Source organism: Pseudovibrio ascidiaceicola (assembly GCF_900114245.1).
GTDB classification, from domain to species: Bacteria; Pseudomonadota; Alphaproteobacteria; order Rhizobiales; family Stappiaceae; genus Pseudovibrio; species Pseudovibrio ascidiaceicola.
In genome coordinates this window covers 344,889-396,992 of record NZ_FOSK01000005.1, presented here as the reverse complement: position 1 = coordinate 396,992, position 52,104 = coordinate 344,889, and the positions used below count along the sequence as shown (strand labels likewise).

The following is a 52,104-nucleotide window of genomic DNA, read 5'->3' as shown; positions in this document are numbered from 1 at the left end:
CGTTTTATTTTCGCTGGCTGGAAGGGCTTTGCCTTTGCGGCAACCCAGTCTTTTTCTCGCTTCTCCCGTATCCTCAAAATGCTAGAAAAAAGACAGAATGCGTAAATTCTCCTCTAACGCTTCATAATTGTAGCAAACTGGATAAATTACTTGCTTAAGCCTCAAAAATTAGCCATCGCAGTTTGCACTAGATCCCGAGAAAATATGCTTCTACGATGTGTGGAGTCGCTCGGCCAGCTGATACCACACCAGTATTTCGAAATAACAATCGTTGTATGTGACAATAACAATCAACCGATGGCTGCGGAGTTGCTTACGAGCATCCAAGCTGCGGCCCAGCATCCAGTTGAATACGTACACGAAGCAAAAGCTGGGATACCTTTTGCTCGCAACGCAGCATTGCAGACAGCACGTTCACTTACGCCCAATTGGATTGCGTTCGTCGATGATGATGAAGTTCTAGACCCAAACTGGCTTGTTGAGATGGCAGAGGCAATACAAAATTGGCCTGCTGAGATCTATCACGGTTGGACACAATCAACTCCAGAAGACCTTGACGCACCTTGGGCATTTCATCGCCCTAAAAATAAGCGAGCATCTGGTGCTGTCATGGCAACAGCAGGTACCGATAACGTTCTTTTTTCAACTAAAGCAGTTGATGGCTTAATGTTTGACGAAGCCTTACGCTTTAGCGGCGGAGAGGACCTAGATTTCTTCTATCGTGCCACTGACCGTGGTGCAAAGATCATTTGGGTGCCGACTGCAATCGCTCGTGAAAGCACGCCTCTTTCTCGACTCTCTTTCCAATACCAGGTGCGTAGAGCATATTCTGTTGCTAATGTGCAGGCCTACATATCTCGCAAACGGTTGGGCGCACGTAGAGCAATTACCAAAACTACACCAAAAGCATTCGGGCGACTTTTGGGTGGCATTGCAGGCACACTTGGATCTAGTTTCATGTTGCTAGTCAACCAGCATCGAGGTCGCCAGATGCTACTTTCATCAGCAAAGAAAGTGGCATCTTCTATCGGGCTTTTACGGGGTGTAAACATGAAATTAGGCAACATTTACCAAAAAATCGACGGTTCTTAATCTCGATAGAGCTACAGACTTGAAACAGCTCTACCTACACAGCTTCACCATACTCATCACGCAGGATGTTTTTTTGGACTTTGCCCATGGTGTTGCGGGGGAGTTCGTTGATGATTAGGAGTTTTTGGGGGTGTTTGAAGCGGGCGAGGTGTTTTTTGACGATGGTCATGATCTGCTCGAGGTCAGGGTTCTTACCCTTTTCGGCAACAATTAATCCAAGCGGGGCTTCACCGAAGTCAGCATGGGGTATGCCGATCACAGCACTTTCATGAACACCTGGTTGCTCATCCAACAAGAGTTCAATCTCTTTTGGGTAGATATTGAAGCCGCCTGAAATGATGAGGTCTTTGTTGCGTCCAACAATGTGGACGTAGCCATCCGCATCCACCTTACCCATATCACCAGTGATAAAGAAGCCGTCTTCTCTCAGTTCTGCAGCTGTCTTCTCCGGCATCTGCCAATAGCCCTTGAATACGTTTCGACCACGAACTTCAATAACGCCGATACTGTCTTGAGGCAGTTCCACGCCCGTCTCAGGATTGGTGATCTTGAGCTCGACACCTGGAAGAGGAAAGCCAACTGTGCCTGCACGCCGCTCCCCATCGTAAGGGTTCGACGTACTCATGTTGGTTTCTGTCATGCCATAGCGTTCCAAAATGCGATGTCCTGTACGCTCTTCAAACTGGTGATGTGTTTCTGCCAGTAACGGCGCACTACCAGAGGTGAACAGACGCATATGAGCTGTCAACTCATTCGTGAAACGCTCATCCGCTAACAGCCGGGTATAGAATGTCGGCACACCCATCATGGAAGTGGCCTTAGGCAGAAACTGCAGGATGGCATCTTGATTGAACTTCGGCAGGAAGATCATCGCCCCGCCAACTGCAAGGATCACATTGGTCGCCACAAACAGGCCATGCGTATGGAAGATCGGCAAAGCATGCAGCAGTACGTCATCTTTTGAGAACCGCCAGTAGTCAACCAGAACATCCGCATTGGACAGCAAGTTGTCTTGCGTCAACATCGCCCCTTTGGAGCGGCCCGTTGTGCCTGACGTGTAAAGGAACGCTGCGAGATCCTGCAGATCTCGCTCTACAGTCTCAAATGTAGTTGGGTGGCCTTTGGCTTCTTGCATGAACGATCCAGAGCCATCTCCATTCAAGGTTTTAAGGAGAACACCTAGCTGGTCAGCCAATGGCTGCAAAGTCTCTGCATTCGCTCCATCGCAGACGAGAAGAGATGCTCCGCTGTTGTCGAGAAAGTAAGAGAGTTCATCACTGGTGTAGGCCGTATTCAAAGGCAGGAAGATGAAGCCTGCCTGCACACAAGCGGCATAAAGCGCCAAAGTCTCCGGTGATTTTTCAACTTGTGCAGCAACACGATCGCCCGGGTTCAGGCCATTTGCGACCAGTGTGTGCGCCAACTGTGCGGTTGTTGCCAAGAACTGGGCATAAGTAAGAGTAGTGCCATCTTGAAGCAACAGGAACGGCTCCGTTTTGGACGCGTGGATCCCAAACAAACGATCATAAAGCGGGTTTGCCATGCGACTGCCTTTCACTATTACAACAGACCTTCACCAACCTCTTCATATGAGACACTGGTATTGATTCATTGAGATAAGACTAGTGCGAACCTATGGCCCTGAACAGGGATACTTCTCCCCGAACTCTCGTAGTAACGGCAACGAATTGTCCAACAGGCATTCTCGCTCTATGCTGTCTGAATTGACTTAGGAAGCAATTTTCAAAATGACCCATCGCACGATTTTTACTGATCCGGATCTGGCACAATTTTATGAACTGACACCGCGTGATCGTGCTGATCACACCTTTTGCAAGGAGCTTGCCAACGGGGCACGCTCTGTTCTCGACTTAGGGTGCGGCACTGGAGAACTCACCGTTCAGCTCGCTGAAGGTCGCCATGTCGTTGGTCTGGACCCGGCTGCAGCAATGCTGGAACTTGCAGGCAAGCGCCAAAATGGGGAGCGAGTTCAATGGATACAGGCGGACGCCCGCTCATTTGAACTGGGAGAAACGTTTGACCTGATCTGCCTGACAGGACATTCCTTTCAATTTTTCCTGACTGAAGAGGACCAGCTTGCGGCGCTTAAGATGATTGCAAAGCAACTGAGCCCCGAAGGCCAGTTTGTCTTTGATACACGCAACCCAAACTTTCCGGATAGGAAGACGCGTTGTAAGGAAGAAACTCTGAGCCAGACGCAACACCCGGACCTCGGTGCGATTGAGAGCTGGAACATCTCAGAATATGACGAGGTTACTCAGACGCTAAGTTTCACTAATGCTTACAAGCAGCTTGAGACTGGCGAGATTTTCAGCGCGCCCTCCCAAATCAAGTACACGACACAAGACAAGGTAGACCAGCTCCTTGAAGAAGCCGGCTTATATGTTGAAACGTGGCTGGGCGAATGGACAGGCGAACCTTACCACGCAACCTCGCGCGAGATCATTCCCATAGGCAGAAAAGCCTGAAACTATCGTTCAATCCGCGCCAGAGCGAGACCAATGCCAGACCCGATAAAGAGTGTGCCAGTGAGTTTGTTTCGCAAATGACCGATGCTCTTAAAGAACGGTGTTGCAGACCGAGCCAGAGCCGCCCAACACAGATCTCCACCTAGAATAAGAAGAAGGTAGATCAGCGCTGGCTGTGCTAGTGCGTAGCTCGTGCTTTGATCTCCAACGAACTGAGGGAGGAAAGCTGCGCTGAACACGAGCGTTTTTGGGTTGATCATGGCGAGCAGCATGCCCTGCCAGAATAACCTGCGCAAAGGAGTGGTGCTGGCCTCTGCATTCGCCAGCATATCCGCTCGCTCACGCCAGGACTTGATACCCAGATAGATCAGATAGGCTGCACCAGCCCATTTTACCCACAAAAAGGCATCAGCAATAAGTGTCAGGAGAGCTGTGAAACCCAGCACCACAATGCTCAACTGAACCGCAACACCAAGTGTGGTGCCCAGCACCGTAACAGCCCCGAAGCGGAAGCCATGGCTGATGGTATTGGCGGCGATGAGCGCCACGTTGGGGCCTGGAATCGCCACCAGAGCCGCAGTTGCAATCACAAGCGCAAATATCATCTCAACAGACATTTGTTCCCCTCCCAAACATCACGCCAGTTTGGGAGGTTCTTTTTGCAAATGCAAGCTATGCCTTTGGTTGGCTGAACGGACTGCTAATGAACAGCCGCAAGCTTATCTGGATTGCGCTGCGCGTAGATTGCATTGACCTGCATGTTATCATCATAGCCAAACGTGAAGGTCGTGATGATGCCTGTGCCGTCAACGGTGATCAAAGACAGACAGGCATTGAGTTCTTCTACCCAGGCTCTGCCACTGTTTGCAGCAGGTGAAATTGCCTTTTCGATAAAGCCAAGCACCTGCTCCAGCCCAACAAGTGGTTTTGGAACAGCGTTGACCTTGCCGCCGCCATCGGAAATAAGAGCAACATCAGCTGCCAAAAGTTTGGAGAGTTCTGCTGTTTCGCCGGTTTCCAGCGCGCTTTGGAACACACTCACCATGGCACGCTGTTTTTCTGGCGGTGCCACAAAGCGCTGAGATTTCTGCTGAACGTTGGCCTTTGCCCTTGAGACCAGCTTGCGGCAACTGGCGGGTGTAACTTCCAGAATGTCCGCAACTTCCTCATAGCTGGAGGCAAACACCTCGCGCAGCAGGAAGGCAGCCCGCTCTTTTGGCGCAAGACGTTCCATCACCAGAAGGAACGCCATGGTGAGGCTTTCGGAAAGCTCTATTCTGTCTTCCGGCGTGTCCTGCGTTGTGGTGTGCAGAGGCTCGGGCAGCCACATACCAACGTAATTTTCGCGTTTTTTACGGGCAGATTTGAGTTGATCGAGTGCTTTACGGGTGCAAACCGTTGTTAGCCATGCATCCGGGTTGGCGATGTCGTCTTGCACCGCAGCCGACCAGCTGAGATAAGTTTCCTGCACCACGTCCTCGGCTTCTGCCGTGGAGCCCAACAGGCGATAAGCCAGCCCCATCAACATGGGTCTGGCCTGTTCAAATACACAAAGTGATTTGTCTGATTTCATGATCAATGGTTCGATATCGCAATCCGGTTCCAAAGGTTGATCATACCAACCATTGCCGTCAGGGTGGAAATTTCCTGATCGCTGTAATGCTTTTTCAACTCCTGACGCAAACGAGACAACTGATCTTCCTTATTGAGTTCGGTCAGTGCCTCGGTCCATTCAAAGGCCAGTTTTTCTTTTTCCGAGAAGTCATCGCAATGACGCCAGATGATCAAGTGATCCAGACGTTCGCTGGTTTCACCAGCTTTGCGGGCATCGCGGGTGTGCATCTTTACACAAAACCCGCAACCGTTGATCTGGGAAGCCCGCAGCAGAATGAGGTGATGCAGTTTTTCGTCAAACCCAGTCGCAGCAATGGTTGCTTCCACGCCCTGCAGGGCTGTCATGATCTGCGCACCGCTCTCATAGTGATTGATGGTGGTGTGAACGTTCATCGTCATCTCCAGTGATTGTTTTGTTGCGTTCACTGGGTCGACGATACGGCTCCTTCAGATGTGACGTGGTGATGAGAAAAAACCAAACTCTACACCTCAAAAAGTTCAGGAGAGCGGATGACGGTAGACAAGATCGACCGGATCGTGACGTTGTGCATCAGGATCGATCACAGCTCCCATCCGTTCAGCCAGCTTCCGGGAGCGATCATTTTTAGGGTCGATGTAGCTGACGAGCGTTTTTAAACTCAACCTATCAAAGGCCCATTTACGCATGGTTTGAGCCGCTTCCAATGCATATCCGTGTCCTTCAAAGCCCTCATAGAGGAACCAGCCTAACTCGTGCTCTGGAAAAAGCGGCCCGTGATTAAGCCCCACCTGACCAACGGTTTTGCCCGTGGTCTTATCGTCAATCATCAAAGCACCGTGACCAAACAAGACCCAATGCGCGATATCATGACTAAAGATGCCCCAGGTCACATGCTTGGGTGTTGGGCCGCCCATAAACTGCGAACGCTCGGATTGCATCAACTGCTCATAGGCAGGCCAGTCTTCAATTGTCATCGGCCTTAAGCGCAATCTTTCTGTTTCGAGTGTTGGTATCACAGTCATTTGATCAGTCCAGCAATGAAAAAAGGAATCTCTGAGCGTAGTGTCATTGACGAACAATATTCCGGGAGCTGCTTTGTAAAAAGCAAATTTTAATCTGGCACACAGGGAACTTTCGAGGTGGACTAAGCGTTCAGGAGTGATGTCCAAGATCTTGTTTTTGATTGCACACTTGATTTCACTAAGGATTCACCCATCTGTTGAGATGAAAAAGGCAGCCCGAAAAACTGCTCGTTCCCATTTGCACATATTCAATACGGAGCCACAATTTCATGAGTGATAATAAAGAATATACCCCACCAAAAGTTTGGGTGTGGGAACAGAAAAACGGCGGCCAGTTCGCAAACATCAACCGCCCTATCGCTGGTCCAACCCATGACAAAGACCTGCAGGTTGGCAAACACCCGCTGCAGCTTTACTCGCTGGCCACGCCAAATGGCGTGAAAGTCACCATCATGCTGGAAGAGCTTCTGGCCGCAGGTTTCAGCGAAGCAGACTATGACGCATGGCTGATTAACATTGGCGAAGGTGATCAGTTCTCCAGCGGTTTTGTTGACGCAAACCCGAACTCCAAGATTCCGGCACTGGTTGATCACAGCACCGAAACACCAATCCGTGTGTTTGAATCTGGCTCCATCCTGCTGTATCTGGCAGAAAAATTCGGCGCTTTCCTGCCGAAAGATCCGGCAGCCCACGCAGAAGCTATGAACTGGCTGTTCTGGCAGATGGGTTCTGCCCCATATCTGGGCGGTGGTTTTGGCCACTTCTACGCTTATGCGCCAGAGAAGTTTGAATACCCGATCAACCGTTTTGCTATGGAAGCAAAACGCCAGCTGGACGTTCTTGACCGCAACTTGGCCGAGCGCCGCTTTATGGCTGGCGACGAGTACTCCATCGCAGATATCGCGATCTTCCCATGGTACGGCGCACTGGTGCTCGGCTCCCTCTACAGCGCTGCTGAGTTCCTCTCCGTTGACGAGTACAAGAACGTGAAACGTTGGGCAGAAGAAATCGCTGAGCGCCCTGCCGTTAAACGCGGCAAACGCGTCAACCGTACCTGGGGTGATGAGGACCAACAAGTCCCAGAACGCCACGACGCAAGCGACCTGGACCCAAAACCAGCCTCTGAAAAAGCGTAAATCGCTTAGTCAGAAATGAAAAACGCAAAACCCGGCTTCGATGAGGCCGGGTTTTATTTTTGCATGCTTTAACCGAAGAACCATTGCACCGTTCCAATCAGAAATGGCAAGTTAGGTATCCCTGTAAAAAATGAGATCGCCCCCAACAGTAGCAGCGAAGATACGTTCAAAAACACGAGTAGTACCGCGACACATTTTCCCAGAAATTCCAAAAAACTAGCAAGATACAAGTTAAACAGATTCATAAGAACAAGCAGAGAGATGACAACCAGTGTGAAGCTGGTATCGACATGAACTGGAAGCGCAATTAGTAAGTTCCTCGCAAACCTGATTAAGTAAGCTAAAACCCAAGGAATGAGCGTGTTATTCAACGCGAGCAAATGGTATTTGTTGCTCAGGTCTATTTCGATAACTCGATTAAATCGCATACCTACTCACTATCAATAAAAGTCGACATCATTTTCACATAGGCCCTTGCGGGTAACTGATGACTGCCACGGTTCTACTCTATTCGATCATAGGTACTTTATGTGGGCCCGACTTATGAGTGTAACTGGTATGTATTTCGATCCAGCCCTGTGCACCACCATTCTTTTCCAATCGGAAATTGCGGTAGTTCAATTCCTCGCCTGTCTCACGGGTTTAAGATTTGTTCCAAAGAGCAAAAAGGAACGAACCCATGTCGGAGCTTCTCAAACGGTTTAAGGGTATTACGGAAGACCCAGGCCTCTCCTTTACGCAAAAGGCGCGTTATCTCTCGCTGGAGGCAGAAAACTCTCTACCTTATCCTGAGCTTGATGAGGAAACCGCCAAGGCATTGGAAGAGCGTGTTATCTGCGACATGTACGAGGGACATGCGCCGTTCAAACCGCGCTATGTGATGCCCGACTATTCGGTTGTTCTTGAAAAAGGCAGCACCTTCCTGGAGCTGGACCCAGCCACCACGCTGGATGAGGCCATCAACTCCCTGATGATTGCCTATCATCACGTGCCGTCCGTCACCAACATGCCGGTTTTCATTGGCCGTCTCGACAACCTGTTGCTGCGCTTTTGTGACGATGTCAGTGATGAAGACCTTTACAAAAAGCTGAAGCTGTTCTGGCGCTATCTGGACCGTGTGCTGCCGGATGCATTCATGCATGCCAATGTGGGGCCAACCGACAACCGCGTTGCCCGCACCATCATGCGCATTGATGCGGAGCTGAAGCAGATCGCGCCAAACCTGACCTTCATCTGGGATCCGGAAGTCAGCTCAGACGAAATCTTCTCTCAGGCCTGCGAAAGCATTATTGAATGCTCCAAACCGCACATCGCCAATAACCCGCTGCATCAACCGCTGTTTGACGAGTACGGCTACGGTGTTGCCAGCTGCTACAACGTGTTGCCACTATGCGGTGGGGCGTCCACACTCACCCGCATTAACCTACGAGAAGTGGCGCGTCGCTCCAAAGACACGGCGGACTTCTTCGAGAATGTTCTTCCAAAATACATTGACCTCAACTTCCGCCTGACCGAAGCGCGGATTGATCACCTCTTCAACAAATCTGGTTTCTTCGAGGGCTTCCTTGTGAAAGAAGGCTGGATCAGCCGAGATCGCTTCACCGCCATGTACGGCATCTTTGCTATGGCGCAGTGCGTTGACGAGTTGCAGGCCAAGGAAGGTCGCTCCGGCAAATATGGGCATGATGAGACTGCTAACCAGCTTGGCCATCGCATCTCCAAAGTACTGTTCGAGGCTGTTGAAGCCCGCCCAATGGAAAACTGTTGGCGCGGCAAGGCTATGCTTCACTCTCAGGCAGGACTGAGCGATGATGACGGCTGCACACCGGGTGTTCGCATCCCGTATGGCAGCGAGCCAGACCCAGTCACCCACGTACAGGCACTGGCAGAACACCATGCGTTCTATCCATCCGGCGTCTCAGAAATCCTGACGCTGGATGAGACCATCGAGAACAATCCGGCAGCACTGGAGCAGCTGGTGAAAGGTGCATTCTCACTGGGCTTCCGCGAGTTCTCCGCCAACGTCTCCAACAATGATCTGGTGCGCATCACCGGGTATATGGTGCGCTTGTCAGATATTGAGAAATTCAAGGAATGTGGCGGGTCTCGCATAAACACAACCGTGCTGGGTGCAGAAGCGGCTGATAAAGGTAAAATACTGGAGCGCGCACCACGGGTGATGAGCCATGAACTTGCCCCTCGCTACAGTCAGTAAGGTTCTGAAGTTCTCTTGCGTGGACGGGCCGGGCAACCGGCTTGTCCTGTTTCTGCAAGGCTGCAACTTCGCATGCCCAACCTGTCACAACCCGCACACTATGAAGCTGTGCAATGATTGCGGTGACTGCGTGCCAGAGTGTCCAACCGGCGCTCTAACCATTGTGCAGGGCAAAGTGGTGCACGACCCCAATATTTGCGATCAGTGCGATCGGTGTCTGGACGTCTGCCCCATTAACGCCAACCCCAAGGTCACGCAATACAACGTTGACGATGTTCTGGCGCTTCTATACCAGAACAAACCCTTCCTGAATGGCATCACGATATCCGGCGGGGAAGCAACCACACAGCTGAAGTTCATCATCGCTTTGTTCACGGCGATCAAAACAGATGAAAAGCTGAAGGATCTCACCTGCTTCATCGATAGCAACGGCTATCTGCCCGAAGCTGCGTGGAAGACTGTTCTGCCCGTGACCGACGGCGTGATGTTGGACATCAAAGCCTTCGACAACACCCTACACAGCCTACTCACCACCCGCAGCAATCAACGCGTCCTGGCCTCCGCCAAACAGCTCTTTGCAGCAGGTAAACTGCACGAACTACGTTACCTCCTCATCCCGGGCCGTACGGACAGCTCTCAGGAAATCAAGGAACTTGCTGACTTCGTTCGTGCGCTGGACTCTGCGACCCCCTTACGCCTCAACGCCTTCCAACACCACGGTGTCAAAGGCGAAGCCCTCACCTGGCCCACTATGAAAGAGCCAGATACTGAGCGAATTGCAGCAGAGTTGAGGTCCGCAGGGCTGACAAATGTGGTGGTGCCGGCGGTGTATATCTAAGCCTTCCGCTGCATACGGAACTTCTGTGGTGAGACGCCGATAGCGGCTTCGAAGGCGCGGGAAAAGGCGCTTCGGCTGCGGAAGCCGATGAGGTGGGAGACGCGTTCGATGGGATGATCAGTCTCCACCAGCATGGCGGAGGCCCGCCGCATACGTACATCGCGCAGGAGTTCCATTGGGCCACTGCCGTAGGCCTCCTGAAACCGCTTGGCGAAGCCGCTTCGGCTCATACCTGCGAGGGACGCAAGGCTCTCAACGGAGTGCGGTTCACCCGGCGCATCAAGGAGGTGCCTGAGCACCGGCCACATGCGCGGATCACGTAGCGCTGCCATCCATTCCAATCCGCCGTGCTGGTCATTGAAGCGTCGGCGAATGAGCTCAATCATGCATTGCATCAGCAGCGCGCGCACCATGGCGAGGCTTCCAGGCGCAGGGTTGGCAAGCTCCAATAGCAAACGTCGGATTGGCGCTTCGCAGGCATCTTCTCCAGCCTGGTTCTCGACAATTGGTTCCTGCACCAGATCAATCAAGTTCTCCATCTGCCGCAGGCTAAGCGAGATACGGGAGCAGATGGCGATGAGCTGGCCCTTGTCCTGCTTGTCACTGTTATGGATCAGGTGTGCCATTTTCAGCTTATCTGGGTTGCAACTGGGGATGGGATCGTGAACCCGCCCAAAGCTCCGCAAGACGTGCTTTTTGAGCGCAGGCACAAGGATCAGTGAGCCTTTGCTGACCGGAATGGCAGGCCGCCCGGGCAACACAAGCTCCCCTTCCCCGGCCAGCACATAGTGCAGCGTCGCCAAAGGGTCTTTGTCCAGATCAAGATCGCAAGCGCCATTGAGTTCACACAAAGCAAACGGGTGCGCCTGTATCTCCATTTCATCGAGAATAAAATGAATATCCATGCTTGTACCTATACGGCACTAATCGATGAAATGATACATATCAGGACGAAAAGGTACCAATTTTAGACCATAAGGCACATATCTTGATCCATCTTCTCTTCACCAAACAAGAGAAGGAACAGACGATGTGTAATGATCATGATCACAAGAAACCACTCAGCCGCCGCGATGCTCTGCGCGGCGGTCTGACCGCTGCAGCAGCTGTTGGCGGCGCAGCAATAGCGGGTACAGCACATGCCAAGGCGCAGGATAAAGTGAAGGATCCATATGCTCCACCAGCAAAGTCCGTTCTGCCTCCAAGCAATATGAAGCTGGATCTGAGCCGTGCCGCCCTTGTGGTGACAGATCCGCAGAATGACTTCCTGTCTCCTGATGGTGTAACCTGGGGCGTGGTGGGCGAAAGCGTGACCCGCAACAACACTGTCAGCAACATTGAGCGTCTGTTCAAAGCCGCGAAAGCAGCAGACATCACCGTGGCTGTTTCTCCTCACTACTACTATCCAACCGATCACGGCTGGAAGTTTGAGGGCGCGCTGGAAAAGCTGATGCATAACATCGGCATGTTCGACCGCAAAGGTGCACTCAACGTTGACGGTTTTGAAGGCTCCGGCGCAGACTGGCTGGACGTTTACAAGCCGTACATCAACGACGGCAAAACCATCGTCACCTCCCCGCACAAGGTTTACGGCAACGACACCAACGATTTGTCCCTTCAGCTGCGCAAACAGGGTGTTGATCAGGTTATTCTGGCGGGTATGTCTGCCAACCTGTGTACTGAGAGCCATATGCGCGAGCTGATCGAGCAGGGCTTTGAGGTAGCTGTGGTAAGCGATGGCACAGCCGCTGCAATTATTCCAGATGGTGACGGCTATCTGGCGGCGCTGACCAACTTCCGCTTCATCGCAAACGCGGTCTGGACAACAGACGAAGCTGTTAAGCTGCTTCAGGCTTAACCACCTAGCGCACCGCCTTACTCCTTAAGGTGGTGCGTTTTTTATCTCTCTGCTGTGCTTACACCTCAATTTGAACTGCATGTGCAATAAGTTTCAGTTAGAGAAGAGCTATGGCTCAAAAGACGAAAATTGGCCGCCGTGTTGGTGGTTGGCTCTATCTGCATCGCTCTGGCGTAGAATTACTCCCAGCAGAGGAGGCTGAACGGCTGGCTCAGGTGGTTTCACAGCATCCGGACACCGCTTGGAACCTCTGCAAGATCAGCAAGGACAAAGTCTCGCTGCTGCATTACGAGGACTTTGAGGCCTCCGGCTTTCCCGCTTTGCTCCATTCCATCACGATTGACCTTGCAACTCAGACAAGCAAGGCCATCGACTATTCCAAGCGCGAGAACCCGCCAATCCTGCATCGCAAAGAGTTGCTGCTGCCAGAAAACGATCCCAACATCCTTCAGTATGCCGCTTTAACGAAAGCTGCAGAAGAAGCCGGTCTATTCGAAAAGCCCGCAGGCATTGGAACGCGCAAGGCATGGGCAAAACGCATTGCTGATGCAGGGTTAAGGCTGGAAGGTCACCATCTATTGGTAAGCAAGTAAAAGGGAGGCTGCGCCTCCCTCTTGATTTCGCATAGCTTCAAATCAGCCGGATTGAGACACCGCCATCAGCGGTCATCGCGCTTCCCGTCACGAAACTAGACCGATCCGAGAGCAGAAACAGTGCGGCTTGGGCGATCTCTTTCGGGCTTGCCATGCGCTTGAGTGGATGCAAGCCAGAGATGAAGGCATGCCCTTCTGGATCATCACCTGCCATTGCTGTTTTCGTACCGCCGGGGAGCAGCGCGTTGACCCGGATGCCATCTGGTCCATGGTCTGCAGCCAGCGACTTCACCAACCCAACCAGCCCAGCCTTGCTGGCAGCATAAGCCCCCATGCCCGGCATGCCGCTGTTGCAGTGCCCTACAAAGGAGGATGTGAACACAATCGCTCCCTTTGTGCGTTTCTTCAAAGCCGGAATCTGTGTTTTAGCCGCGTAAAATGCGCTGGTGAGATTGGTATGCAGCACATTTTCCCAGTTGGTACTGTCCATCTCTGGGATCGGCTCCATATTCCCCACAGTGCCGGCGTTGTTGAAGGCCCCATGCAGCACGCCGTAGGTGTTGAGCGCATGCTCCACCAGTGCGGAGGCATAGGCCTCTTCAGTCACATCCCCTGCAAGATAAGTCGCCGAACTTCCTTGTTTCGTGATTTTGTCTGCAAGTGTTGCCAGCTCTGCTTCGCGTCTGGCCCCAAGCACCACATTTGCGCCTTCAGCAGCAAACAACTCGGCTGCTGCAGCGCCAATTCCGCTGCTCGCACCCGTGATGATGATCGTTTGTCCGTGTAGTTCCATGTTTTCCTCCATCGGTTGACTGGAGGCACTATTGGCGGCGATGCGGACAAAACCCACCCGATTTGCGAGGTCCCAGATTCATTAAAAGCTCGCAGTGATCCCTTAAGGCATCAGATACTGCATTTGAGAGTTCAGGCTATTAACTGGCATGTTCTGCGCAGGGACAGGCTCATCAGAAGGGAACTTTGCCAATTCCACCAGTTCATGTACCCAGAAACTGGTATACTTCACGAACAGCTTGACGGTTTCTGCAAACTCTTCAGCCGAAAGTTTGTCAACTTGGATAGCTTGGGTCAAAAGCACTTCGGAGCTGCGCTGGTTGATTGATAGCGCTGCGTGCCCCGTTCCCATGCCATTGTAGTTGGCTTCCAGAAGATGCAAGTAAAGCGACTTCGGGACGTTGTTCAAACTTGCCAAACGGCTGTTGAGCCGAACCACGTTTGCCTTGAAGTCCAGAACCTGAAAAAACACCTCAATCTCACCATCAACAGTCAAAGAGCACATATTCTCTGCGTCCAGTTTCAGGTCAGGCAATCCTATCGTCTCACCAAACTGCCTGAGTGTGTTTTCTACCATTTCCATTTGACGCCCCTTGATGTGTAAGTGGTCTGCTGGCCCTACCCGCAGACTGCGCAAAACCCGGCACTTCCAAAGCCTTTACGAAAAGGCTGCCAAATACCATGCCTGCAAAATGTGAGAGGGTGCCCCAGCAATCTGCGCTGCCTTTCCTCTCACGTATGATCAGATTACAGAGTGAGTTCTGTCTTAACGCCCCTCAGCGCAGATGGAATTTCACTCATGATGTCATCGATAAAGTGGATTTCTGAGCTCAAATCTCCGACGGACATGAGACCGCCTTTCACAAGTCCTTCAAAGACATGAAGAGCGCGCTCTGCATGGACAGAATGGCCGCGCAACAGCCGATCTCCATCACCTTTGAAATCATGCGATCGAACTGCATCGCGCTCCTGCGCCGAGAATTGAGAGACTGCATTTTGCAGCTGTTTGGAAACAAACCCACGTGGGTTATTGGGTTCCAGCTTTTCTGCAGCATGGTGCAACTTCGTAAAGCTTTGATAGGCCTCAGCTAGCTTGCCATCTTTCAAGTTGGATAAAACGGCTGAAACAGCTGAACTTGCGGCTTCTTGCCGACGGTCTGTCGCCGTATCTGCGTCGGTTTGGCTCCACACAATCTGTTTGGTTGCCATGCCCTCAAAAAATTCTGAAATCTTGCTCGTGGTGCTGTTCGAGCCTTCGCTAATATGCGTTTCGTTGGATTTAGAAACAGTGTGCCCACCCAGCTCTGCCGCCTGTAGAGCTGCCGGTGCATTCACTTCCAGCGGGGCATGGTACGAGGACGCTCCGCCAACTGAAATACCCGTCATAATCTAATGCCTAAAGTTCTTCCCATAGCTCAACCTAAACAACAGCCCTCACTTCAGGTGTGTTGAACGAGACAGTTCTCCAATTATTTAAGGGATTACTCAGCTAGCGGATAACTGCGAATAAAGCGGTCTGTGAACATCAGCAGGATGATGCCCGGAACCGACGCGATGAGAGCAATGCCAGCTCCTGTTGCATCCAGTGCACCGCCGGATATTTTTGCGAACAGCAGCGTCGGCAGAGTGATGATTTGCCCCTGCCCAATGAAAAACGTGAGCAGAAACAAGTTGGTTGAGACCAAGAAGGTGAACAAACAGCCTGCAATCACCCCAGGAAGGATCATCGGCAAGGTCACGCGGAAGAAGATCTGTCGTCGATTGGCGCCAAGAACGCGTGCGTGGTCTTCTGCTTCTGTTCCATGCCCCTGATAAACCGCTGTCAGCATACGCACCATGTAGGGAATAGTGGGGATCAGATGCACCACAATAACGCCTGCATAAGTGCCAGCAAAGCCGAGCGCGATAAAGATCATCAGCAGAGCAATACCAATCGCAGCTTCGGGGATCAGAAGCGGCAGGGCGATCAAAAACTCAAGCTGATTTTTGCCACGGAAGTTGCGCTGTGCCAGCACGCGCGCCGCAGGTAAGCAAATGAGCAGGCATAACAGCGTCACAGCAATGCCGATACCAAGCGTGTTGATCGTGGCTTCTGCGACGCGAGAACTTGGCGAGAACACATAGTCCCATGCCAATGGAAACGGAGATCTCTCCCGTTGCTCATGCCACCAGACGGTTGGCAGAATGTTCGGCCATGCCCAACGGAAGGCCAAAGATTGGATGATCAGCGGCGCAAACGGTGCAATGGTGAAAGTCGCCATGGCCAACACGAGCAGGCGCTGCCATGGGTTGATGGACTTGATGTCCCGGGGGCTGGAGATCATCATACACGCCCTCTTGCCCGTTCATATCTGCGGTAACCCAACAGATATGCTGCGAGGAAGATACCTGAAACCAATGCCAGTGAAACAACCACAGCCATGCCCTGCAACTGGAACGCATAGTTGGCATCCTGAAAATACCGCCAAGCCAGCACAGGCAGGGTATCCGGATACCCCCCACCCAGAATAAGTGGGGCTTCAAAAGCACCGATGTTGAATGCAAAGCAAATCAGCGAGGCAGAGACAATGCCCGGCATGATTTGTGGCAGCGTAACACGCCAGAAGATCTGTCTGGAAGTGGCACCCAGCACCATGGCTGCTTCAACCGTATCTTCGCCTTTCCGCGCCAGTACGGCAGAAAGTGTCAGCGTCATAAACGGAACCTGCTTCCAGACATAAACAGCGATAATCCCGCAGCCCCAATGAGTTTTGAGGATTTGGACAAACTGTGCCGGATCATCAATCAGCCCAAGACCTGCGGAGATGCGAGAGAGCAGTCCGCCATTACCCAGCATTACCAATGCCAGTGCAATGCCAACGGTATACGGCACCATCAGCGGCAAGCGGATGAGTGCCGCAAAAGTGCGGGAGACTCTGAACTTCTTGGACAGAGCTATGCTGAGCGGAATTGAAATGACAAGGCCAATCAGCGTTGCAGCGAACCCATAATAGAGCGTCAGACCCAGTGAAGCCCAAAAATCAGAGGAGAGCCAGAGGCGTTCAAAATACCGGGTTGTCGGAAACTCATTGATACCAAACCACGGGGCATAGCCGAAGCTTTGCAGGATGCCCAGCACAACAGCTCCGCCAAACAGCCCCAGCAAAACCACAAGCAAAGGCATCACCTCCGCGACATCACGCAGGTTCTGCATGAGCGCGGGAGATACGGTCCTGTTGGTTTTCACGGGAAGTGCCTTTGGCATCAGTTTTCGTTTCATAAAAGGCGGATGGCAGAAAGCCGCCATCTGCAAAAGTGTTAGTTGTTCAGTTCACCAGAGACCTGCGCAACGATGTCTGCCAGAGGCTTGTCTTCCTTGCGTTCAATGACAGCCAGCCAGGTGGCTTCGATCACATCAACAAGGCTTGCGTTGGTATCTGGTGCGATGTTGTCATCCAGCTGCTGCTGGGTCACGCCGTAATGTGGAGGTGCGGAAGCTGCAACTTCTGCCGTTTCTTCCTCACTCAGGCGCCACAGATCCAGACCAACAGGCATGCCTGCGGTTTTCAGTTTGGAGGCCTGCGCTTCTGCTGAGGAGAAGTAGTTGATTGCAACAAGAGCGGCTGCCGGATGCGGGCTGTTCAGCGGCAGAGCAAGGTAGTTCTTGTTCTTGATCATGTTCCCAGCCGGGAAGATCATTTCCTCCGCCTGTTCTGGGTACGCGCCGGTGATCAGGCCGTTATGATTGCCAAACACACCAAATTTACAATTGAAGTGCACTTCGGAGTTGAGGAAGAGATTGTCCAACTCTCCAGAATTTTCAGCATAACGTGGTTTGCCGGAAGCACCGCCTAAAAGCAGTGGTTCAATGCTCTTCAGGTACTCAATACCCGGCTCCATCAGGCGCGCCAGCTCTTCTCCGCCCAGCTCTTCAAAGCTCTGCTGGTATGGAGCTGCACCAGTCCCATCCGGGTTATGCGCATAAAGGACCGATTGAACGAAAGTGTTGCCCAGATAATGCGGAGGTTTCACGTAAGTGAACTTGCCCGGATTGGCTTCTAAATAGGTCTTCAACTGCGCAAAGGTGGCTGGTGTATTTTCTGCAGAGACATGAGCGCGGTTGACGGAGCATACATACTGCTCACCAGACCACGGCATCTCCTGAAACCCAGTTTCGACGCCAAAATCACGCAGGTTGAGAAGTGAACGCGGATCGCTTTCATCCCACTCAAAGTTCACTGAGTTCGGTAGGCGGTTGGCAAAAGCCCCCCACAGCGCATTCTGCTGCTTAAGAGAGTAGAAGTTTTCGCCATTGACCCAGACCAGATCCACACTGCCCTGTTCTTCGCCGCGGCCTGCTGCCAGCTCAGCGATCACCACATCAACCGTGTCTTTGGTCGCCGTGATCCGCACAGGGTTCAGCTTCACTCCTTCTGCGGCCAGTGCTGGTGTTGCCACTTGGTCAACCCAAAGGTTGATGATGTCCGACCCGCCCCAGTAATAGAAGTTGACGGAGCCTTCATCGCGCGCTTTAGCGGTAACATCTTCCCACCCCAGATTGCCCTTCAAAAACTCGCTGCGGAACATGCCCGGCGTGTTGTCTGCCTGCACAGCGCTGCTCCAGCTGACAACAGCGAGCGTGCTTGCAAGTAGCATCTGTTTACTGCGTGATTTTGTGTTCTTCATAAATTGCCCCCAACCGGTTCTTCAGCCGCTATTACTGCAGCAGCCAAATTTGCTCTGGCGGTAAGGTCACGGTGACCGCATCGCCTGTTTTTCTTTTGATTGTAGATGCTTCTTCAACGGTCAGAGATCCCTCTCCCACCTGAAGCGTATAGCGCATCATCGCGCCAAGAAATTCTGCTCGTGTGATTGTGCCGGAAAACGCATTTTCCTGCGGTGCTTCGCGGCACTCCTCAATCTGAATGCTTTCAAACCGCAGCATGGCCTTTGACGGCTGTTTTGCTCCCAGGCTTGAACCTACTCCCAGCATGAGCTGACCGTAAGGGCTCTCGATATGCCCTTCAGAGATCGGTGTGCATTCAAAAATGTTGGAATGGCCCATAAAGCGGGCGGTCTGTTCATTGGCTGGTCGCTGGTAGATCTCATCTGGTGCTGCAAGGTGCGCGATTTTGCCGTCAAACATCACCGCAATCCGGTCCGCCAGATCCATCGCCTCGATCTGATCATGGGTCACCAACAGTGTTGTCATGCCATACTCATCATGCAAATCACGGATGAACTGGCGCATCTCTGTACGCAGCAGCGTATCAAGGCTCGCCATTGGCTCATCCAGCAACAGCACTTCAGGCTTGGTCACCAGCGTACGTGCGATTGCAACACGTTGCATCTGTCCGCCAGACAGCTGCGCAGGAAAGCGCTTGGCAAACGCCGAGAGGCGGACAATCTCCAGCATCTCCCCCACCTGCCGCATCTGCTCATCCGCAGAAAGGCCACGCACAGACAGACCAAAGGCCACATTCTGCTCCACTGTCATATGTGGGAACAGGCCGAAGCGCTGAGAAACAAGGCCGACTTTTCGCTTCTGGACAGGCAGAGTGGTCACATCCCGCCCATTGAACCAGATGGAACCGGAGGTCGGTTGCTCCAGCCCGCAGACCATACGCAGGCTCGTGGTTTTGCCGCAGCCAGACGGGCCTAACAGCACCAGAAACTCGCCACAGGCCACATCAAGATCGATGGCATCAACCGCTGGTGCTCCTGAGAACACTTTTGAGAGGTTTTTCAGCTGAACCTGCGTCACACGGCGCCTCTTCACTCATCTTGATCAGGACGTTTGCGTCCAACTGTTATTATTGTTGCTTTCAAGCTGCAGCGAAACCTGCGCAATGGCACAAGCCTACCCCATTTATCGGAGTAGGTCAGGTTTCTCCTGTCAGTTGAGTGATTTGCACACTATGCCAGTGCGTTACTGACGGTACAGTAAAACCGGCGTGAGTTTAACGTTATGAGGGCTGCCATACAGGATATCAGCGCCTTGCCGTCATCCAAAGCTGCTCCTGCTCAACTATTTGTAGGGAAACTGGAATTTGCAAGATTGACGGTTTGAAGGACGCACGAAGACCCGCCTCAGGCATCAGCCTTTGCGAAGGCAAACCAGAACTGTTCTGCCACCGGTTTCGTCTGTGAATAGATTTTTCGGAAAGGCGCAGGGAAGTTTGCTTTAGCAAAAGCAATGTCCCCTTCCAGAAAATGCTTGCGATAAATCCCCTCAACATCTTTGGAAAGCACCGCTGCTCGTTTGCCTTGCTTGCAATAATCAAGCGCGCTTTTGAGCAACACCCCCCGAAGCCCTGCATCCTCAATCGTAGAAAGCTGCGGAATGATTGATAGTCCCAGTTCATTCAGACCCGAGTTGGCCCGGTGGCTGAGATCATCCGGTTCCAGCAGCTTTTTCTCGTAAAACTTATTTATCAAATCAACATACTCGGCCGGATGCTTCTCCATTGCCTCCTGAGGCAGGTACGTGACAGAAATCCGCTCTAGTTGCTGTGCAACACTTTGCCATGCAAACGAGGGAGTGACTGCCTTATTTGCAAACTCATGAAAGGTTTTTGGGGTGCCCTGCCACGACAGGCAATGGAGAAAGAACGAGACCAGGAAATCGGTACGGTTTCGCACGGTGACCAGCGTTTTAACTTGCACACCTCGTCGCTGCAGTTCTTTCACGAGCTGAGAGTAACGTTTGACGTTAGGATAGAACTGTTTATGGACGAACGCCTTCCCCATGAGTCTTTCGTGAGAAATTCTATAGGTGTCTGTCTCTGGCTTAGTAATTGCTTCCTGAAAAAGGTCCGCCAGTTCCTCTGCCTTGGGCTTGATCATACGGTTCTCATAGAGCCGCATAAATGAGCTTGCTTTGAAGCTCGTGCGATCATCAAACAAATCAGGGTGTTTGGAGTAGAGCTGCTTTTGCAGGGCAGTTGTACCGGTTTTATGCGCACCGATATGGATCAGAACCTTCTTCATCAGCACAGACCTTAAGGCGTATCCCTGAAACGCGGGGTCGGATTTCAAAATGGATTACGCGACAGATTTTGAAACGAGCATCCGTTCAGCCTAACCACATTGGCCTGTACTGCTATTCCCGAATATTGGCCCCTTTAAAGGGAGAGGCCATGTTCATCAGTGAGCACTCTCAATCCTGATTAATGCGGGCCAGCTTCGACAAGAAATTGCTGGAGCTGCAGGCTGCGCACCGCAGTCTGGTCTCCCATGCAAACAGACATGGCGAGCGGCGCGTGGCTGCCTCCCTCATAGATCAGCGCATTCGCGGAACACGTATCATCACGAAACTTGATCCAGTTGCGTTGCGCATTCTTCAGGCTGGCTTTCACATTGGTGCTGGCATGCTTCATGATCTCAGCATACGCAGTGTTGAGGCGCTGGTCCCAGACCATATATTCTTGCACTGCGCAGAAAATCATGTGGCTGTTTTGATAGTGGCTGCCGATACACTGTTCCATCACCTCCCCAAAACAAGCCATAGCTGGATAGCCACCGCCCTTCTCATCTACGCATTCGGCTATGATGGCAACCTGCTCCTCAGTTGGCTCTTCAGCCGCCTGAGAGGGAGAGTTGAGTACGAAAGCCAACGAAAGCGAGAGCAGAGACGTGCGAATAAAACTCATAGAAACCTCAAAGTAATTTTCTCTATAAACTGTGATAGGTGATCCGCGATGACAAATTGCTAACCCAAGTCACTGAGAAAAACCTAGTCATTCTCTACAGAGCCTTACAGATTTCCTGTTTCTTTTACATGACAAACTGGTTTGGTTTGAAACACGACACAAGAGAGCAGCAGGTCATTCAACTTGATGCGCCTTTGCATCAGCTAGTCAAACCTAGGCAAAACCGAGTCATATCCGGGAAATACGGAGCAAAAGACGCCATATTACGACTTTGTGACGGGCTGGGGAAAACGCACGTTGTGCGCATTTTACCTGTTATACTTCCTGTTGGTTTGCCAACTAAATATTATTCATATATTTCAAAAGCTTGCGTGATTTCAGATATTTCAACTTCATTGGTCTGCTTTCATCACGCGACGCCACGAAAAACGCAATAATTGCGCAAAATTCTCGCCATAATTGAGCTAAGCATATTGAATTATTGGCATAAGTGTCTTAAGTTATTTATTAAATCATTGAGGTGGCTAATTTAGTTGCCGGATCGATTTCAAGAATCCGCTAAAGCTCCCAAGGCACGCGAGCGATCCCTTGCTTCCCTTCTCGTCAAAACGGGGAAGCGAGAGATCTCGCATATTCTGATAGTCCGACAACTCCAGCTTAAAGACCTTTGCCGTGTATCACGACAACTGCGTTTAAGTGAGCCTCCTATTAATAACCGCGAGAGCTGAATCCGGAGGCTGTGATGAGCAGTTTTGAAATACTTCTACACCTTGCCGCCGGTATTTCCCTATTGTTCTGGGCAACTAGAATGATCCGAACAGGTGTTGAGCGAGCGGTTGGACAGAAATTCCAAGGTTGGATGCAGCAGGCTTCTAAGAACCGCTACACCAGCTTCACAACTGGCTTTCTGGTCTCCATCATCTTGCAGAGTGCAACAGCTACAGCCATTCTTGCGCGCGGGTTCATCAGCAAAGGATCCATTACGCTGGCAGCTGGCCTTGCCATCATGCTTGGCGCAGACCTTGGCTCCACCATGGTAGTTCAGGTGCTCTCATTGGACCTCAGCTGGCTTCTGCCGGTTTGTCTTGTTGTTGGTGGCGCTCTGTTCTCCCGTGGCAGCACGCGCACCATGCGCCAAACGGGCCGCATCATCATTGGTGTTGGCCAGATGCTGATCGCACTTTCTTTCATCGGCATGGCCTCCGAGCCACTGCGTGAAAGTGGAGCCCTGCCTGTTATCTTGAATCTGCTGATTGGTGACCCGTTTGTTGCGATCATCACCGCCGCCGCTCTGACCTGGCTACTGCATTCATCCGTTGCAGTGGTTCTTATGATCATGACATTGGCAAGCACCGGTGTGCTGCCGATGGAAGGTGCGCTGCTCTTCATTTTAGGCGCAAACATCGGTTCCAGTATTATTCCACTTGTCCTCACCATGAGCGATACTGCGGACGTACGCCGTGTGCCACTTGGCAATATGATTTTCCGCGTGGCGGGTGTGTTGATCACTTTGCTGCTGATGCGCTTTGATGTGTTCACCATCGACATGTTGGGCGACGATCCCGCACGTGCAATCGCCAACTTCCACAGCGGGTTCAATCTTGCCGTCGTTCTGCTTGGCATTCCAACCATTGGCCTTGTTGCTCGCCTGACCAAGCTCATCATCTCTGATAGTGCTGGCCAGTCTGAGGAAGATGATGTCATGGAGCGCCTCAGCCTGCTTGACCGCAAGCTACTGGAAACCCCTGACCTCGCCTTTAACGCCGCTACCCGCGAAATGCTGCATATGAGCGAAAAGGTAGAAGCCATGCTGCGCGGGGTGATGGTGGTGTTCCGCGGCGACGATGCGAACACGGCCAGACGGCTGATGAAGATGGATGACGAGATCGACGATCTGCATCGCTCCATCAAAGAGTATCTGACGGATGTAACCACTAAGTCCATGAGCGACGAGGATTACCAGAAGTATACGGAACTGATGAACTACTGCGTCTGTTTGGAGCAAATGGGCGACGTCGTTCAGCGCAACCTGCTCGTATTGGCAGAGAAAAAGTCCGGTCTCAATAAGGAGTTCTCACAGGAAGGCTGGAAGGAAATCAAAGACCTCCACGCCGCTGTATTGCAAAACCTGCAACTCTCCCTGCGCGTGCTCATCACCCGCGATGCCGAACTTGCACGGGATCTGGTTGCTCGTAAGGTTCTGGTCCGTGAATTGGAATACAAGAGCCGTGACGCGCACCTGCGCCGCCTGAGCCAGAACCGCCAGTCCAGTCGGACAACAAGTTCCATTCATCTGGAAACCATCAGTGATCTAAAGTATTTGAACGCGCTTTTGACCACAGTAGCCTACCCGATTGTTGAAGGGGAAGGCGAGCTGCTGCGTAGCAGGCTCACCAACGAGCCACAGAAAAACCCAGTTGGTATTGTACCCGTGGGCACTTGAGCGCCTCTCCTAACTTTGAGGGAGGCACGGCCGAAATCAGATTGATACTCTGATTTGAAACGCAAGCCAGTGTTTCCCCTCGAGGTCAGGAGCAGCAAGCATGTTTGACAAGGACTATGATGTAACCTTTTCACTCAAACGGCTTTGGATACTCCTCGGCGTTGGCATGGTCCTCGCCTTTGGCGTTTTGCTCTTCTTCGGCGCTGAAATTTATCGCTTAAAACCACCGATCCCGGAGATGGTGGTCTCGGATAATGGCGATATTATCTACACGAAAGATGATATCGAAGAAGGTCAGAATGTCTGGCAGTCTCTGGGGGGCATGCAGCAAGGCAGCGTTTGGGGGCATGGCAGCTATGTTGCACCGGACTGGTCTACAGACTGGCTGCACCGCGAAGCACTGGCTCTTCTGGATGTTTATCACCGCGCCCGGGTTGGTTCCGGGTACACACCGCCAAGTGATGAACAACGCGCTTTCCTTCAAGTCCTCGTTGAAGAGGAAATGCGGCGCAATCGCTATAATCCAGCCAATGAGACCATCACAATTTCAGATGATCGGGCAGTCGCAGTCAGGCAGGTGGAAGATCATTTCACTAAGCTATTCTCGTCCTACGATAACATTGACGGGCAAAACCTACGGGACGATTATGCCTTCCCGCCCAACATCCTGATCACTCCCGACCAAGCCCAAAAACTCTCTGCATTCTTCTTCTGGACCTCCTGGAGCTCTGTCACCAACCGGCCAGATGATACAATCTCCTACACCAGCAACTGGCCGCATGAACCATTGGTTGGCAATCAGCCAAGCGGAGCAGCCTTCATCTGGACCATTGTCAGTATCCTCCTGCTGCTTGGCTGTGCGGGCGCACTCTGCTTTTACTACGTGCGCCAGTATGATTTATGGCGCGAGCGCATTGTGCCGGAAGGCGGTGCTGCATCAAAAAATCCGTTGGCGAATGTAAAACTAACCTCATCCATGCGGGCAACAGCCAAATACTTCTGGGTGGTTGTGGGTCTGATGGTTGCGCAGGTGGCACTGGGGATTCTCACCGCTCACTACGCTGTTGAAGGTCAGGATCTTTACGGCATCCCGCTGGCAGAATTTATCCCTTACTCCATTTCACGCACTTGGCATACTCAACTCGCAGTCTTCTGGATCGCAACTGCATGGCTGGGCACTGGCCTGTTCATGGCGCCACTGCTTTCTGGCAAGGATCCAGCCTATCAAACCCTGGGTGTTAACTTCCTCTGGATCTGCCTCATCATTATCGTGGTGGGCTCCTTTGCCGGCGAATGGCTCGGGGTCAATCAGTTCTTCTCCCGCACCATGAACTTCTGGTTCGGCCATCAGGGCTATGAGTATGTTGATTTGGGCCGTTTCTGGCAGATCTTCCTATTCATCGGCCTTCTGCTCTGGTTGGTGCTCGTCCTGCGCGCGCTTTACCCAGCCCTCAAGGGTGGGCATAACCGGAGCCTCATCGCCTTGACGCTTTTGTCAGCCACAGCCATCGGCTTGCTCTATGGCGCAGGCCTGTTCTGGGGCCAAAACACGCATATCAGCGTCATGGAATACTGGCGTTGGTGGGTCGTGCATTTGTGGGTTGAGGGTGTCTTCGAGGTGTTCGCAACAGCCATCATTGCGCTCATATTCGTGAACCTCAAGCTGTTGCGCAGCTCCACGGCAGCTGTCGCCGTCATCTTCGCCACCATCATCTTCATGTCAGGCGGCGTGCTGGGCACATTCCACCACCTGTACTGGAGCGGCACACCTATTGGCGTGTTGGCGCTTGGGGCTGTGTTCTCGGCGCTGGAAGTTGTTCCTCTGCTGGTCATCGGCTTTGAGGCTTATCAGACCCATAAGCTGGAACAGAACACTCAATGGATCAACCATTATAAATGGCCGCTCAACTTCTTCGCCTCGGTTCTGTTCTGGAATCTGGTTGGTGCGGGTCTGCTCGGCTTCTTTATCAACCCGCCGCTGGCGCTCTATTACATGCAAGGGCTCAACTCCACACCGGCCCACGGTCACGCCGCCATGTTTGGTGTGTACGGGCTGCTTGGAATCGGCCTCATGCTGTTCTGCCTGCGCTCGCTCATTCCAGACAATCGCTGGAGTGACAAGTGGCTGCAACAAGCATTCTGGGGGCTCAATATCGGCCTTGCCATGATGCTCGGACTCTCGCTGATTCCGCAGGGAATTTATCAAGCTTACATCAGCTTTACTGAGAGTTATTGGCTTGCCCGTGCACCAGAAACGATCCACGGACCAGTTATGACTGCATTGGTGTGGGCACGTGTGCCTGGAGATATTGTTTTTAGCTGGGGTATCTTTTCCATCGTCATGTTCATGTATCGCGCTTACTTCGGCCAGCCAGTAAACGAAAAAGAACAGGCGGCAAAGGCTTAAGGTGTGAAGTGCACTTTCACACTGAGCAAGTGCTTATAAAACCGTCAAGAACAGGCCTCGCTTCATTAGCCAGCGAGGCCTGAAAACGTAGCGGACAATGCCGTTTGTGGCGGACCGGCAACACATACTTTCATTCATGTGTATAGCCATGTGCATTGCGTAAAAGTGTATCTACAACTAAGAAGAGCTATATATACTGATTGCGATTTTTAGTTTTATTTCCGTAAGGTACATTTCTTAGTTGCTTAGATTTCCGCTGTTCCATCATGAACTGACGCGGGTTCTGCGCATTTCAGGTCCTTTGATGCTGGCCATGTCCGGCAGAACTCTGATGATGATCGTAGACCGACTGTGTCTCGCCGCCTATTCCGAACAGACCCTCACGGCCTCTGGCCCGGCGGTCTTCATGGGCATGTCCGCAATCTCCTTCTTCTCCGGTGTTACCCAGATTGGCCGATCGGTCATCGCTGAAGCTTACGCCCGCAGCGGCATAGAAGAGGCACACAAGATGGGCGGCAGGCTGTTTGCTGTTTCTATCTTGTGCGTGCTGGGTCTCAACCTCACCCTGCCTTTGCTGATGAACCTGTCGCAATTCAGTGGTCGCTCAGGCGAAATCATTGCACTGGAAAATATCTATCTCAGCTGGGCTATGCTGTTTGGGTCCATCATGATCCTTGACGGCGCAGCGAGTTGCTATTTCGGTGCTATCGGCAACACACGGCTCATCTTCAAAGCCAGTATTGCAGGTCAACTGGTGTCCATGCCCATGACTTATGTGTTGGTGTTCGGGCTCTATGGATTCCCTGAGCTTGGCATGGCGGGCTCGGCTATCGGCACGGTGCTCGGCTCCCTTGCAGTATTGGTCGTTTACCTCACTCGGACACCTCAAGCTTTGCGCGACGCTGCTTTGAATGAGGCGAAGGTGTTGATCACCAAATCGCGCCGCGCTTTTGAAGTACTCGCGCTTTTCAAACGCGGCGTTCCTTTGGGCGCTCATGACAGCACGGACGAGATCGGCAACACTGCCATCATCTGGGCCGTTTCCATGGTGGGAGCCACCGCACTGGCGGCCAACAACTTCAACGTCATTCTCAACTATGTCGGCATCATTCCTGTGATCGGTATTGCCAATGGTGCAACAATCCTTTCATCACAAGCCATTGGCCGCAATCAGTTTGAGCGCATCCCAAAGATAGCGAGTGCTTCCCTGTTCGTTGCGTTTTCCTATGTGGCAGTCGTGACAGTGCTGTTGCAAAGTTTTGACCGAGAGATCACCTCCCTGTTTTCACTTGGCAACTACGGGCAGGATATCTTCGAGCTGTCGATCTCCGTCACCTCGCACATCTGGTATTATGCGGTGGCTTTCGCCGTTTCCTTTATCGCCAGCGGCATGCTGCAAAGCTTTCACCAAAACACATTTGTCTTCAAAACCCGCATTCTCACCATGTGGTTTGGCAGCGTCCCGGCTTCCTATCTGATTGCTTACAACTGGAGCATTGAGGAAGGCGCGCTTCAACTCATCTGGATCTCACTCAGCACATTCGAATTGGGTCTCGGCCTGCTGTTCACAGCCAAGATCTTTTCCTGTCTGAAAGAGCACAATCTGCCGGAGCCAGTGTGGGAGAATGACATTAAGAGAACAGAGGTCACTTAATCCACAATTAATATTAGATTTTTCTAATTTATATTTCTCTAGCACTGGAAGAATGGGCGCAGTTCGTTTTAGGCTGCTTTCAACGCACTGTAATGCGCGTTCTATTCTCTTCAAATCCACAGAGTGCAGGCGGAGTTCACTATGCTATCACACACCAACTATCGGCGTATTTTCAAGCTCTTTTGCATTTATGATGTGTTGGCATTGGCTCCCTTTGCAGTTCCATTCCTCAATAACGCTCACCTTGAAACCTTATGCTATTTCAATGTGGTGCTCGGCGGGCAAACCTGGCCCACCTTCTTGCCAGTTCACTTGTTATTTGGGCAAATGCTGGGCGTTCTGGGTGCAGGTTGGGCCGTCTGGCGATGGCGCAACATGTCGTTTTCCATCGGCAGATATGAGGGCTTTCTAAGGTTCTTCTTCGCCGCATCCTTGGTCTGGGCATTTGTTCTGACACATCATCCCATCCTGCTGATGTTCGCTGCGATTGATCTCATTGGCGGAGCCCTGCACATAGTTCGCCCTGTCGCAGCAGATCAGATCGGCAACCAACCGCCAGCAAAATCCTATCGCAGAAGTGTCTCCACATAATCTGCCACATCTCTGGCATCCACGGAGGCCTCGCGGACCAGCCAATCGAAATGGTCGGTAAGCGAACTGACCCTTTCTGCTTCACGGAATGCCAAATAGCATTGCCCGACATACACCACCGCCAGATTAGGGCCGAAGATGGTAATCGGTGCACTGAAGACCTTGTGCGCATCAAACAGGAACAGGCGTAGTCGTGGGAACATCTGGCGGCAGGTGTCTGCCACGAACTTCAACTGCTCAACCCGCGTTTCCTTATTCAGGTAAGCGTAATAACCAATGCCCTGCGCACAGGCTTGTATCTCATGAAGCGGGATGGCGATTTCATAGTCAGACTGACGAGAACGCAACCAATCCAGTTGTCCGCTAATTGACCCTACCACCTCTTCAGGATCCAACCCGCGAAACGACGCATACTCCCACGCCAACATACGATCTGTTTTTAAAATGTCGGGCAGAGTGGCTGGTACGTGGCGTACCTTCAGCCCAGTCGCTTCTTTGTGCCAATTGAGGATCTGCTCATCAACGGAGGATCGCTCTGCCGGGCTCAAAGCCATCGCAGCGGCAATGATGTCCCCCGGGCGCTCCGGCCTGTTGGTGAGCCCCAACAGCCAATCCGCACTCACACCGAGCGAAGCTGCCAGATCAGCCAACAGCTGGCCGTTGGGCAACCTCGGGTTTTCGTTGTTCAGCAACTGGCCAACGGTAGAGCGATCAACACCGGCATTGCGAGCCAGTTGGCTGCGCGTCACATCGGCCTCTGCCATCGCTTCGAATAACCGGTTTCGAAACAAAGTAGCTCTGTCGCGCTTGTCCATCAGATTCACCATTGCAGATTATAATCAACAAAATGAATTTATTGCAGCTAATATACCAAATGTCCAATCCGCATTTTTTCCGGTAGCAACGAGAGGAGGAATTACATTCTTACCTGGACATCTTATATGGACTCTGCATCACGCATTTTTACAAAATCAGTTACCTGGCAAGTCATGGGACTTTTCACTATGACGTTGATCGGATTTATTTTTACGGGCTCCGTCACGCTCGGTGGCGGCATTGCCATCGTCAGCTCAACCCTTGGCTTCATCTTCTACTTTCTGCATGAAATGGTTTGGTCCAACATCAAGTGGGGCCGCAAAATTGCCGGTGCAGACACACAGCAGAAAACGCAGAGTTAATCTATTGGAGCTGTCTCACAGCTCCCCTCGTCCTCTTAGCACGCCAAAGACCTCGCGATACTCAGGAAATGCAAGGTCGCGCAGGCTGATAGCCTCCTGAAAATCCACCCACCGCAGTTCAGTATGCTCATCACCAAGGTTCTTTGTGTCACCTTTCCATTGGGTCACAGTGAACAGATGAAAGACGGTTGCATCGTGCTGATCGTTAACTTGAGTTCTGAACTCAGTGAACTTGGCAAAGGCTTCTGCCTTAATGCCCACTTCCTCTTTCAGTTCCCGCAAAAGAGCCGCTTCCAGCTCCTCCCCGGCTTCAACATGACCACCGGGGAAACTCCAAACGCCCGGGAAATTCCGCCGGGCCGGGGACCGAAGCCCCATAAGGACACGGTTATTCTGCAGCAACAGCCCATTTACAATATCAGTCATCCAAGAGCCTCTCTTAAACCCGAATCTGAGCCACGAAGTGTCATCTTAAAGAGGCACTTCGTGGCTGTTCACATCAAATCTCCTTAAATCGTGCACCTTTAAAGCAGCGCACAGGATTTCCACGTTCTAGTTCATGATGAAGCTGTCGCTGTGTTTTCCGCAGGCGGTCCTTTTCTGTCACAGAAAGACCTGCAAGTTTCTCCTTTAAGCGCTGCACAGCGAGTTGCTTGTTGCGATGTTGCGAGCGCTCATCTCTGGCCACCACAGCGAGACCTGTCGGCACGTGGGTCACACGCACCGCGCTTTCAGTCTTGTTCTGGTGTTGGCCACCCGGGCCACCAACGCGCAAAGTCTCAAACCGAAGCTCTTCCAGTTTCAGCTCTCCGCGGTCCTCCGTCAGGGACGGCAACTCAAACACGCCAATGAACCAGTTCTGCCGTTTGTGGTTGGGGCGAAACGGACTCTGGCATGTCCACTTGATGGTGCCATACCATGATCTGGCAAAAGCCTCCTTACCGCTGCCTGAGAGTGTGACCTCAACAGACGCTACATCAACAGACGGCCCGTACTGTTCAGGATCACACACGATTGAGAGTCCGAGCTTTTGGGCTGCTTTTTCCATGGTGCTGAGGGTATGGCGGAGCGCGAGCCTGCATTCCGCAGGCCCGTCTCCAGATGTCACCAGCAAGCGCAAAGATGCGTTCTGTGTCATCGTTTACCCTTACGCTCATCCGTGCCACGCGCTGTCTTGAACGTAACAACAGGCGTCATCACCCCAACACATGTGGCAAGCTCTGCCTCAACCAGTTGGCTTAAAACATCCTCTGAGTTTTTGTAGGCTTGCGGAGCTTCTTCCACCAGGAGCTGTTTATCCTCACACACAACGCGCCCGCCGTAAGACGTACGCGCCAAAGCATTGCGAACGGACTTCTGCTTCGCGATACGCCCATGCATGGACGCACGGTCGTATTTGCGCCCTGCTCCATGCGCCAATGAGGACAGTGCCTCCGGTTTGTTGCCAGTTGGTTTCAGCAAAAAGCTCTTTGCATCTCTGGAGCCTGCTAGCGGCACCAAATCTACATCCGCTTTGGCCGCACCCTTACGGTGAAGGAACGCATCACCATAGCTCTCAATGAGGTTATGGCTGCTGTCCACCACCAGTTCCACATCGCAGCGCAACGACGCAGCTGCTCGCTCTGCAATCACTTTGCGGTTTAAGCTGGCCCATCGCACAGCAAGGTCGTGCATTTTGAGGTAGTCGTGAGCCCGCTCATCCTGAGCTGACATGCCTTCCGGACCAAGCGCTGCATAATCATCAAAGATGCCAGCTCCGAAGGAACGAGAGCCGGAATGCACGAAGAGCAGTACGTCGCCTTTCGCAATACCGGCTTTAGCGGCAAGGTCCGGATCTGGCGTTTCTGCCAGAACCTGCACCTCGCAGAAGTGATTGCCACCGCCAATCGTACCGATGGCATGGGGAGCCAGGTCCTCTGGCAAACCGGCAGCCCGCAGATGCGCCTGCCCTTCTTCCAGATCAGAATGATCCTGAAGCGCACGCAAGCGATCCGCCAGTTTCTGCGGCTTTAGTTTGTGAGCACTGAGCGAGGTGCGGAACACGGTCATGCCGCAGCCAATATCGTTACCGATCATGTGCGGATGCACACGGTCAGACAGAATTGCGACACCGACCAGGCCGGGATGCAAATCAGGAAATGCCGCGATCTGTTTGACCGCTTCAAGCTCAGCAAGTTTGTTAAGTTGGACCTCTGCATCCCCTAGGATCCAGGCAGAAGTCCCATAGAATTTATGGATTGGCGCAGGCGCACTGGCAGCGCGGGTCGCGCAATCCAAGCGTAAATTGCCCATGAAAATGGCCTATAGTTCTTGAAAGTATCTTCGAGCGATGCTCGAAAGAAGATCCTAAAGGCCGCTAGCGCTGGCTCTGAGAAGGATCAGTGCCCTTTGAAGGGCGAAACGCGGAAAGACATGGTTCGCTCCAAACTGTGCTGCGCACCAATTGCTGCAACAGAGGGCTGAGGAGATAACAGACAGACGCCGCAACGTCAATGTGACTATCCTAATCACACCAGTCACCGTGGCTGGACAACAACACCAAGATGTCTAGGGTACTGTGCAAGCAAGGGGAGACAGTCATGCGGGTTTTGGTCGTTGGTGGAACTGGGTTTCTGGGTGGAGCCATAGCGGATGCACTCGTCGGTGCAGGGCATCAGGTTGCTGTGCTGGTGCGTGGAACGACCAAACGATCTTTACCAGATGGCGTAGAGGCCATTGCAGCAGACCGATATGGTGATCTGAGTGTTTTGAAGCAGCACAAGTTTGATTGGGTCTTTGACACATGCGCCTTTTCACCGGACGCAGTGCGCAGCCTGCTGGAACCACTGGGAGACCAATTGCAGCGCTATGTGTTCATCTCCTCAATTTCAGCCTACGGCACATTTGCGAAATCGCGCCTGAATGAACATGACCCGGTCCCGAATGCCACCGAAAATGATCTGACAATCTCTCGTAGTCTTTCTCACGCAGAACGCAGTTCAGCAACCTCCTACGGCGCTTCGTATGGTGCGCTCAAACGGGCATGTGAGCTTGCTGCGGAAGAGGTTCTTGGCGAGCGGGCCACGTCCTTGCGAGTGGGCCTGCTGGTTGGTGCTGGCGACTACACGGACCGGCTGACCTGGTGGGTCCGCCGCATCGACCAAGCCACATCGCAAAACCGAGCTGTCCCAGCTCCTGCTCCATCATCAAGGCAGGTGCAGATGATTGACGTCCGGGATGTGGCTGATTTCGCACTGACCTGTGCTGAGGCCAAACGTGGTGGCATCTGGAATGTCACCAGCTCTCCGTTTCAACTGGTTGATCTGCTGAAGGACATCATTTCAGAAGCTGACTCCCCTGCCCGACTGCACTGGGTGGAAGAAGAACACATCATTGACGCAGGTATTCAGCCGTGGACTGATCTACCCGTTATGATGCCGTCCCTTCCAGACTACGCACACTTCATGAACGTGGACACCTCCCAAGCAGAGGCAGCCGGTTTAACCTGCCGCCCGCTCAGCGAAACACTCAGCCCACTGCTGGCATGGGATCGTACCCGGCGTGATACAGCTCTGAAGTGCGGTTTGACAGAAGAGCAGGAAGCCGCACTGCTTCAACAACACGTGGCGAGCTGAGCATTCACACGTACCCTACACCTTGGCAGAAGCGCCAAGAGCCTTGCGGTACATGGGCACCAGCATGGTCTTTGCTTTTGCCATGCGCGTAAACCAGCTGGCTTTCACCGTGCCGATTGGCGGCACATCAGAGACACCTGTCTGGCTGCCAAGAGTCACGACCATCATGTTATCGTTGGTCTTCGGCTTATAGCTCTTCAGCTTGGCCTGCGGGTTCTTCAAAAGTTGCAGGACGTTGTGAGCCACGGTCTTAACGTGACCCCGCACATACAGGGCCTTTTTCACCTCATCGATCCCGGCAATATCACCCAAGACGAACACATTGCTCTGGCCCTTCATCCGGAATGTTTCATCAACAGCAATGTAGCCCCGCGCGTCGAGCAGATGAGACAGGTCCTGTTGCATATAGTCCGTGTTGGGTTTGCCGCCCACGCACCAGATGATCAGGTCGTAGTCAACCACAGCACCACTGGAGAGTTTGGCCTGCCCGGCCTCTGCGTTCTGTAAGGCAGAAGGTGCTGGTGAGAGAACGCGCTCGCCCAGCATGAACTTTACCCCTCGCTGCTGCAGCACCTTGATCGCATGATTTGCTGTCTTACGAGAGGTGCCTTTGAGAACTTCACCACTGGATTCGACCAGCACAACAGATTTTTGCGGGAAACGCTCCGTAATCTCGCCTGCCATCTCAATTCCAACAGGGCCACCGCCCACGAGCAAGATCTTCTGTGCAGATTCAATCGCACCATGGGTCGATTTGAACGCAGCGTGCCGCTCAGTCGTAGAGCCGGAGGTCGGCCGGATCAGCTCTGAGGGATACCGACTGCCTGTTGCCAGAATGGAGATATCAGCCTCCAACGTATGTTCAGCACCATCAACACCAACGACGTGCCCTGTCTCTCCGGTAAATCGCTCTAGCTTGCCGTGAATGAAATCCACGCCCTTCAAAAAAGACTGAAATGGCATGACTGCCTGATGAGCGTAATCTGGTTGAACGGCAACGCGCGGCATAGCCATGGGCACTTCGAAATAATCAAGCGAGCTGACAAGCTTCACATTAGCGTGCTTTGCAAGCTGGGTTGCAAGGGCCGCCCCGGCAATTCCACCGCCATAAATTACAACTGACTTGGACATGTCTTTACTCCATTCTGTTGCGCCTTATATACTACAATGATTTAATAGTTCAATATTATAAATATTACTTTTTTTAAGCAAACCTGATATGACGCCACCTGCAGATTTGAGGACGTGAATGAAATGAAAGACTTACCGGCAAGCATGCTTGTGCTTTTCCAGTTTCAGGAAATTTTGGGACGTATCCATAAATCCTACTCGGAATATGCTGATAAGCTCACCCCTACAGAAACCAATATGCTGCTGCATCTGGGCGAACCGGTGCGTATGGGCAAACTCGCGGACCTGCTGTTCTGCCTGCCCTCCAACGTGACAGTTCTGGTTGATAAGTTCGAGAAACTGAGCCTGCTCCAACGCCAACGCTCGGCAGAAGACCGCCGCGCGATCGAGGTCGCTCTCACAGACAAGGGGCAAGCGCTGCGCACTCAGACCATCAAACACATTTCAAAAGTCATTGAAGAGCAATCCGGTCTTGAGCAGGAAGATTTTGAGAAGATCTTCGACGTACTGAAGCAGAAGTCTATCATGGACGGTACTTGTGGAGCATGTCCTTCAGCGGAGAGTTAAGATTTAACCCGCCATCCAATCCGCTTCACAAAACCATTCTGGCTGCGTCTCCTGAATGCCCAAGGTTGGGCTAATAAGAACAGGAGAACCACATGAAGCTTTCACAAATGATTCTGGGCGCTCTGATTGCCTCAACAGTCGCACTTTCAGGTGCGCAAGCGGCGGTCTACATTGGAGACAAACTAGCGACAGCGGAGCAACTGGCTTCTAAATCCTCCGACAGCGATAAAACCACGATCGCAGAAACGCTTTCCAATTCCGTTCAAGAGTCTATCACGAACGGCTACAACTCCATCGGCAACACAGACCTGAAGATCACCAAGGGCTGGCACAAAGGCGGCAACTTGCCATTCGACAGTACGTTTGAGCATGTCACAGTCGAAGTTTACAAAAATGACGCATACGTCAAAACCTGCCATGCATACTCTTTTCAAACTAAACTGGATGGTCCGTATCAGGCCAGTTGCGTAAAACCAAAGTAAGTTATCCATCTGGCAGCGTGTCTCTACTCCCGCTGAGGTTTAGAGGCACGTCTCACAAGAATTACACCAATTAATACTTTTACCAATTGATCAAAAAACTTCGTTTTGAAGTTTTATTCGTGACTGATAAATATTTTCACTCTAATACTTTTGCGAAAATCTAGTAAAATTTTCTCTGACCTACTTGCGCAATACATATTTTCAGGTTAGTTAGCCGACTTTAGCAGAACAATCTCATCAGGCTGTATTCAGCCTCGCAGTGCATGTAGTGAAACTACCGGCAACCGGTAATGTTATTTCTACTTCTTGCTGTGAGCGCTGTTTTTGCACGCGCCTACTTGCGCCCTGCTAAGATTTACTGTCTCAAAAAAGTTAATATGCATCAGGATCTAGAACATGGCACAAACCCAAGTTATGGATGAGACTTCACGCGGCCAATCCCGCCTCATGGAGCCAGCCATCCTTCCCGTCTGGCTTAATCAACGTGCCATCTCCAACCGTGGTTACATTGGGCTTTGGATCTCGATGGCGGTGATCATCGCAACCTTCCAGCTGGGTGCTGGCGGTGTGGCGGGTCTCCCTCTCCCAATCGTTATTGCAACAATCTTCTTCGCCAACCTGCTGCTTGGCATCGTCATGGCGATGACCGCAGACATCGGCACCGAGCATGGCATCTCCTTTGCCGTTTATCTCCGCGCACCGTTTGGCACCGTGGGCACGCACATTCCCTCCATCACCCGCGGTGTTGTGGCAGCCATCTGGTTTGGTATTCAGACTTACCTTGGCGCTCTGGCACTCAACGGCATTTTCTCCTACCTCACAGGCTTCGATAACTGGGTGGTCTGGTACATCGGCTTTGCCGTGCTGCAGGTGGTCAACACGGCCATGGGCATTCGCGCTGTTGAGCGTCTTGCGAAAATCGCCGCTCCAGCCATCATGGCAATCTCTGTTTGGATGTACTTCACGCTCGATAATCTTGCCACAGCAAGCGGAAAAGACATCTGGTCCTTTGCAGGCGATGCGGAAATCTCCATCGTTGCTCTGTTCGTAGCCAACATGGCTTTCTGGTCCTCGCTGGCGGTGGACATTCCAAACATCACACGTTTCCTGCATGTTGAAGCGGGCACCAAAAGCTTTTTCAAACGCAACAAGAATGTGTTTCTGGCGCAGTTCATCGCCCTGCCGGTGGTGCAGAGCTGGATCGCGCTGATCGGCGCTGTCTCCTTTATCGCGGCTGGTGACTGGAACCCGATCACAGTTATTCAGGGCCAGGGCACCGGCATCACGCTGGTTGTTCTGCTGGTTATGGTGGTGCTCGCGCAGTGGTCCACCAACACAAGTGCAAACCTGATCCCGGCAGCCCTCACCTTTGTGAATGCAGGCGCTCCATGGATCACCTATGCCATGGGTCTGGTTCTGGCCGCGATTGTCGGTACGCTGGCAATGCCTTGGCTGATCCTCGATCACCTCTTCACATATCTCGGCCTTTACGGTGCCATGCTGGCAGCATTGGGCGGCATCATGATCTGCGATTACTTCGTGATCCGCAAACGCCGCCTCAATGTGCCAGAGCTTTATCAGGAAGATGGCCAGTTCAAGTACATCGCAGGCTGCAACCCAGCAGGTCTGATTGCATGGGCTGTGGGCGGCGCATTGGCGATCTACATGATCGACCTGTCTTACTTCGTCGGCTTCTTCTCCGCCTTTGCACTCTACTGGGTGCTGATGAAAGCGTGGATCCTGCCGAAGTTCGAACAGGATGAACTGGTGCATTCTGATGACGAGAAGTATCTGGCAACCAGTGTCAATCGCAACTGGGTGTATCTGGATGGTCAGGGCATGGTGAAAATGGATTGCGCCAGCATTCCCACCCACGCTCTCTCCCGCGAAGATCTCTAGGTCTTGCTGAAGTGTTAGAAATGAGAGCCCCTTGCGCCTGCCCGCGTGAGGGGTTTTCTCTTTTGGGATTACCCGTTAATGTTCAGGGGTCATTTTCAAAAGTGCATGTTTTATGAATACGCCCACACAACTTGCCATACCGCCCGTTTCCCTTCACGAAATCTGCGAGGCTGACGCACTCGAAGTCCTTGAGTTTGAGAGCAGCAACAGCACTTTCTTTGAAAAGTGGGTGCCCGCCCGCGGGCCTGAACATTTTGAGGAAATGTCACTGCGACAAGTCATCAAAGACCTGATGGCTGATCCTGACCGGTTTTATCTGGTCCGCTCTGGTACAGGCGAGCTGGTGGGCCGCATCAACCTGCGTAAGTTGGACAAAGAGCCTCTGGACACTGTTGAGCTGGGCTACAGAGTTGGCGAAAATCATCTGGGCAAAGGCTACGCCAAAGCAGCCGTTCTTGCCGTTGCGGAGCAAATGCGGGCTGATGGCGCAATGAAGCATCTGGAGGCCTTCGCAGCAGACAACAACCCTGCCTCATCCAACGTGCTATTGGCCTGTGGCTTCCGCTGGGATAAAACAGGCACGAAGACCGTGCAACTTAACGACAACCCATTGACGTTGCACCGCTTTGCTCTGACACTCTGAGACTGGACTTATCCAGCCCGTAGTATCTCTGACCCGCGCAATTACAGACGATCTAAGCGCCAATCACGCTTACACTCCTCTTCCAATAAGAAAGAAAATGGAAGATGGATCCACTCGTCATACAGGGTTTTGGGCTGGCGGCCTATGCCGTCAACATGGTTGGCTTTTCCACCAAGCGCGATCAGCTGTTTCGCAGCCTGCTTTTTGTCAGCTGCTCCCTGTTTTGCATCCATTATGTGCTCATGGGCGCGTATGTGGCGGGCACCAACCTTGGCATCAATGGGGTGCGGTCCTTCGTATCCCTGCGCTTTAAGGGCTATACATGGTTCGCTCTCTTTGCCGTCATCCAAACTGGTATGAGTGTAATGGTGTATGAAGGGCTCATCGACCTCCTGCCCTGGTCTGCCTCGCTCATGAGCGGCTTTGCTCTGTTTTGCCTGAGTGGCATCCAGATGCGCATCGCCATGCTTGCCTGTGCTCTCACATGGATGGTGAACGCCCTCATTGTCGGATCCTGGGGTGGATCGCTGAACGATATCACCAACGCCACTCTACTTGTTTTCACCATCTACCGCATGAAAACCGCAAATGAACGGGAGGCCCAGCCCGTCTCACCTTGACTTTCCGTAGCACTCAATCTCACCCCACCAAAACAACCCCAAAAAACGCCGGATTTTCAGCGGCTTGGTCAAGGCCTATAAAGTTGATGATGCATTATCTGGCAACAAAGAAAGCAGGGTTGGAGAGCCGATGCCCGTTTACCTGACCGGCCTTGCGACAGCGGTGCCGCCCTACGAATTACCCCAAACACTGGTACTGGATTACGCCCGGCGGATTCTTGGGCCAAAGTTCGCGCAGTTTGAGCGCATGGCTGGCACTTTCCTGTCCGCTGGCGTGAAGAGACGTTACTCTTTCGCCCCGTTGGAGTGGTTTTTGGAACCACAAGATTGGAAAACCCGAAATGAGACGTATCTGCGCGGCGCAACGGATCTGTTTGTTACCGCCGCTCGCAAAGCACTGATTAAAGCAGGTTTGCGCGCAGATGAGATCGACTGTGTGGTGACGGTATCCTCCACCGGCATTGCGACACCAACGCTGGAAGCGCAAGCTTGGAAGCAGATGGGCTTTCGCACAGACATTCTGCGCGTACCGGTGTTCGGCCTTGGGTGTGCAGGTGGTGTCTCTGGTCTTTCCATCGCGCAACAACTGGCGCAGGCCAAACCGGGCAGCAACGTGCTCGTGGTCGCGCTGGAAGGCTGCACCCTTTCCTTTCGCAGTGACCGCCTCACCAAAGCCGATATCATCGCCACTGTTCTGTTTGGCGACGGCGCAGCAGCAGCTTGTCTTTCCACCAGCAGGCCTGAGGGATCAAAGCCCCTGTTCGAGCTGGGTACGGGCCATCAGGAGATGTGGCCGGACACACTCAACATCATGGGTTGGAACGTTGAAGAGCATGGCCTGGGCGTGGTGTTTGACCGTTCGATTCCGGATTTCGCAACCGAACATTTCCGTGATGTCACCGAACGCGGCCTGACTGCACTCACCATGGACATGGATTGCGTTGATCGTTTTGTCTGCCATCCGGGCGGCGCGAAAGTGGTTCAGGCGCTGGAGGGCGCGTTGGACCTGCCAGCCAATACGCTGGATGTGGAACGTGAAATTCTGCAGGAGTACGGTAACATGTCCGCCCCAACCGCCTTGTTTGTGCTGGAGCAGGTTCTCGAGCGCTCCCCGCAAGGCAACATGGTCCTGTGCGCACTCGGCCCCGGTTTCACCGCCTCTTTCCAACCCGTGACCGTTGTTGCCAATGAAGCAAGAGAGCGCTGGGAGACCACCGGCATTCAGAGACCAGAGGGGGTAATCAATGCCTGACGCTTCCCTTCCTGCCGTCGTCTTTCTGGCGTTCATCGTTATTCAGCGTCTGTCCGAGCTTGTCATTGCCCGCAGCAACACAAAGCGTTTGCTGGCTGATGGGGCCTATGAGGTTGGCGCCTCACATTATCCACTGATCGTCAGCGTGCATGTGGCGTGGATCATCGCACTCGTTGTGCTGGGCTACGACAAACCGGTCTCCATGCCGTGGTTGCTGGTCTTTGCGGTCCTACAGGTGTTCCGCCTCTGGATCCTGCTGAGCATGGGCCGCCGCTGGACCACTCGCATTATTGTGGCCAAAACCCCATTGGTGACCAAGGGACCGTTTGCGTTTGTGCGCCATCCCAATTACTTGCTGGTGGCACTGGAGATCTTTACCGCCCCTATGGTCCTCGGCTTGTTCCCGATCGCCTTCCTGTTCTCCGGCTTCAACGGTGCGCTCCTTGCCCTGCGAATTCGTGTGGAAGATGAGGCCCTTACGGAGTTGCGGTAGAACAGACCTTTGCACAATATGAAGTTATCGGCTTGAACCGGATAGAAGATAGTGATATATCACTGTCAAATTTAAGCTGAGGGCTGCACAACAAGACTGCAGCGCCTGCCAGATAACTTCATGTGCCGAGGAAACGATGCTAACAGGTTGCCATCTCATCGCCGGAGAATGGGTCGATAACGCCCAGAAATTCGAGTCATCCCCGTTCTCAGGCCCTGCCAAGAGCTTTTCATGCGGAACTTCCGATCTGATCGACCGCGCTGTTCAGGCTGCTGAAGACGCCTTCATGACCTTCGGCTGGACCACCCGCGCAGAACGCGCCAGGTTCCTGCGGGCGATCGCGGACGAGATTGACGCGCGCGGCGCAGAAATTACCGAAGTCGGCTGCGCAGAAACCGGACTGCCAGAAATGCGCCTCAACGGCGAACGTGGCCGCACCGTTGGCCAGCTACGTCTGTTTGCCGACCATATTGAGAAAGGCGAGTATCTGGATCTCACCCACGATGAGGCACTGCCAGACCGTACTCCTCTGCCGCGGTCTGACCTGCGTTTGAGCCAGCGTCCGGTTGGTCCAATTGCCGTGTTCGGTGCCTCCAACTTCCCGCTCGCCTTCTCCACCGCAGGCGGCGACACCGCCTCCGCGCTTGCGGCTGGCTGTCCGGTGGTTGTGAAGGGCCATGAGGCTCATCCAGGCACTGCTGAAATCGTGGCACAAGCCATTGATGCGGCGATCAAATCCTGCGGCATGCATCCGGGCGTGTTCTCACTGGTACAAGGCGGCTGTCGTGAGGTTGGCACCGCGCTGGTTCAGCATCCACTCATCAAAGCCGTTGGCTTCACCGGTTCCCTTGGTGGTGGCCGTGCACTGTTTGATCTGTGCGCCTCCCGCCCTGAGCCGATCCCGTTCTTCGGCGAGCTGGGCTCCATCAATCCAAACTTCATCTTCCCGAACGCACTCACCAATCGTGGTGAGGCCATTGCGGCGGGTTGGGCAGGTTCCCTGTGCATGGGTGCAGGCCAGTTCTGCACCAATCCGGGCGTGGTTCTGCTGGTGGAAGGCGCTGAGGCGGATGCCTTTATCGCCAAGGCTCAAGAAGCACTGGGCGCTGCTGGTGAGCAGCCAATGTTGACTGACGGCATTGCAGCGGCTTACCGCTCTGGCGCTGAGAAAATCGCTGGTGAAGCAGGTGTTGAGGAGTTGGTTGGCACGGCCTGCGCAACCCGTGGTGCCAAGCCATATATGTTCGTGACGGACGCTGAAAACTGGCTTGCGAACAAAGAGCTGCAGGAAGAGGTGTTCGGCCCACTTGGCATCATCGTCAAGCTGAAGAACATCGAGCAGATGCAGGATGTGGCGCGCACCATTGAAGGCCAGCTGACCTGCACAATCCACATTGATGCTGCAGACCATGCAGAGGCCCGCAAGCTGATGCCATTGCTGGAGCGCAAGGCAGGCCGTGTGCTGGCAAACGGCTTCCCGACCGGTGTGGAGGTGTGTGATGCCATGGTTCACGGTGGCCCTTACCCGGCCTCCACCAACTTCGGCGCAACCTCAGTTGGCACCATGGCCATCCGCCGCTTCCTGCGCCCGGTCTGCTATCAGGATATGCCGCTGGAACTGGTTCCGGGGTTTGAAATGGAAGAAATGGCGTAAGCCAGCCTCCCACAGGCTAAAGAAGCAAAAGCCCTGAGCACATCCGCTCAGGGCTTTTCTTTGTTTACGTCAATCTAACCGCTTAAATTGCGTTCTGCCAAAGAGGTATCAGGTCTTCGGCAAAACACCCCAAAAGTGCTTAAGCTGCCAGATTGCGCAGGCTTTCGCCATCAAACACATGGCATTTATCAAGCGCCATGTTGAAGCTCAGCGTTTCCCCAGCATGCACTGTGCGCGGATTATACATGATGGACTGAACCGGAGAGCCTGCCAGCTCCGTAAACAAAGTTGCCTCTGAACCCAGATCTTCAGAGAGCAATACAGGCAGCTGCAATTGCGCGATTTCGCCCGCTGTTGGCAACGCATTGCCTTCTGGCGAAATGTCTTCTGGCCGCACGCCTAGCTTCACCGCTTTGCCCGCTTCCAGTGTGTTACGCAGTCGGCCCGGTGCGCGCAGCTCACTGCCGTCCCCCAATTTCAACACAGGGTCGCCATTGCTGCTGGCGACATGCGCATCAATCAGGTTCATGGGTGGAGACCCAATGAAGGTTGCCACGAACGTATTGTTGGGCTTTTCAAAAACCTCACGCGGGCTGCCCACCTGCTCAATGATGCCATCACGCATGATCACGATCCGGTCTGCCAATGTCATGGCTTCCACCTGATCGTGGGTCACATAAATGATGGTGTTGCCCACGCGCTGATGCAGCTTTTTGATCTCAATGCGCATCTGGGTGCGTAGCTTGGCGTCCAGGTTAGAGAGCGGCTCGTCAAACAGGTACACATCCGGGTGGCGCACTATAGCACGGCCCATGGCAACACGCTGGCGCTGACCGCCGGAAAGCTGCCCCGGCTTGCGCTTCAGATAGGGCTCCAACCCCAGAATAGCCGCGGCATCCGCCACACGCGTCTCAATCTCACTTTGAGAAACACCTGCAATTTTGAGCGAGAACCCGAGGTTCTTCGCCACTGTCATATGCGGGTAGAGCGCGTAGTCCTGAAACACCATAGAGATGTTGCGCTGGCGTGGTGGCATATCATTGACCACACGATCACCGATGAGCAGCTCCCCACCAGAAATCGTTTCAAGGCCAGCAATCATACGCAATGTGGTGGATTTTCCGCAGCCGGATGGGCCGACGAAAACAACAAATTCCTTGTCTTTGATCTCCAGGTCAATGCCATGAATGACCTTGGTTGGACCATAAGACTTTTCGAGATTTTTCAGAGTAACTTGTGCCATGCTTTCCCCCCCTCAGGCGTCCTTCAGTTCCAGCCAGACCGGCAAATGGTCAGAGCCCTTCGCGTCTTCATCAACCCGCATGCCTGCAATGCGGTGCCGCAGTGAGGCGCTCACAAACAGGTGGTCGATGCGGCGGGTATCAAAGTGAGCGGTCTTCCCGCTTGTCTCCTCATTGCCCAGCCACACCCACGGGTCCACAAATCCATCCAACGTCTGCACGCGGCCACCTTCTTCTGATGGCGGGCCAGTGAACACCTCATAGACTGGCGTGCCCGGTCCATTGTTCATGTCCCCCAACAAAATGCAGTCTGTTGGCATGGTTGGCTGCGGTTCATCGTTGAGCCAGTGGGCATCAATACCCGGTCCTCCGCACCATGCACCACCCTCGGATGGGGCTGTCTTGATGCGATCTCTCACAAACCGTGCCTGCACCAGCGCAAAGTCTGGCGACCAGTAAAACAGGTGGGTGTTGTAGACACGAAGCGGGCCTCCCGGCGCGTCAATGACAGCTTCCAGCAAAGCAGCCTGAATGGCATGACGGGTGATGGAACCCATCTTGGGCAACGGATAAGTGCGGGTGGAAATGATCGGGTATTTGGAAAGGATCATTTCCCCGTGCTGACGGCGGCGGTTGACCAGCTTGCCGTTTTCATCGTGAAACGAGGCGTCCATATCAAGACCCGGGCCATAGACCCAGCGATATCCACCAAGCAGATCGGCCAGTTCTGCGGCTTGATCTACATTGCCATTTCGTTTCCAGAAGCGGTCAACTTCCTGCAAGCCGATGATGTCGGCCCCTTCAAGTTCTCCTGCAATTCTTTCCAGATCGACTTTGCCGTCGATGCCGGTTCCGTATTGAATGTTGTAGCTAACTATCTTCATGGGTTTTTCCGGAGGCTTTCCGAGCAACTCCTAAGGAGCCACGCAGCTTGAGCGCACAATTGACGCGAATATTGCGGGGGTGGTCAGGCGCCGTTCCATCCAGCCGGCTCAGCACGATCTCCGTCAGATGACGGGCAATCTGCTCAATCGGCTGTTCAATGGCGGTGATGCCCGGTGGGATCAGACGAAACATGTCCGGGTCATCAAAGGTGACAAGATCAATGTCTTTGCCAACTTGTTTGCCGTTGCTGGACAAACAGTCCAGACCACCAATGGTCATCAGGTAATTGGAAAAGAACACAGCGCTTGGCGGATTTTCCATGCCAAGGAACCTATCCATGGCGGTGTATCCATCCAGCTGGCCCCAATTGCCAACGTAAACCAACTCCTCATCAACACTCAGGCCAGCTTGCTCATGGGCTTTTCTGTAGCCCTGCAACCGGTTTTGCCCTGTGCTTCCATTCAGGTCCCCTGTCACCACACCAATGCGGGTGTGGCCAAAGTCAATCATGCGACTCACAGCGTCTTGCGCAGCTGCCTCATCATTCACCAGCACCTTATCCGTTTCCACGCCCGGCACATCGTTGTTGAAGATGATGACCGGTTGTTCTCCGCTCAACAGCTCCTGCACCTTCTCCGTCACTTCGTGAGTGCCAGACAAGATGATGGCATCGATGCGCCGCGAGGAGGCTGATTCCAGCGCCTCGTTGATGGCATCCGCTTCATCGGAATGGTGAAAGGTTACAATGGAATACCCACGGGCACGCAGAGAACGCACCAGCTGAGTCAAAATCCCCGAGTTGAACTCGTCAAACTTGGGAACCAGATACCCAACTGTGTTCGTGCGCTCTGTTTTCATGGCGCGGGCAAGTGTATTGGCCCGGTATCCCAGATCAGCAATCGCTTGCTCGATCCGGGTCCGGTTGTCCTTCCTGATGCGTTGATCGTTCAGATAACGCGAGACTGTGCCGACAGCGACGCCTGCGGAATCTGCTACATCGAGGATGGTTGGTTTTTTCACTGCACTGCCCTTTATTCCGCAGCCACTGCGTCATCTGCCTGTGAGATGACGGCGGCCCCATGGATATGGAGGCTAGGAAAGACGATGTGCAGCTTTTTGTCGAGGCTGTCATACTGCCATGGCAGTGTTTTACCCGAATAAGCGCAGGTCACGTCCGTTGGCTCTTCGTCCATACGCACCCAGGCCTTTGCTTCTCTAAGCTCTGGTGCATCCTCGATGATCTCAACCGCGCGGGTCTGACCATCATTGTACGGCACACCGCTGCCGCGCAGCTGGGTTGGTGCATAAAGTACATGCAGCACCTGCCGTTGCTCATCGGCCTGCTTCATCAATGACATACGCGTTGCCGATGGCAGCTCTGTGCCGATCAGCTGGCTTGGCATCAGGCGGTTGATGAGGCCGCGCACCAGATACTTGTAAAGCGTCTGGCCCGTTGTGCCGTAAAGGCGGAACAACGGATAAGCCACATACGCCACATTGCCCTTCTGCAGTATTGCCGGACCAAGCGGCGCTGCATCCGGGTCTTCCGGCGTGTGAAGATGCGAGCAGAACTTGTCCCATGTGCGGTTGAAATAGGATGGACGAACATCAGCCAGCACATCACCATCTGTTGCGCGTAAGAGTGCCCCCTTCTCGTACATAACAACAGAAGCATCGACCAGATCCTCGTCCAGCTTTCCCCGACAGGACAGATAGCTCGGGTCGTACTCCATTGGTGTGTCAGACAGTTCTGCTCCGATGTCGAGGAGGTATCGCTTGCCCTCAACATCAAGGCCGGACTCGCCAGTCGCCAGAATGGCACCACCCGCGTCCGTAAACGCTTTCAGGCGAGCCGCAAGATCATCACTCAGGCGAATGCTGTCCGGCAAAATAATCAGTTTGTAGTCATCAAAGCTGCTGGACGAGGAGATGAGATCAAACGGGATCTGCATTTCCAACAGCATACGGGCAGAGGCGGAATCGCTCGGCTCGCTGCGGTGCCCAAGGTGGCTGCCGAGCTGGGAAACCTGCGCCTCGACAGAAAGGATCGCCACTTCGCGCTGATAGGTCGCGTTGCTGGCATATGGTTCCAGTGCTTTGACGCGGGAATAAGCCGGGCGGATCAGATCGTACGTGGCAAAGTCCATATGCCCGTTCGGGTGTAACTGGTCGCCGATAGAACAGCGCGCCCCCAGAGACACCATCAGGCAGCACTCATAGGACAATGCATCAGCGCGCTTGAAGCCGCCGAACTCACCCCAGTGCGTATGAAACCGTCCCGTCATACCAAGGAACGGCAGGTTCAATGTATCAGCGTACCGTGCTGAGACGGGAAAATGGTCATAACCCCAGCCACCGGTCGGCAGGCTCTCCAGCTCCAGATGACCGTAATATTGGTAGCGCTCATCCTGTCCTTTGTAGATGTGGCCAGAGTTGAAGAAAATTCGTGTATCTGGGAACTCGCCGTTGACGGCTTGCGAAAACCTTTCAAAAAAACGCAAAAGAACGCGTTTATCGTTGCTCTTACGATCGTCCGTCTTCAGCGGGTCCAAACCTTCTGATTTCATTGAGGAAAGGCAGGCGTTGCAGGTACATTCCCAGGAGGCGAGGATGTCCATAAACAACGCAGGCGGATTATAACGAGCGCAAACTTCCAGAGCGATGTCGATCTGTCGCTGGATTGCGCCTTCATGGTTCAGACAGATGGTGTGCCAGGTGGGCGTAAGTTGGTTCATCGCGGACGGCTCTGTGCCCGGATAATTGGCAGCTGTGTTTTGCGACTGCATCACACGCCATTCTGGATGCTCCCGCGCTGTCAGCTCATCCCATTGAACTGTCAGGTAAATCGGGGTCGCAATGTCGGCCTCATGACAGGCTGTGATCATGTCCCCCAGCAGGTCCGGGTTCTGCAGCTCTGGATGCGGCTTGCCCACGTTGGTGGGGTAATAACTCCAGCCGTGATGACAGCGTGCGAACAGCGTGACGGAGTCCACCTCGCCATGCTTCAGTGTTTCAACAAACTGCGCCGGATCAAACTTGGACCCAATCCCCGGAATATGTTCGGAACTATGAAAATCCAGATGAATCTGGCGGTATCGGAAGTCTTTTACTTCTTTTTTATGGCACATGATTTAGCCCTTGGAACCGCTGTTATTTTTGCCATCAGCGGAGAAATACTTCTGGAAGAACAAGAAGATAACGAGTGGAAGGATGGAGGTGATGATGGTCGCAACAGCACGCTGATCCCAGTTGGGCTCATAGGCGCCGGAGATCGTGGAGAGCATCACCGGCAGCGTTGCATTTTCCCGCAGGAACAACATTGGCAGCAGAAGGGAATTCCACGTCCACATAAACTGCAGGATGCCAACTGCCGCCATCGCCGTAATCGTGTTTGGTAGCACGATAAAAAAGTAGGTCCGTAAGTGCCCGCATCCATCCACCTGCGCCGCATCAATCAGCGACCGCGGGAAGTTGGAGAGGAAGTTTTTGACCAGCAAAACAGCCCAGGCAAACGACAGTCCAACAAACGGAATGACCACAGACCAGTAGGTGTCAATGAGCCCAGTCTCTCGCCATAGCTTGAAAAGCGGGATGATAACTACCTGATTTGGAACAACAAATGCATTCACAAGGATGAGCAGCAAGATCCGGCGAAACGGGAACTTGAGGTAGTGAAATGCATAGGCTGCAGCTGGTGCAAACAGAACTGGAAGGACGGTTGCGAAGCTGGCCACAGCCAGAGAATTGAGAAACGCACGGCCAATCGGGTAGTTGACCCAAACCTCACGCCAGGCATCTAGCGTGAACGTAAACGGCTCGATCGTCCACCATCCGCTGGTGATTTCCCCTTCGGGGCGAATGGACATGGCGATGATGCCAACCAGCGGAATGATCCAGACAAGCGCCACGGACCCCAGCACATACACAGGCCATTTTGGAGTTTGAGTGATCATTTGCTCTCCGATGCCTTGTCCAGAATGAGTGGGATGGAACAGACGATAACCGCAAGCAGAAGCACCACCGTACTTGCAGCGCCATAGCCCTGCTTAAAGTAGATGACGGACTCCTGATACATAAAGTAACCCACTGTTTCCGTTGCTCTAATCGGACCTCCAGCAGTCAAAATATGGATCATATCAAACGCCTTGAGGCTGTTGAGCAGGTTGATGAAAATCGCAATGCGCACACCAGGAAGGCTAAGAGGCGCCATGATGTACCGCAGGATCTGGAAGTGAGAGGCACCATCCATATGAGCCGCTTCAAGCTGGCTTTTCGGGATCGCCTGAATAGCCGCGTAACAGGTGAGCAATGGCAGACCAGCTTGCGTCCACACATAGGCAGCAACAACGCCCCAGATCGCGGTGGACGGTTCCCCCAGCCACGGCGAGGCCCAGCCTTCCAGCCCGACAAGACGTAGAATGCCGTTGAGGAGGCCAAAGTCCGGCTGCAAAATACCCAACCACATCAAGCCACTAGCGGTCTCTGAAATGCCATAGGCTGCAAAGATTGCCACACGGAACGGCGCAGTCTGCTTGGGAGCCAGACCGGAAATCAACGCAACACTCCAGCCGATAGCAACGGAGATGCCTGTGCACGCCAGCGTCCAGGTGAGCGTCACCCGCAAGGCATTCCAAAAGTTCGCATCCCTGAACAGCTTGGTATAGTTAGAAAAACCCGCAGGTTTCGGCTGGCTCAATCCGGTCCAGTCAAGAAAACTCACACGGATAGTCTCGAAAAGCGGATAGAGCACGCCGATACTGAAGAAGATCAATGTTGGCGCCAACAGGGCAAATGCAATCCAGTCAGCGCGGCGCAGGTTACCTCCGAAGAGCCGGTTGGCGAGGCCCGCAAAGGGCCCCGCCTGGGTCTGGGAGGTTAAAATAGACCCATGTTGTACGCTCATTGATAAAGCTCACTCGCTTTTGCTTCGAGTGCTGCTGTGACACTGTCAATGCTCGCATCGCTTGGGTCGCGAAGGAACTTTTGCAAGCCAATACGGAATTCACCGCTCAACTCAGCTGGCAAAAGGTCATCAAGAACAAAGAAAACATCGACGAGCGGCAAAATCTGAGCGTATTTCCGCACAATCGGATCATAGGACGAGGGATCCACATTTGCACTCGGGGTTGCAAGGTTCTGCGCCGCGATGATTGCGGAGCCTTCCTTGCTCAGAACGAAGTCGATAAACAGTTCTGCCCCTTCCGGGTTCTTCGCTTGCTTCATCACAAGGAAGTTCTTGCCATCGACACTCATCGCATTGCCGTATTCCGGCTTGATCACCGGGAACTGCATGTATGAATAGTCTTTGATCGGCGTCAGCCCATACTCATTCTTGGCGCGCTGGTTTGCCCAAGAGCCAATCAGCATGAAGCCTGCCTTTTTGTTTTTCAGCACGGCATCCGCAGCATCTGTCCAGTGAGAGCTGAGCATCGCACCCGGTTCTGCACAGCAGTCCGCTTCCAGCATGTCACGAAGATTGCGGAAGGTTTCCTTCACCCGGTCATCGGTCCAAGGCACCTTGTGCTCAGACAGCTCTTTCGCAAATGCAGTGCCAGCCGTGCGCAGAAGCGCGTTTTCAAACCATTCGGTCTGCGCCCAGCTTCTCGCACCAATGGAAACAGGCAGCATGCCGATTTCTTTCAGGGCACTGAAGGAACTGAGGAAATCTTTCCACTGAGTAGGTTCACCCGCGATACCAGCTTTTGCAAGCGTATCTGGACGGTACCAAACACCAGAGCGATTGCCCGCGATGAAGTAGGCACCATAGGTTTTGCCATCATGCTTCGCCAGATTGCGCCAACTGTCATTCAACGCAGATGACCAACCGTACTGCTCCCATGCAGCATCAATTGGGCTGATCAGGTCTGCAGCAACCAGTTCTTTCTCGAAGGAAGGCCATGTGTTGAGCAACAGATCAAACTCTTCACCAGACAACATCGCTGAACGAATGCCGGACCGCGGATCATCCCCACCCGCAGCCGGGTTGATGTCCTTGATCTCATAGTCTGGATATTTGGCTGTGAAACCCTCTTCCAGTGCGATGATCAGATCACGCTCCGAACCACCCAACCAGTTGAAGATCACCAGCTCTTTTTCAGCTGCAAATGCGGTCCCCCCCGCAAATGTTATAGCGGCAATCGCCAGGGCGGATGCCGAATTCAATATTTTCATAACAAGCTCCCAAATATGAAACGTTGTCAACTTAGGTAGATTTCATGAGAGATGTCTAGAAAAATTTACGTATTTTTGATGAGGCGCCAATGTCTGCTACGTCGAATTAGCATATTTTATAAGGCATTATAGCTGTTTTCAGCAATCCAAATTTCTCATGCATAAAATTTGGATAAATGTACATTCCGGCTAACTGGCAACAGAATCTGACGCGTATTCTTGATAATATTAGCTACTCAACTTGATCTTAATTAGAAAGGTTTCAACTTTTCATTTTATCGAGCGAACACCATCCGCACCTAAAACAGGCTGCCCCAGTTGCCAGTCTTTTGGACCGAGGGTCAGCTCAGAAATGATGAAAAGAAGATTGAATATAGACAGACCTGAAGCAGCGTCATTTTCACATGAGTCGCTGCAATTCACTTTGGCAAGAAGTACCGCCACCGCCTGAAAGCTATGAGGGGTGGAAGGTCCGCTTTCAGGCTGACAACCGCGATGACAAGCCCCCACTCACCATCGCTTTTACGCGCCCAACTCAACCTGAAAACGGACCTAAACGGAAGCATGGCCTCCTTTATCTGAAACAACCGGGAAACCCTGATCTCCAAAAAGCCGAAGCCAATCCAGCTGCAAGAGACACACACTCCGCATAGAAGCAGGCGATAAAAGGCGCACCTGCTCCTTACGCGGTAAATGACATCTTGCGGTCAACTCCATCAGACAAGCCGCCCGGTTGCTGGCTATCACCCTACTTCCACTGAAGAATTAGCCAATCCACGGATCATGGGTGCCGCAGTTTGAAGGGTCAGGATTGTTAGCAGGTAAATCAGTAAAGGCTCATAGCCCTGCCATTATCGTCACGTATTTTTCAGGAGATGAATTACCTCCCTCAGATCGCGTTGATTGCGCTCATCCGGTTCTATGGTCTGATGCCTTCACCCAACTGGGTCTGGAGATATAGCGGCATCAGCCTTCGTTAAACCTCGCTGGTGATGTCTTGGAGTGAAACATGGAAAATCCGACGGATCAAAACCCGGCTAACACTCACGACAGTCGCTATGGAACTCTGCCAGGATATATGGCTGGGTTCGGAAATGATTTTGAAACCGAGGCCCTAAAAGACGCGCTACCTCAAGGGCGCAACTCCCCCCAGCGCGTTGAATACGGATTGTATGCTGAACAGCTGTCTGGCTCTCCCTTCACAGCACCTCACACAACGCTCGAACGATCCTGGCTCTACCGCATTCGCCCATCAGTTAAGCATCTGGGGCGCCTGCAGAAAACCAACCATCCCTATTGGAAAACCGCACCCAACAAAATCCCGGATATCGTTTCACTCGGTCAGTACCGGTGGGATCCAACACCTTTCCCTAAGGACCAAAACCTCACCTTCATTGACGGCATCCACACCATGACAACAGCCGGAGATGTGGGCCTGCAAATGGGCATGGCCGCGCATGTGTATCTGGCCAATACAGATATGGAGGACGAGTACTTCTACAGCGCCGACGGAGAGCTGCTGATTGTGCCTCAGGTCGGGCGATTGAAGATCGCAACCGAGTTTGGTGTGATTGATCTTGAACCGCTGGAAATCTGTATTTTACCACGTGGCATGGTGTTTAAGGTGAGCTTGCCTGATGGCAAAGCGAGAGGCTTCATTTGCGAAAATTATGGCGCTAAGTTCACCCTGCCCAACCGTGGACCAATCGGCGCTAACTGCCTTGCAAACCCAAGAGATTTCAAGACACCGATTGCACAGTTTGAAGACATTGAACGGTCATGTCATGTGACGATCAAGTGGTGCGGTGAGTTCCACCGAACGACCATTGATCATTCACCGCTGGACGTGGTCGCATGGCACGGTAACTACGCCCCTTATAAATATGACTTGCGCCACTTCGCTCCCGTAGGCGCCATCA

At 52.9% G+C, this 52,104-nt stretch carries 50 protein-coding genes (1 of these 50 cut by a window edge); 23 read left to right on the top strand and 27 right to left on the bottom strand.

From position 1 onward, the window contains the following. The first annotated feature begins 150 nt into the window (after nt 1-150). Nucleotides 151-1,092, top strand: coding sequence for a glycosyltransferase family 2 protein (locus tag BM231_RS12220; RefSeq protein ID WP_159437962.1), 942 nt, complete (start codon nt 151-153; stop codon nt 1,090-1,092). Nucleotides 1,093-1,126: 34 nt separating this feature from the next. Here BM231_RS12220 and BM231_RS12215 read toward each other — a convergent pair whose 3' ends face one another. Next, nucleotides 1,127-2,635, bottom strand: a complete 1,509-nt coding sequence (locus tag BM231_RS12215; protein ID WP_093519693.1) for a malonate--CoA ligase — start codon at nt 2,633-2,635, stop codon at nt 1,127-1,129. Between the two features lie 205 nt (nt 2,636-2,840). On the opposite strand from BM231_RS12215, the gene BM231_RS12210 reads away from it, so the two are divergent. Further along, complete coding sequence (locus tag BM231_RS12210; protein WP_093519691.1) at nt 2,841-3,581, top strand: class I SAM-dependent methyltransferase; 741 nt, start codon at nt 2,841-2,843, stop codon at nt 3,579-3,581. Between the two features lie 2 nt (nt 3,582-3,583). Here the strand turns inward: BM231_RS12210 and BM231_RS12205 are convergent, their stop codons facing one another. The 4 genes from BM231_RS12205 to BM231_RS12190 all read right to left on the bottom strand — a co-directional run bounded on the left by BM231_RS12205 (nt 3,584) and on the right by BM231_RS12190 (nt 6,197). After that, nucleotides 3,584-4,198: a LysE family translocator gene (locus BM231_RS12205; protein WP_093519689.1), complete on the bottom strand. Its 615-nt coding sequence runs from the start codon at nt 4,196-4,198 to the stop codon at nt 3,584-3,586. Nucleotides 4,199-4,281: 83 nt separating this feature from the next. Then, nucleotides 4,282-5,154 carry an RNA polymerase sigma factor SigJ gene (gene sigJ / locus BM231_RS12200; protein ID WP_093519687.1) on the bottom strand — a complete coding sequence of 291 codons (873 nt, stop codon included), beginning with the start codon at nt 5,152-5,154 and terminating at the stop codon, nt 4,282-4,284. Nucleotides 5,155-5,156: 2 nt separating this feature from the next. After that, nucleotides 5,157-5,588 (bottom strand): carboxymuconolactone decarboxylase family protein, encoded by a 432-nt coding sequence (locus BM231_RS12195; RefSeq protein ID WP_093519685.1) that lies wholly within the window; start codon nt 5,586-5,588, stop codon nt 5,157-5,159. Nucleotides 5,589-5,693: 105 nt separating this feature from the next. Continuing rightward, on the bottom strand, nt 5,694-6,197 hold the full coding sequence (locus BM231_RS12190) for a GNAT family N-acetyltransferase (protein ID WP_093519683.1): 504 nt from the start codon (nt 6,195-6,197) through the stop codon (nt 5,694-5,696). Nucleotides 6,198-6,466: 269 nt separating this feature from the next. On the opposite strand from BM231_RS12190, the gene yghU reads away from it, so the two are divergent. The 3 genes from yghU to BM231_RS12165 all read left to right on the top strand — a co-directional run bounded on the left by yghU (nt 6,467) and on the right by BM231_RS12165 (nt 10,386). Beyond that, nucleotides 6,467-7,333, top strand: a complete 867-nt coding sequence (gene yghU, locus BM231_RS12180) for a glutathione-dependent disulfide-bond oxidoreductase (protein ID WP_093519681.1) — start codon at nt 6,467-6,469, stop codon at nt 7,331-7,333. A 679-nt stretch (nt 7,334-8,012) separates the two neighbouring features. Continuing rightward, the gene (locus BM231_RS12170) at nt 8,013-9,548 is read left to right on the top strand and encodes a YjjI family glycine radical enzyme (protein WP_093519677.1); all 1,536 of its coding nucleotides are present in this window, start codon (nt 8,013-8,015) and stop codon (nt 9,546-9,548) included. Further along, a complete protein-coding gene (locus BM231_RS12165; RefSeq protein ID WP_093519675.1) occupies nt 9,520-10,386 on the top strand; it encodes a YjjW family glycine radical enzyme activase in 867 nt (288 codons plus the stop codon). Before BM231_RS12170 ends, BM231_RS12165 begins: the two co-directional genes overlap by 29 nt. On the opposite strand, the gene BM231_RS12160 is transcribed toward BM231_RS12165, so the two are convergent. Then, complete coding sequence (locus BM231_RS12160) at nt 10,383-11,291, bottom strand: AraC family transcriptional regulator (protein ID WP_093519673.1); 909 nt, start codon at nt 11,289-11,291, stop codon at nt 10,383-10,385. The genes BM231_RS12165 and BM231_RS12160 overlap by 4 nt on opposite strands. 125 nt (nt 11,292-11,416) lie before the next feature. Here BM231_RS12160 and BM231_RS12155 point away from each other — a divergent pair, with 125 nt between their 5' ends. Continuing rightward, nucleotides 11,417-12,244, top strand: a complete 828-nt coding sequence (locus tag BM231_RS12155; protein ID WP_093519760.1) for a cysteine hydrolase family protein — start codon at nt 11,417-11,419, stop codon at nt 12,242-12,244. Nucleotides 12,245-12,354: 110 nt separating this feature from the next. Further along, entirely contained in the window at nt 12,355-12,837 is a 483-nt protein-coding gene (locus BM231_RS12150; RefSeq protein ID WP_093519671.1) for a class I SAM-dependent methyltransferase, read from the top strand. A gap of 37 nt (nt 12,838-12,874) precedes the next feature. On the opposite strand, the gene BM231_RS12145 is transcribed toward BM231_RS12150, so the two are convergent. The 9 genes from BM231_RS12145 to BM231_RS12105 form a co-directional block, all read right to left on the bottom strand. Then, the gene (locus tag BM231_RS12145) at nt 12,875-13,630 is read right to left on the bottom strand and encodes an SDR family oxidoreductase (protein ID WP_063310481.1); all 756 of its coding nucleotides are present in this window, start codon (nt 13,628-13,630) and stop codon (nt 12,875-12,877) included. A 102-nt stretch (nt 13,631-13,732) separates the two neighbouring features. Beyond that, complete coding sequence (locus BM231_RS12140) at nt 13,733-14,212, bottom strand: type III secretion system chaperone (RefSeq protein ID WP_093519669.1); 480 nt, start codon at nt 14,210-14,212, stop codon at nt 13,733-13,735. A 164-nt stretch (nt 14,213-14,376) separates the two neighbouring features. Beyond that, entirely contained in the window at nt 14,377-15,015 is a 639-nt protein-coding gene (locus BM231_RS12135) for a hypothetical protein (protein ID WP_093519667.1), read from the bottom strand. Nucleotides 15,016-15,110: 95 nt separating this feature from the next. Beyond that, a complete protein-coding gene (locus BM231_RS12130; protein WP_208860298.1) occupies nt 15,111-15,956 on the bottom strand; it encodes an ABC transporter permease in 846 nt (281 codons plus the stop codon). Further along, entirely contained in the window at nt 15,953-16,873 is a 921-nt protein-coding gene (locus BM231_RS12125; protein ID WP_093519665.1) for an ABC transporter permease, read from the bottom strand. Before BM231_RS12125 ends, BM231_RS12130 begins: the two co-directional genes overlap by 4 nt. A gap of 53 nt (nt 16,874-16,926) precedes the next feature. Next, entirely contained in the window at nt 16,927-18,294 is a 1,368-nt protein-coding gene (locus BM231_RS12120) for an ABC transporter substrate-binding protein (protein ID WP_093519663.1), read from the bottom strand. Between the two features lie 31 nt (nt 18,295-18,325). Continuing rightward, the gene (locus BM231_RS12115; RefSeq protein WP_093519661.1) at nt 18,326-19,372 is read right to left on the bottom strand and encodes an ABC transporter ATP-binding protein; all 1,047 of its coding nucleotides are present in this window, start codon (nt 19,370-19,372) and stop codon (nt 18,326-18,328) included. Nucleotides 19,373-19,698: 326 nt separating this feature from the next. Next, nucleotides 19,699-20,598, bottom strand: a complete 900-nt coding sequence (locus tag BM231_RS12110; RefSeq protein WP_093519659.1) for a sulfotransferase domain-containing protein — start codon at nt 20,596-20,598, stop codon at nt 19,699-19,701. A 179-nt stretch (nt 20,599-20,777) separates the two neighbouring features. Then, on the bottom strand, nt 20,778-21,260 hold the full coding sequence (locus tag BM231_RS12105) for a lysozyme inhibitor LprI family protein (protein ID WP_093519657.1): 483 nt from the start codon (nt 21,258-21,260) through the stop codon (nt 20,778-20,780). 742 nt (nt 21,261-22,002) lie between these two features. Between BM231_RS12105 and BM231_RS12100 the strand changes: the two genes are divergently transcribed. The 4 genes from BM231_RS12100 (at nt 22,003) to BM231_RS12085 (ending at nt 28,355) form a co-directional block, all read left to right on the top strand. After that, on the top strand, nt 22,003-23,703 hold the full coding sequence (locus BM231_RS12100) for a Na/Pi cotransporter family protein (RefSeq protein ID WP_093519655.1): 1,701 nt from the start codon (nt 22,003-22,005) through the stop codon (nt 23,701-23,703). 100 nt (nt 23,704-23,803) lie between these two features. Continuing rightward, nucleotides 23,804-26,110: a nitric-oxide reductase large subunit gene (locus tag BM231_RS12095; RefSeq protein ID WP_093519653.1), complete on the top strand. Its 2,307-nt coding sequence runs from the start codon at nt 23,804-23,806 to the stop codon at nt 26,108-26,110. A 241-nt stretch (nt 26,111-26,351) separates the two neighbouring features. Next, nucleotides 26,352-27,764, top strand: a complete 1,413-nt coding sequence (locus BM231_RS12090; RefSeq protein ID WP_093519651.1) for an MATE family efflux transporter — start codon at nt 26,352-26,354, stop codon at nt 27,762-27,764. Between the two features lie 141 nt (nt 27,765-27,905). Continuing rightward, entirely contained in the window at nt 27,906-28,355 is a 450-nt protein-coding gene (locus BM231_RS12085; protein ID WP_208860297.1) for a hypothetical protein, read from the top strand. Here BM231_RS12085 and BM231_RS12080 read toward each other — a convergent pair. Then, complete coding sequence (locus BM231_RS12080; protein WP_093519756.1) at nt 28,331-29,170, bottom strand: helix-turn-helix transcriptional regulator; 840 nt, start codon at nt 29,168-29,170, stop codon at nt 28,331-28,333. The two genes, BM231_RS12085 and BM231_RS12080, sit on opposite strands and share 25 nt — an antisense overlap. A gap of 126 nt (nt 29,171-29,296) precedes the next feature. Here BM231_RS12080 and BM231_RS12075 point away from each other — a divergent pair, with 126 nt between their 5' ends. Beyond that, nucleotides 29,297-29,533: a DUF2061 domain-containing protein gene (locus tag BM231_RS12075; RefSeq protein WP_063296718.1), complete on the top strand. Its 237-nt coding sequence runs from the start codon at nt 29,297-29,299 to the stop codon at nt 29,531-29,533. Nucleotides 29,534-29,548: 15 nt separating this feature from the next. Here the strand turns inward: BM231_RS12075 and BM231_RS12070 are convergent, their stop codons facing one another. The 3 genes from BM231_RS12070 to BM231_RS12060 form a co-directional block, all read right to left on the bottom strand. Next, on the bottom strand, nt 29,549-29,959 hold the full coding sequence (locus BM231_RS12070; protein ID WP_093519649.1) for an NUDIX domain-containing protein: 411 nt from the start codon (nt 29,957-29,959) through the stop codon (nt 29,549-29,551). Nucleotides 29,960-30,032: 73 nt separating this feature from the next. After that, nucleotides 30,033-30,671 (bottom strand): peptide chain release factor H, encoded by a 639-nt coding sequence (gene prfH / locus BM231_RS12065; protein WP_093519647.1) that lies wholly within the window; start codon nt 30,669-30,671, stop codon nt 30,033-30,035. Beyond that, a complete protein-coding gene (locus BM231_RS12060) occupies nt 30,668-31,825 on the bottom strand; it encodes an RNA ligase RtcB family protein (RefSeq protein WP_167550296.1) in 1,158 nt (385 codons plus the stop codon). The genes prfH and BM231_RS12060 overlap by 4 nt, the downstream gene beginning before the upstream one ends. Nucleotides 31,826-32,112: 287 nt before the next feature. Between BM231_RS12060 and BM231_RS12055 the strand changes: the two genes are divergently transcribed. Further along, entirely contained in the window at nt 32,113-33,147 is a 1,035-nt protein-coding gene (locus BM231_RS12055) for an NAD-dependent epimerase/dehydratase family protein (protein ID WP_093519645.1), read from the top strand. A 15-nt stretch (nt 33,148-33,162) separates the two neighbouring features. On the opposite strand, the gene BM231_RS12050 is transcribed toward BM231_RS12055, so the two are convergent. Further along, nucleotides 33,163-34,278 (bottom strand): NAD(P)/FAD-dependent oxidoreductase, encoded by a 1,116-nt coding sequence (locus BM231_RS12050; RefSeq protein WP_093519643.1) that lies wholly within the window; start codon nt 34,276-34,278, stop codon nt 33,163-33,165. Between the two features lie 123 nt (nt 34,279-34,401). Between BM231_RS12050 and BM231_RS12045 the strand changes: the two genes are divergently transcribed. From BM231_RS12045 to BM231_RS12010, 8 genes are all read left to right on the top strand, one after another. Next, the gene (locus BM231_RS12045; RefSeq protein ID WP_093519641.1) at nt 34,402-34,845 is read left to right on the top strand and encodes a MarR family winged helix-turn-helix transcriptional regulator; all 444 of its coding nucleotides are present in this window, start codon (nt 34,402-34,404) and stop codon (nt 34,843-34,845) included. Nucleotides 34,846-34,937: 92 nt separating this feature from the next. Beyond that, entirely contained in the window at nt 34,938-35,327 is a 390-nt protein-coding gene (locus BM231_RS12040; RefSeq protein WP_093519639.1) for a hypothetical protein, read from the top strand. A 396-nt stretch (nt 35,328-35,723) separates the two neighbouring features. Then, nucleotides 35,724-37,226 carry an NCS1 family transporter gene (locus tag BM231_RS12035; protein WP_093519637.1) on the top strand — a complete coding sequence of 501 codons (1,503 nt, stop codon included), beginning with the start codon at nt 35,724-35,726 and terminating at the stop codon, nt 37,224-37,226. Between the two features lie 112 nt (nt 37,227-37,338). Then, a complete protein-coding gene (locus BM231_RS12030) occupies nt 37,339-37,869 on the top strand; it encodes a GNAT family N-acetyltransferase (protein ID WP_093519635.1) in 531 nt (176 codons plus the stop codon). A 104-nt stretch (nt 37,870-37,973) separates the two neighbouring features. Next, a complete protein-coding gene (locus BM231_RS12025; RefSeq protein WP_093519633.1) occupies nt 37,974-38,489 on the top strand; it encodes a YgjV family protein in 516 nt (171 codons plus the stop codon). A 130-nt stretch (nt 38,490-38,619) separates the two neighbouring features. Then, on the top strand, nt 38,620-39,741 hold the full coding sequence (locus BM231_RS12020) for a type III polyketide synthase (RefSeq protein ID WP_093519752.1): 1,122 nt from the start codon (nt 38,620-38,622) through the stop codon (nt 39,739-39,741). Beyond that, the gene (locus BM231_RS12015; protein WP_093519631.1) at nt 39,734-40,234 is read left to right on the top strand and encodes an isoprenylcysteine carboxyl methyltransferase family protein; all 501 of its coding nucleotides are present in this window, start codon (nt 39,734-39,736) and stop codon (nt 40,232-40,234) included. The genes BM231_RS12020 and BM231_RS12015 overlap by 8 nt, the downstream gene beginning before the upstream one ends. 136 nt (nt 40,235-40,370) lie before the next feature. Further along, nucleotides 40,371-41,888, top strand: a complete 1,518-nt coding sequence (locus tag BM231_RS12010) for an aldehyde dehydrogenase (NADP(+)) (RefSeq protein WP_093519629.1) — start codon at nt 40,371-40,373, stop codon at nt 41,886-41,888. Nucleotides 41,889-42,027: 139 nt separating this feature from the next. Here BM231_RS12010 and BM231_RS12005 read toward each other — a convergent pair whose 3' ends face one another. The 7 genes from BM231_RS12005 to BM231_RS11975 are packed head-to-tail and all read right to left on the bottom strand — an operon-like array spanning nt 42,028 to nt 50,185. Continuing rightward, nucleotides 42,028-43,131 (bottom strand): ABC transporter ATP-binding protein, encoded by a 1,104-nt coding sequence (locus tag BM231_RS12005; RefSeq protein ID WP_093519627.1) that lies wholly within the window; start codon nt 43,129-43,131, stop codon nt 42,028-42,030. A gap of 12 nt (nt 43,132-43,143) precedes the next feature. After that, the gene (locus tag BM231_RS12000) at nt 43,144-44,013 is read right to left on the bottom strand and encodes an endonuclease/exonuclease/phosphatase family protein (RefSeq protein ID WP_063298955.1); all 870 of its coding nucleotides are present in this window, start codon (nt 44,011-44,013) and stop codon (nt 43,144-43,146) included. Continuing rightward, the gene (locus BM231_RS11995; RefSeq protein WP_063293527.1) at nt 44,000-45,034 is read right to left on the bottom strand and encodes a LacI family DNA-binding transcriptional regulator; all 1,035 of its coding nucleotides are present in this window, start codon (nt 45,032-45,034) and stop codon (nt 44,000-44,002) included. Before BM231_RS11995 ends, BM231_RS12000 begins: the two co-directional genes overlap by 14 nt. Nucleotides 45,035-45,045: 11 nt before the next feature. Then, the gene (locus BM231_RS11990) at nt 45,046-47,142 is read right to left on the bottom strand and encodes an alpha-amylase family protein (protein WP_093519625.1); all 2,097 of its coding nucleotides are present in this window, start codon (nt 47,140-47,142) and stop codon (nt 45,046-45,048) included. Between the two features lie 3 nt (nt 47,143-47,145). Further along, nucleotides 47,146-47,967, bottom strand: a complete 822-nt coding sequence (locus BM231_RS11985) for a carbohydrate ABC transporter permease (RefSeq protein WP_057461075.1) — start codon at nt 47,965-47,967, stop codon at nt 47,146-47,148. Next, nucleotides 47,964-48,917 (bottom strand): carbohydrate ABC transporter permease, encoded by a 954-nt coding sequence (locus tag BM231_RS11980; RefSeq protein WP_093519623.1) that lies wholly within the window; start codon nt 48,915-48,917, stop codon nt 47,964-47,966. Before BM231_RS11980 ends, BM231_RS11985 begins: the two co-directional genes overlap by 4 nt. Then, nucleotides 48,914-50,185 (bottom strand): ABC transporter substrate-binding protein, encoded by a 1,272-nt coding sequence (locus tag BM231_RS11975; protein ID WP_093519621.1) that lies wholly within the window; start codon nt 50,183-50,185, stop codon nt 48,914-48,916. Before BM231_RS11975 ends, BM231_RS11980 begins: the two co-directional genes overlap by 4 nt. Before the next feature lie 404 nt (nt 50,186-50,589). Here BM231_RS11975 and BM231_RS26950 point away from each other — a divergent pair, with 404 nt between their 5' ends. Both BM231_RS26950 and hmgA read left to right on the top strand, forming a co-directional pair. After that, nucleotides 50,590-50,838, top strand: a complete 249-nt coding sequence (locus BM231_RS26950) for a hypothetical protein (protein ID WP_093519619.1) — start codon at nt 50,590-50,592, stop codon at nt 50,836-50,838. A 356-nt stretch (nt 50,839-51,194) separates the two neighbouring features. Further along, nucleotides 51,195-52,104, top strand: the 5' portion of a protein-coding gene (hmgA, locus tag BM231_RS11965; RefSeq protein ID WP_093519617.1) for a homogentisate 1,2-dioxygenase. It continues 455 nt past the right edge of the window; only the first 910 of its 1,365 coding nucleotides appear in the window; the start codon lies at nt 51,195-51,197; its stop codon lies beyond the right edge, outside the window.

Coding starts and splice junctions, on each gene's coding strand:
- BM231_RS12215 (WP_093519693.1), bottom strand. CDS start 2,635: ATGGCAAACCCGCTTTATGATCGTTTGTTTGGGATCCACGCGTCCAAA.
- BM231_RS12210 (WP_093519691.1), top strand. CDS start 2,841: ATGACCCATCGCACGATTTTTACTGATCCGGATCTGGCACAATTTTAT.
- BM231_RS12205 (WP_093519689.1), bottom strand. CDS start 4,198: ATGTCTGTTGAGATGATATTTGCGCTTGTGATTGCAACTGCGGCTCTG.
- sigJ (WP_093519687.1), bottom strand. CDS start 5,154: ATGAAATCAGACAAATCACTTTGTGTATTTGAACAGGCCAGACCCATG.
- BM231_RS12195 (WP_093519685.1), bottom strand. CDS start 5,588: ATGAACGTTCACACCACCATCAATCACTATGAGAGCGGTGCGCAGATC.
- BM231_RS12190 (WP_093519683.1), bottom strand. CDS start 6,197: ATGACTGTGATACCAACACTCGAAACAGAAAGATTGCGCTTAAGGCCG.
- yghU (WP_093519681.1), top strand. CDS start 6,467: ATGAGTGATAATAAAGAATATACCCCACCAAAAGTTTGGGTGTGGGAA.
- BM231_RS12170 (WP_093519677.1), top strand. CDS start 8,013: ATGTCGGAGCTTCTCAAACGGTTTAAGGGTATTACGGAAGACCCAGGC.
- BM231_RS12165 (WP_093519675.1), top strand. CDS start 9,520: ATGAACTTGCCCCTCGCTACAGTCAGTAAGGTTCTGAAGTTCTCTTGC.
- BM231_RS12160 (WP_093519673.1), bottom strand. CDS start 11,291: ATGGATATTCATTTTATTCTCGATGAAATGGAGATACAGGCGCACCCG.
- BM231_RS12155 (WP_093519760.1), top strand. CDS start 11,417: ATGTGTAATGATCATGATCACAAGAAACCACTCAGCCGCCGCGATGCT.
- BM231_RS12150 (WP_093519671.1), top strand. CDS start 12,355: ATGGCTCAAAAGACGAAAATTGGCCGCCGTGTTGGTGGTTGGCTCTAT.
- BM231_RS12145 (WP_063310481.1), bottom strand. CDS start 13,630: ATGGAACTACACGGACAAACGATCATCATCACGGGTGCGAGCAGCGGA.
- BM231_RS12140 (WP_093519669.1), bottom strand. CDS start 14,212: ATGGAAATGGTAGAAAACACACTCAGGCAGTTTGGTGAGACGATAGGA.
- BM231_RS12135 (WP_093519667.1), bottom strand. CDS start 15,015: ATGACGGGTATTTCAGTTGGCGGAGCGTCCTCGTACCATGCCCCGCTG.
- BM231_RS12130 (WP_208860298.1), bottom strand. CDS start 15,956: ATGATGATCTCCAGCCCCCGGGACATCAAGTCCATCAACCCATGGCAG.
- BM231_RS12125 (WP_093519665.1), bottom strand. CDS start 16,873: ATGCCAAAGGCACTTCCCGTGAAAACCAACAGGACCGTATCTCCCGCG.
- BM231_RS12120 (WP_093519663.1), bottom strand. CDS start 18,294: ATGAAGAACACAAAATCACGCAGTAAACAGATGCTACTTGCAAGCACG.
- BM231_RS12110 (WP_093519659.1), bottom strand. CDS start 20,598: ATGAAGAAGGTTCTGATCCATATCGGTGCGCATAAAACCGGTACAACT.
- BM231_RS12105 (WP_093519657.1), bottom strand. CDS start 21,260: ATGAGTTTTATTCGCACGTCTCTGCTCTCGCTTTCGTTGGCTTTCGTA.
- BM231_RS12100 (WP_093519655.1), top strand. CDS start 22,003: ATGAGCAGTTTTGAAATACTTCTACACCTTGCCGCCGGTATTTCCCTA.
- BM231_RS12095 (WP_093519653.1), top strand. CDS start 23,804: ATGTTTGACAAGGACTATGATGTAACCTTTTCACTCAAACGGCTTTGG.
- BM231_RS12085 (WP_208860297.1), top strand. CDS start 27,906: ATGCTATCACACACCAACTATCGGCGTATTTTCAAGCTCTTTTGCATT.
- BM231_RS12080 (WP_093519756.1), bottom strand. CDS start 29,170: ATGGACAAGCGCGACAGAGCTACTTTGTTTCGAAACCGGTTATTCGAA.
- BM231_RS12075 (WP_063296718.1), top strand. CDS start 29,297: ATGGACTCTGCATCACGCATTTTTACAAAATCAGTTACCTGGCAAGTC.
- BM231_RS12070 (WP_093519649.1), bottom strand. CDS start 29,959: ATGACTGATATTGTAAATGGGCTGTTGCTGCAGAATAACCGTGTCCTT.
- prfH (WP_093519647.1), bottom strand. CDS start 30,671: ATGACACAGAACGCATCTTTGCGCTTGCTGGTGACATCTGGAGACGGG.
- BM231_RS12060 (WP_167550296.1), bottom strand. CDS start 31,825: ATGGGCAATTTACGCTTGGATTGCGCGACCCGCGCTGCCAGTGCGCCT.
- BM231_RS12055 (WP_093519645.1), top strand. CDS start 32,113: ATGCGGGTTTTGGTCGTTGGTGGAACTGGGTTTCTGGGTGGAGCCATA.
- BM231_RS12050 (WP_093519643.1), bottom strand. CDS start 34,278: ATGTCCAAGTCAGTTGTAATTTATGGCGGTGGAATTGCCGGGGCGGCC.
- BM231_RS12045 (WP_093519641.1), top strand. CDS start 34,402: ATGAAAGACTTACCGGCAAGCATGCTTGTGCTTTTCCAGTTTCAGGAA.
- BM231_RS12040 (WP_093519639.1), top strand. CDS start 34,938: ATGAAGCTTTCACAAATGATTCTGGGCGCTCTGATTGCCTCAACAGTC.
- BM231_RS12035 (WP_093519637.1), top strand. CDS start 35,724: ATGGCACAAACCCAAGTTATGGATGAGACTTCACGCGGCCAATCCCGC.
- BM231_RS12030 (WP_093519635.1), top strand. CDS start 37,339: ATGAATACGCCCACACAACTTGCCATACCGCCCGTTTCCCTTCACGAA.
- BM231_RS12025 (WP_093519633.1), top strand. CDS start 37,974: ATGGATCCACTCGTCATACAGGGTTTTGGGCTGGCGGCCTATGCCGTC.
- BM231_RS12020 (WP_093519752.1), top strand. CDS start 38,620: ATGCCCGTTTACCTGACCGGCCTTGCGACAGCGGTGCCGCCCTACGAA.
- BM231_RS12015 (WP_093519631.1), top strand. CDS start 39,734: ATGCCTGACGCTTCCCTTCCTGCCGTCGTCTTTCTGGCGTTCATCGTT.
- BM231_RS12010 (WP_093519629.1), top strand. CDS start 40,371: ATGCTAACAGGTTGCCATCTCATCGCCGGAGAATGGGTCGATAACGCC.
- BM231_RS12005 (WP_093519627.1), bottom strand. CDS start 43,131: ATGGCACAAGTTACTCTGAAAAATCTCGAAAAGTCTTATGGTCCAACC.
- BM231_RS12000 (WP_063298955.1), bottom strand. CDS start 44,013: ATGAAGATAGTTAGCTACAACATTCAATACGGAACCGGCATCGACGGC.
- BM231_RS11990 (WP_093519625.1), bottom strand. CDS start 47,142: ATGTGCCATAAAAAAGAAGTAAAAGACTTCCGATACCGCCAGATTCAT.
- BM231_RS11985 (WP_057461075.1), bottom strand. CDS start 47,967: ATGATCACTCAAACTCCAAAATGGCCTGTGTATGTGCTGGGGTCCGTG.
- BM231_RS11980 (WP_093519623.1), bottom strand. CDS start 48,917: ATGAGCGTACAACATGGGTCTATTTTAACCTCCCAGACCCAGGCGGGG.
- BM231_RS11975 (WP_093519621.1), bottom strand. CDS start 50,185: ATGAAAATATTGAATTCGGCATCCGCCCTGGCGATTGCCGCTATAACA.
- BM231_RS26950 (WP_093519619.1), top strand. CDS start 50,590: ATGAGTCGCTGCAATTCACTTTGGCAAGAAGTACCGCCACCGCCTGAA.